General features: G+C 56.1%; 53 protein-coding genes and 6 pseudogenes (2 of these 59 cut by a window edge). 26 read left to right on the top strand and 33 right to left on the bottom strand.

Annotated features, from left to right (window positions below; translation table 11 throughout):
• Window positions 1-1,105: the 3' portion of an O-antigen ligase family protein gene (locus tag ACYZT0_RS08350; protein ID WP_462045414.1), read on the top strand. Its footprint begins 422 nt before the window's first position; 1,105 of the gene's 1,527 nt are visible here — the last part of the coding sequence; its start codon lies off the left edge, out of view; its stop codon occupies window positions 1,103-1,105.
• 5 nt (window positions 1,106-1,110) lie between these two features.
• Window positions 1,111-3,735 carry a glycosyl hydrolase family 5 gene (locus ACYZT0_RS08345; RefSeq protein WP_462045413.1) on the top strand — a complete coding sequence of 875 codons (2,625 nt, stop codon included), beginning with the start codon at window positions 1,111-1,113 and terminating at the stop codon, window positions 3,733-3,735.
• 327 nt (window positions 3,736-4,062) lie between these two features.
• Here the strand turns inward: ACYZT0_RS08345 and ACYZT0_RS08340 are convergent, their stop codons facing one another.
• Window positions 4,063-5,709, bottom strand: a complete 1,647-nt coding sequence (locus ACYZT0_RS08340; protein WP_462045412.1) for a phosphoethanolamine transferase — start codon at window positions 5,707-5,709, stop codon at window positions 4,063-4,065.
• A gap of 200 nt (window positions 5,710-5,909) precedes the next feature.
• Here ACYZT0_RS08340 and galE point away from each other — a divergent pair, with 200 nt between their 5' ends.
• Window positions 5,910-6,887, top strand: a complete 978-nt coding sequence (gene galE, locus ACYZT0_RS08335; protein WP_462045411.1) for a UDP-glucose 4-epimerase GalE — start codon at window positions 5,910-5,912, stop codon at window positions 6,885-6,887.
• Between the two features lie 44 nt (window positions 6,888-6,931).
• Here galE and ACYZT0_RS08330 read toward each other — a convergent pair whose 3' ends face one another.
• The 6 genes from ACYZT0_RS08330 to ACYZT0_RS08305 form a co-directional block, all read right to left on the bottom strand.
• Entirely contained in the window at window positions 6,932-7,663 is a 732-nt protein-coding gene (locus ACYZT0_RS08330; RefSeq protein ID WP_462046519.1) for a CpsD/CapB family tyrosine-protein kinase, read from the bottom strand.
• Window positions 7,664-7,731: 68 nt separating this feature from the next.
• Window positions 7,732-9,306 carry a GumC family protein gene (locus tag ACYZT0_RS08325; RefSeq protein ID WP_462045410.1) on the bottom strand — a complete coding sequence of 525 codons (1,575 nt, stop codon included), beginning with the start codon at window positions 9,304-9,306 and terminating at the stop codon, window positions 7,732-7,734.
• A gap of 20 nt (window positions 9,307-9,326) precedes the next feature.
• A complete protein-coding gene (locus tag ACYZT0_RS08320; RefSeq protein WP_462046518.1) occupies window positions 9,327-10,397 on the bottom strand; it encodes a hypothetical protein in 1,071 nt (356 codons plus the stop codon).
• 71 nt (window positions 10,398-10,468) lie between these two features.
• Window positions 10,469-11,026, bottom strand: coding sequence for a polysaccharide biosynthesis/export family protein (locus tag ACYZT0_RS08315; RefSeq protein ID WP_462045409.1), 558 nt, complete (start codon window positions 11,024-11,026; stop codon window positions 10,469-10,471).
• A gap of 383 nt (window positions 11,027-11,409) precedes the next feature.
• The gene (locus ACYZT0_RS08310; RefSeq protein WP_462045408.1) at window positions 11,410-11,895 is read right to left on the bottom strand and encodes a hypothetical protein; all 486 of its coding nucleotides are present in this window, start codon (window positions 11,893-11,895) and stop codon (window positions 11,410-11,412) included.
• 330 nt (window positions 11,896-12,225) lie between these two features.
• Window positions 12,226-12,879: a peroxiredoxin gene (locus ACYZT0_RS08305; protein WP_282376053.1), complete on the bottom strand. Its 654-nt coding sequence runs from the start codon at window positions 12,877-12,879 to the stop codon at window positions 12,226-12,228.
• Window positions 12,880-13,321: 442 nt separating this feature from the next.
• On the opposite strand from ACYZT0_RS08305, the gene ACYZT0_RS08300 reads away from it, so the two are divergent.
• The 3 genes and pseudogenes from ACYZT0_RS08300 to ACYZT0_RS08290 all read left to right on the top strand — a co-directional run.
• Complete coding sequence (locus ACYZT0_RS08300) at window positions 13,322-13,567, top strand: hypothetical protein (RefSeq protein WP_462045407.1); 246 nt, start codon at window positions 13,322-13,324, stop codon at window positions 13,565-13,567.
• Window positions 13,545-14,261, top strand: a complete 717-nt coding sequence (locus ACYZT0_RS08295) for a glycosyltransferase family 25 protein (protein WP_462045406.1) — start codon at window positions 13,545-13,547, stop codon at window positions 14,259-14,261. Before ACYZT0_RS08300 ends, ACYZT0_RS08295 begins: the two co-directional genes overlap by 23 nt.
• A gap of 157 nt (window positions 14,262-14,418) precedes the next feature.
• Window positions 14,419-14,493: pseudogene (locus ACYZT0_RS08290) on the top strand (carboxymuconolactone decarboxylase family protein); the annotation flags it as partial.
• A 16-nt stretch (window positions 14,494-14,509) separates the two neighbouring features.
• Here the strand turns inward: ACYZT0_RS08290 and ACYZT0_RS08285 are convergent.
• Window positions 14,510-14,839 carry a hypothetical protein gene (locus ACYZT0_RS08285; RefSeq protein ID WP_462045405.1) on the bottom strand — a complete coding sequence of 110 codons (330 nt, stop codon included), beginning with the start codon at window positions 14,837-14,839 and terminating at the stop codon, window positions 14,510-14,512.
• Window positions 14,840-15,023: 184 nt separating this feature from the next.
• On the opposite strand from ACYZT0_RS08285, the gene potE reads away from it, so the two are divergent.
• From potE to ACYZT0_RS08270, 3 genes and pseudogenes are all read left to right on the top strand, one after another.
• Window positions 15,024-16,433, top strand: coding sequence for a putrescine-ornithine antiporter (potE, locus tag ACYZT0_RS08280; RefSeq protein WP_462045404.1), 1,410 nt, complete (start codon window positions 15,024-15,026; stop codon window positions 16,431-16,433).
• Window positions 16,430-18,715 carry an Orn/Lys/Arg family decarboxylase gene (locus ACYZT0_RS08275; RefSeq protein WP_462045403.1) on the top strand — a complete coding sequence of 762 codons (2,286 nt, stop codon included), beginning with the start codon at window positions 16,430-16,432 and terminating at the stop codon, window positions 18,713-18,715. Before potE ends, ACYZT0_RS08275 begins: the two co-directional genes overlap by 4 nt.
• A gap of 201 nt (window positions 18,716-18,916) precedes the next feature.
• A pseudogene (locus tag ACYZT0_RS08270) lies at window positions 18,917-19,239 on the top strand (aldehyde dehydrogenase (NADP(+))); the annotation flags it as partial.
• A 74-nt stretch (window positions 19,240-19,313) separates the two neighbouring features.
• Here ACYZT0_RS08270 and ACYZT0_RS08265 read toward each other — a convergent pair.
• The 3 genes from ACYZT0_RS08265 to ACYZT0_RS08255 all read right to left on the bottom strand — a co-directional run bounded on the left by ACYZT0_RS08265 (window position 19,314) and on the right by ACYZT0_RS08255 (window position 21,550).
• A complete protein-coding gene (locus tag ACYZT0_RS08265) occupies window positions 19,314-19,694 on the bottom strand; it encodes a RidA family protein (protein ID WP_462045402.1) in 381 nt (126 codons plus the stop codon).
• Between the two features lie 286 nt (window positions 19,695-19,980).
• The gene (locus ACYZT0_RS08260; RefSeq protein ID WP_462045401.1) at window positions 19,981-20,340 is read right to left on the bottom strand and encodes a DUF6124 family protein; all 360 of its coding nucleotides are present in this window, start codon (window positions 20,338-20,340) and stop codon (window positions 19,981-19,983) included.
• Between the two features lie 685 nt (window positions 20,341-21,025).
• Window positions 21,026-21,550 carry a DUF2092 domain-containing protein gene (locus ACYZT0_RS08255; protein WP_462045400.1) on the bottom strand — a complete coding sequence of 175 codons (525 nt, stop codon included), beginning with the start codon at window positions 21,548-21,550 and terminating at the stop codon, window positions 21,026-21,028.
• A gap of 143 nt (window positions 21,551-21,693) precedes the next feature.
• Here ACYZT0_RS08255 and ACYZT0_RS08250 point away from each other — a divergent pair, with 143 nt between their 5' ends.
• From ACYZT0_RS08250 to ACYZT0_RS08240, 3 genes are all read left to right on the top strand, one after another.
• Entirely contained in the window at window positions 21,694-22,095 is a 402-nt protein-coding gene (locus tag ACYZT0_RS08250; protein WP_462045399.1) for a hypothetical protein, read from the top strand.
• A 238-nt stretch (window positions 22,096-22,333) separates the two neighbouring features.
• Complete coding sequence (locus tag ACYZT0_RS08245; protein WP_462045398.1) at window positions 22,334-22,615, top strand: DUF3303 domain-containing protein; 282 nt, start codon at window positions 22,334-22,336, stop codon at window positions 22,613-22,615.
• A 154-nt stretch (window positions 22,616-22,769) separates the two neighbouring features.
• Window positions 22,770-23,444, top strand: coding sequence for a DUF3313 domain-containing protein (locus tag ACYZT0_RS08240; RefSeq protein ID WP_462045397.1), 675 nt, complete (start codon window positions 22,770-22,772; stop codon window positions 23,442-23,444).
• An 84-nt stretch (window positions 23,445-23,528) separates the two neighbouring features.
• Here ACYZT0_RS08240 and ligD read toward each other — a convergent pair whose 3' ends face one another.
• From ligD to ACYZT0_RS08215, 5 genes are all read right to left on the bottom strand, one after another.
• Window positions 23,529-26,129 carry a DNA ligase D gene (gene ligD / locus ACYZT0_RS08235; RefSeq protein ID WP_462045396.1) on the bottom strand — a complete coding sequence of 867 codons (2,601 nt, stop codon included), beginning with the start codon at window positions 26,127-26,129 and terminating at the stop codon, window positions 23,529-23,531.
• Window positions 26,126-27,121, bottom strand: a complete 996-nt coding sequence (locus ACYZT0_RS08230; protein WP_462045395.1) for a methyltransferase — start codon at window positions 27,119-27,121, stop codon at window positions 26,126-26,128. Before ACYZT0_RS08230 ends, ligD begins: the two co-directional genes overlap by 4 nt.
• A 10-nt stretch (window positions 27,122-27,131) precedes the next feature.
• The gene (locus ACYZT0_RS08225) at window positions 27,132-28,517 is read right to left on the bottom strand and encodes an iron-containing redox enzyme family protein (RefSeq protein WP_462045394.1); all 1,386 of its coding nucleotides are present in this window, start codon (window positions 28,515-28,517) and stop codon (window positions 27,132-27,134) included.
• A gap of 247 nt (window positions 28,518-28,764) precedes the next feature.
• Window positions 28,765-29,934 carry an IS4 family transposase gene (locus ACYZT0_RS08220; protein WP_462043660.1) on the bottom strand — a complete coding sequence of 390 codons (1,170 nt, stop codon included), beginning with the start codon at window positions 29,932-29,934 and terminating at the stop codon, window positions 28,765-28,767.
• 222 nt (window positions 29,935-30,156) lie between these two features.
• The gene (locus ACYZT0_RS08215; protein WP_462045393.1) at window positions 30,157-30,882 is read right to left on the bottom strand and encodes a tellurite resistance TerB family protein; all 726 of its coding nucleotides are present in this window, start codon (window positions 30,880-30,882) and stop codon (window positions 30,157-30,159) included.
• 173 nt (window positions 30,883-31,055) lie between these two features.
• Between ACYZT0_RS08215 and ACYZT0_RS08210 the strand changes: the two genes are divergently transcribed.
• From ACYZT0_RS08210 to ACYZT0_RS08190, 5 genes are all read left to right on the top strand, one after another.
• Window positions 31,056-31,421 carry a VOC family protein gene (locus tag ACYZT0_RS08210; protein ID WP_462045392.1) on the top strand — a complete coding sequence of 122 codons (366 nt, stop codon included), beginning with the start codon at window positions 31,056-31,058 and terminating at the stop codon, window positions 31,419-31,421.
• A gap of 27 nt (window positions 31,422-31,448) precedes the next feature.
• On the top strand, window positions 31,449-31,874 hold the full coding sequence (locus ACYZT0_RS08205) for a GNAT family N-acetyltransferase (protein WP_462045391.1): 426 nt from the start codon (window positions 31,449-31,451) through the stop codon (window positions 31,872-31,874).
• A gap of 246 nt (window positions 31,875-32,120) precedes the next feature.
• Complete coding sequence (gene pcsA, locus ACYZT0_RS08200) at window positions 32,121-32,840, top strand: phosphatidylcholine synthase (protein WP_462045390.1); 720 nt, start codon at window positions 32,121-32,123, stop codon at window positions 32,838-32,840.
• A gap of 77 nt (window positions 32,841-32,917) precedes the next feature.
• Window positions 32,918-33,304: a DUF488 domain-containing protein gene (locus ACYZT0_RS08195; RefSeq protein WP_462045389.1), complete on the top strand. Its 387-nt coding sequence runs from the start codon at window positions 32,918-32,920 to the stop codon at window positions 33,302-33,304.
• 84 nt (window positions 33,305-33,388) lie between these two features.
• Window positions 33,389-33,862 carry a GNAT family N-acetyltransferase gene (locus tag ACYZT0_RS08190; RefSeq protein ID WP_462045388.1) on the top strand — a complete coding sequence of 158 codons (474 nt, stop codon included), beginning with the start codon at window positions 33,389-33,391 and terminating at the stop codon, window positions 33,860-33,862.
• 4 nt (window positions 33,863-33,866) lie between these two features.
• On the opposite strand, the gene ACYZT0_RS08185 is transcribed toward ACYZT0_RS08190, so the two are convergent.
• Window positions 33,867-34,742, bottom strand: coding sequence for an alpha/beta fold hydrolase (locus tag ACYZT0_RS08185; RefSeq protein ID WP_462045387.1), 876 nt, complete (start codon window positions 34,740-34,742; stop codon window positions 33,867-33,869).
• A 387-nt stretch (window positions 34,743-35,129) separates the two neighbouring features.
• Between ACYZT0_RS08185 and ACYZT0_RS08180 the strand changes: the two are divergent.
• Window positions 35,130-35,327 (top strand): annotated as a pseudogene (locus tag ACYZT0_RS08180) (hypothetical protein); the annotation flags it as partial.
• Window positions 35,328-35,370: 43 nt separating this feature from the next.
• Here ACYZT0_RS08180 and ACYZT0_RS08175 read toward each other — a convergent pair.
• The 4 genes and pseudogenes from ACYZT0_RS08175 to ACYZT0_RS08160 form a co-directional block, all read right to left on the bottom strand.
• Window positions 35,371-36,606 carry a saccharopine dehydrogenase family protein gene (locus tag ACYZT0_RS08175; protein WP_462045386.1) on the bottom strand — a complete coding sequence of 412 codons (1,236 nt, stop codon included), beginning with the start codon at window positions 36,604-36,606 and terminating at the stop codon, window positions 35,371-35,373.
• 27 nt (window positions 36,607-36,633) lie between these two features.
• Complete coding sequence (locus ACYZT0_RS08170; RefSeq protein ID WP_462045385.1) at window positions 36,634-37,731, bottom strand: carboxynorspermidine decarboxylase; 1,098 nt, start codon at window positions 37,729-37,731, stop codon at window positions 36,634-36,636.
• A gap of 268 nt (window positions 37,732-37,999) precedes the next feature.
• Window positions 38,000-38,359 (bottom strand): annotated as a pseudogene (locus tag ACYZT0_RS08165) (ParA family protein); the annotation flags it as partial.
• Between the two features lie 81 nt (window positions 38,360-38,440).
• On the bottom strand, window positions 38,441-39,376 hold the full coding sequence (locus tag ACYZT0_RS08160) for a Ppx/GppA phosphatase family protein (RefSeq protein WP_462045384.1): 936 nt from the start codon (window positions 39,374-39,376) through the stop codon (window positions 38,441-38,443).
• Between the two features lie 348 nt (window positions 39,377-39,724).
• On the opposite strand from ACYZT0_RS08160, the gene ACYZT0_RS08155 reads away from it, so the two are divergent.
• From ACYZT0_RS08155 to ACYZT0_RS08145, 3 genes are all read left to right on the top strand, one after another.
• A complete protein-coding gene (locus ACYZT0_RS08155) occupies window positions 39,725-40,399 on the top strand; it encodes a polysaccharide lyase family 7 protein (protein WP_462045383.1) in 675 nt (224 codons plus the stop codon).
• A 413-nt stretch (window positions 40,400-40,812) separates the two neighbouring features.
• On the top strand, window positions 40,813-41,010 hold the full coding sequence (locus ACYZT0_RS08150) for a hypothetical protein (protein WP_462045382.1): 198 nt from the start codon (window positions 40,813-40,815) through the stop codon (window positions 41,008-41,010).
• 139 nt (window positions 41,011-41,149) lie between these two features.
• Window positions 41,150-41,863, top strand: a complete 714-nt coding sequence (locus ACYZT0_RS08145) for a metallophosphoesterase (protein ID WP_462045381.1) — start codon at window positions 41,150-41,152, stop codon at window positions 41,861-41,863.
• Between the two features lie 99 nt (window positions 41,864-41,962).
• Here the strand turns inward: ACYZT0_RS08145 and ACYZT0_RS08140 are convergent, their stop codons facing one another.
• On the bottom strand, window positions 41,963-42,160 hold the full coding sequence (locus tag ACYZT0_RS08140; protein WP_458287054.1) for a YbdD/YjiX family protein: 198 nt from the start codon (window positions 42,158-42,160) through the stop codon (window positions 41,963-41,965).
• A gap of 14 nt (window positions 42,161-42,174) precedes the next feature.
• Window positions 42,175-44,232, bottom strand: coding sequence for a carbon starvation CstA family protein (locus tag ACYZT0_RS08135; protein ID WP_462045380.1), 2,058 nt, complete (start codon window positions 44,230-44,232; stop codon window positions 42,175-42,177).
• A 243-nt stretch (window positions 44,233-44,475) separates the two neighbouring features.
• Here ACYZT0_RS08135 and ACYZT0_RS08130 point away from each other — a divergent pair, with 243 nt between their 5' ends.
• Both ACYZT0_RS08130 and ACYZT0_RS08125 read left to right on the top strand, forming a co-directional pair.
• The gene (locus ACYZT0_RS08130) at window positions 44,476-45,843 is read left to right on the top strand and encodes a cache domain-containing protein (RefSeq protein ID WP_462045379.1); all 1,368 of its coding nucleotides are present in this window, start codon (window positions 44,476-44,478) and stop codon (window positions 45,841-45,843) included.
• Between the two features lie 32 nt (window positions 45,844-45,875).
• Window positions 45,876-46,508: a response regulator gene (locus ACYZT0_RS08125; protein WP_462045378.1), complete on the top strand. Its 633-nt coding sequence runs from the start codon at window positions 45,876-45,878 to the stop codon at window positions 46,506-46,508.
• 267 nt (window positions 46,509-46,775) lie between these two features.
• Here ACYZT0_RS08125 and ACYZT0_RS08120 read toward each other — a convergent pair whose 3' ends face one another.
• From ACYZT0_RS08120 to ACYZT0_RS08100, 5 genes are all read right to left on the bottom strand, one after another.
• Window positions 46,776-48,122 carry a glutamine synthetase family protein gene (locus tag ACYZT0_RS08120; RefSeq protein ID WP_462045377.1) on the bottom strand — a complete coding sequence of 449 codons (1,347 nt, stop codon included), beginning with the start codon at window positions 48,120-48,122 and terminating at the stop codon, window positions 46,776-46,778.
• 24 nt (window positions 48,123-48,146) lie between these two features.
• A complete protein-coding gene (locus ACYZT0_RS08115) occupies window positions 48,147-48,701 on the bottom strand; it encodes a helix-turn-helix domain-containing protein (RefSeq protein ID WP_462045376.1) in 555 nt (184 codons plus the stop codon).
• Between the two features lie 25 nt (window positions 48,702-48,726).
• Window positions 48,727-50,016 carry an NAD(P)/FAD-dependent oxidoreductase gene (locus tag ACYZT0_RS08110; RefSeq protein ID WP_462045375.1) on the bottom strand — a complete coding sequence of 430 codons (1,290 nt, stop codon included), beginning with the start codon at window positions 50,014-50,016 and terminating at the stop codon, window positions 48,727-48,729.
• Between the two features lie 186 nt (window positions 50,017-50,202).
• Window positions 50,203-50,538, bottom strand: coding sequence for a hypothetical protein (locus ACYZT0_RS08105; RefSeq protein ID WP_462045374.1), 336 nt, complete (start codon window positions 50,536-50,538; stop codon window positions 50,203-50,205).
• A 70-nt stretch (window positions 50,539-50,608) separates the two neighbouring features.
• Window positions 50,609-50,827 carry a hypothetical protein gene (locus tag ACYZT0_RS08100; RefSeq protein WP_347804835.1) on the bottom strand — a complete coding sequence of 73 codons (219 nt, stop codon included), beginning with the start codon at window positions 50,825-50,827 and terminating at the stop codon, window positions 50,609-50,611.
• Between the two features lie 170 nt (window positions 50,828-50,997).
• Between ACYZT0_RS08100 and ACYZT0_RS08095 the strand changes: the two genes are divergently transcribed.
• A complete protein-coding gene (locus ACYZT0_RS08095) occupies window positions 50,998-51,237 on the top strand; it encodes a hypothetical protein (protein WP_462045373.1) in 240 nt (79 codons plus the stop codon).
• 13 nt (window positions 51,238-51,250) lie between these two features.
• Window positions 51,251-51,483, top strand: a pseudogene (gene bamE / locus ACYZT0_RS08090) (outer membrane protein assembly factor BamE domain-containing protein); the annotation flags it as partial.
• A gap of 72 nt (window positions 51,484-51,555) precedes the next feature.
• Here bamE and ACYZT0_RS08085 read toward each other — a convergent pair.
• The 5 genes and pseudogenes from ACYZT0_RS08085 to ACYZT0_RS08065 all read right to left on the bottom strand — a co-directional run.
• Window positions 51,556-52,059, bottom strand: a pseudogene (locus tag ACYZT0_RS08085) (hypothetical protein); the annotation flags it as partial.
• Window positions 52,026-52,964, bottom strand: a complete 939-nt coding sequence (gene copD, locus ACYZT0_RS08080) for a copper homeostasis membrane protein CopD (RefSeq protein WP_462045372.1) — start codon at window positions 52,962-52,964, stop codon at window positions 52,026-52,028. The pseudogene ACYZT0_RS08085 and the gene copD, both read right to left, overlap by 34 nt.
• Before the next feature lie 3 nt (window positions 52,965-52,967).
• Entirely contained in the window at window positions 52,968-53,351 is a 384-nt protein-coding gene (gene copC, locus ACYZT0_RS08075) for a copper homeostasis periplasmic binding protein CopC (protein WP_462045371.1), read from the bottom strand.
• Window positions 53,352-53,721: 370 nt separating this feature from the next.
• On the bottom strand, window positions 53,722-55,110 hold the full coding sequence (locus ACYZT0_RS08070) for a heavy metal sensor histidine kinase (RefSeq protein WP_462045370.1): 1,389 nt from the start codon (window positions 55,108-55,110) through the stop codon (window positions 53,722-53,724).
• Window positions 55,107-55,796, bottom strand: a complete 690-nt coding sequence (locus tag ACYZT0_RS08065; protein ID WP_462045369.1) for a heavy metal response regulator transcription factor — start codon at window positions 55,794-55,796, stop codon at window positions 55,107-55,109. Before ACYZT0_RS08065 ends, ACYZT0_RS08070 begins: the two co-directional genes overlap by 4 nt.
• A 396-nt stretch (window positions 55,797-56,192) precedes the next feature.
• On the opposite strand from ACYZT0_RS08065, the gene ACYZT0_RS08060 reads away from it, so the two are divergent.
• Window positions 56,193-56,373: the start of a cupredoxin domain-containing protein gene (locus ACYZT0_RS08060; protein ID WP_462045368.1), read on the top strand. 356 nt of this gene lie beyond the right edge of the window; the window shows 181 of its 537 coding nt (coding positions 1-181); its start codon is at window positions 56,193-56,195; the stop codon falls past the right edge of the window.

The following is a 56,373-nucleotide window of genomic DNA, read 5'->3' as shown; positions in this document are numbered from 1 at the left end:
GTTAGCCGCCAACCTCCTGTTGACGGGTCTGCTTTACCTGCGCGATACCACGGTCACCGACACTTTGCGCCAAACGCTCTACCTGTTCATCGAAGTTTTTTTGCCTTACTACGTTGCCAGCCGGGCGCTGAAGAACCTTAGCGACTTCAAGGACGCTCTGTTCGGTTTTGTGCTCGCCGCCATGGTGCTGTCGCTCATAGGTCTCTTCGAATTTTCCCGAAATTGGCAGCTATACAGAGCGCTGATCGACGCTTTGGGCCTGCAATGGGAAATGTCCGGCTACTTGAGCCGTGGCGGCTCATTACGCGCCAGCGCCACTACCGGCCAGGCCATTGCACTGGGCTTCGTCATCAGCGTGGCCATCGGCTTTTACCTGTACTTGCAGGAGGACGTACGCAGCCGATTGCAGAGAAGCCTCGGCGCCCTCTTGCTCGCCGGTGGTCTGTTCGCACCGCTGTCGCGTGGCCCCTGGATCGGTGCCGCCGCCATTATCACTGTGTTCATCGCCACCGGCCGCAACGCTGTCAAACGCCTCATCCTGCTGGCGGTCGCCGGAGTGCTCGCCCTCCCCCTGCTGGCCATTGTGCCGGGCGGGCAAAAAGTGCTTGATCTGCTGCCGTTCATCGGCACGGTGGAAGTAGAGAACATCACGTACCGGCAGCGCTTGATTGATAACGCAGTGATTGTTATCCAGCGCAACCCTTGGCTGGGTTCTTTCGATTACCGCAGCACACCGGAAATGCAGTCCTTGACTCAGGGCCAGGGGATCATCGATATCGTGAACACCTATATCGGCATAGCGCTGTCGTTCGGTTTGATTGGTTTGACGCTTTTCGTGGTTTTTTTCGTCAGTGTTCTGCAGGGCATCCGCAAGGGGATGCGTTCGTTCCCCAACAAAGATGATGAGGCACGCCGACTCGGACGTGCACTTCTGGCGACACTGGCCGGGATCCTGATCACCATCGTTACCGTTAGCAGTATCACGGTGATCCCCGTGGTGTATTGGTCGGTGGCTGGACTGGGCGTCGCCTATGCTCAGATGGCGCGCAGGCTCAAGCACACCTCGACGGCCGTCACAGCGAGTGCCCATCTCCAACTCAGGTAGAACCCATGACCCAATTGTTTCGCCGTCCCCAGATACTGCTCCTGCCACTGCTGTTTTTTGCTATTTGGCCGTTTCGTACCTGGGCGTCGGACTGGGTCGTCAGTGTGGATGAGCGCAACGGCCTGCCAATGTTGGTGCGTGGTGGCAGCCCGGTAATTGCTACGACATTCTCGTTCTTTGGGCGTAACTGGGACTGGACGTATTTGCAGACCGAATTCAAGGTAAACGCCCCTTATCGATACTCCCTCGCAGGCAAAAACAAAGCGCTGGATTTTGACTTGACTGCGCAGATTCAGAAGCAAGACGAGCAAAAGTTGACTTGGAAATTTGCCCTGGATGCACGCAGCATGAAGTCGGGCGTGTCAGGTGGCGGCATCGTCTTCACTTTCGACCCCGCCCTTTTCACTGGAGAAATGGGCGAGCCCACTTTGCTACCTGACAACCGCGGCTGGTCCTGGGGCAATGCACAAGGGCGACGCATCGAAATGCGCTTCGAGCCCGCACTGGCGGGTGTGTACTTTGAACCGGGCGGTAAATCCGAGGTGCGTGCTTTTTTCTACAAGAACACGATCAAACCTGGCCGCCAGGATTTCACAGCCACCTTGAGCGTTTCTGGCGATGTGGCGGTTGGCCCAACCAATACCGAGCGCTTCGGACTGTCGGACCCAAAGAACTGGCCGACTGACAAGCTCGACTTGAAAACCTCGCCGGTCGACCTGTCCTTTCTCAACGCTCAGGAAAAACCTGCAGGCAAGCGCGGCTTCATCAAAGCCTCCGGCGAGCAATTGCTATTTGCGGACAACACTGCGGCGCGTTTCTGGGGCACCAACCTTTCGGCCTACACGCTGTTCCTCACGTCAGACGATGCAATCAAGCTGCAGGCCAAACGCCTGTCGGCACTGGGCTTCAATCTCGTACGGCTGCACCACCATGACTCGCCATGGGTCCTCCCGAACATCTTTGGCGACGGCAGGGTCACGCGTAGCACCCAGCAACTAAGCCCGCAATCGCTGAAAAAAATCGACTGGTGGATCAAGTGCCTGAAAGACGAAGGCATTTATGTGTGGCTCGATATGCACGTCCAGCGACCCTTAACTGAAAACGACAACATTTATGGCTACGATGAATTGCCAAAAGAAGAGCAAAACTTTGCCTATCTCAAGGGCTATGCCTATGTGAATCTCACCATTCAAAAAGCCATGAAGCGCTTTACCGAAGCCTACATGACCCATGTAAACAGCTATACCGGTCTCGCCTACAAAGACGACCCGGCGATCGCCGCCGTACTGATCACCAACGAAAACGACGTCACCCGCCACTTTGGCAACGCCCTGTTACCAGACAAGAACGTACCAAAGCACAACAAAATCTACATGGCGGAGGCCGAGGCCTTTGCCAAGCAGCACAATCTATCTGCAGACCAGACCTGGCGCGCCTGGGAGCCAGGCCCCTCCAAGCTGTTCCTTAACGATCTGGAGCGACGTTTCAACGTCGACATGATTCAACACCTGCGTGGAATAGGCGTGAAGGTCCCCATCGCCACGACCAGTAGCTGGGGCGGCGATAGCCTGAACTCCCTGCCGGCCCTTACCGCCGGCGACGTAATCGACGTCCATAGCTACGGGGGCTCGGGACAGATAGAGAAAAACCCGCTCTACAGCGACGGCATAGTGAATTGGATTGCCGCCGGCCAGGTCACCGGCAAACCCTTGACCGTCACCGAGTGGAACAATGAGCCCTTCCCGACACCAGACCGTCACTCGCTGCCACTCTATATCGCCGGCACCGCCCGCCACCAAGGCTGGGATGCACTGATGCAATATGCCTACAGCCAGGAGCCACTGGGGGGCGAAGGGATGAGTGCCAGCAACTGGCACGCCTATAACGACCCTGCAATGCTGGCCACTCTGCCCGCCGCCGCCTTGCTTTATCGCCGTGCAGACGTTCGCGAAGCAACAACCATCTACGTCTTCGCACCGACGCCAAGCACCCTGTTCAACCAAATGATCACACCGGCCAACTCTGCTCTACTGCGCACAGCCATGGAGAAAGGCAAGCTGGAAATCGCGATGCCACAGACGCCGGAATTGCCTTGGTTGCAACAGAGCGTTATCCCAAGCAATGCACAGGAATTTCATGACCCTGACCAGTCGCTGCTGGACGCCAATGCCAGCGAGTCCACGACAGACACGGGTGAGCTAAAGCGCAACTGGAAACAAGGCATCTACACCATCAATACACCGCGTACCCAGGCCGCTACCGGCTGGATCGGCGGCGAGTCGATCAGCCTTGGCAACATTCAGGTTCAAGTGACGACCGCCAACGCCAGTGTGGTGGTGCAAAGTCTGGACGACGCGCCTTTGGGCCGAGCGCAGGATTTACTGATTTCGTTAGGCACCCGTGCCATCCCCCAAGACGACGACAAAATACCTTTTTACGTTGAGCCCCTCGAGGGCACGCTAACAATCCAGGCGCCGCAAGGCTTGACACTGTTCACCCACGGCATTCTGGGGCAAATGAAGAAGCTGCCCGCGACCTACCTTGATGGCCGCTATACAATCAAGTTCGACGGCTTGCAGGCGTCGAGCTGGTTATTTTTGAAAAAAGGCGTCACGCAAGCACAACCTTAGGCGACGCGCAGCCGACCCCTGCCACAGCATCATCACGCACGCAGGCTAGCCAAAAACTAGCCCGTCTTTACAATAATGGTCTGTCAGATTGCGCTGACGTTGCAATCTGCGCCTACACATCAATAGCTTCCAGGAGCGTTGGATGATGTTGCCACAGGCCGTGTCGTGAGAAGACTTTGAAGCCTTACTGCCGTGGAACTGCACGCCAGAGATGCCACGATAAATAAAAACCCTGCTGCACTTTATGGCGCGGTTACAAACATCTCGGCGGCCTGGGGCAACCTAGACTTGTGGGTGCATCGCCGCTACCTGTTCAGCGAGGGCTATTTAAGGGGTGTCAAAATCAAACGATGGAACATAACCTGCGCCGAGCAGATGTGGACATTTCGACGATACAAAATCATCACTTAATAAATCTTCTGAACTTTTATACTTACTCGTGAAAACCCCTGTGATATTTAAAAGAGTATGTGGCAAGGATGATATGCTGATTTTCTGACTTTCTCTTTCCTTCAGCTTTAAAAGCTTGAGCGATTGCTGGCTTGAAACATTATCGGATGCCCAGATAAATGCCGAAACCGGGAGGTCATATTTATTGCCAATTCCATGACCCAAAAGCCCTCGACTGTCATCCATCATGTTTTCACCATGATCCGATGAATAAAACAAGACAGATGGTTTTTTGCTTGACTTCAATTGATCAATAAATGTGCTTAATAGCCAGTCCGTATATAAAATAGTATTATCATATTCTGCGGTAATTCTGTCTTTGAAACTGTTTGTTGACGGCTTGAATTTATCAAAATGTTCTGGGTATCGGCGTGAATACTCGAAATGACTACCCTTGACATGAATAAATATGGCTTTCTTTTCTGTATCGCTTTTTCTTAGTATTTTTTCATATTCTGAAATCAATGCTCCATCATAGCTTCTCTCAAAATATTGACGGTATTGTGCCTCTGCAGCTATTTGTGGAATTATTCCGCCAAAACTATCAACTTCCTGTGCAGACAACCAATAGGTCATGTACCCGGCTGCGCGATATATACTGACCAATGATTTGGTTGACGCAATGGAGTCCCAATCCGATATAGGCTCAAGGCTCAGCATTGAAGGAACCGCGAACGAGGTATATGGGGCTGTCGTGCAGATATTATCAAACTTGAAAATCCCCGCCTGCTTACCGAGATTCGGAGTTGTTTCCTTGTTATAACCGTAGAGGGACCAGTTGTGCGGCCGTGATGACTCACCGATCACAAAAACAATGGTTTCTATATTTGATTGATTCGACATGCTAGTTATTTCTACATTAGATTCTCGACGGCGCTTGATAAGCTTCTCCGTCCCCAAATACAAGTCTGCAGTCAGGCCAATTTGCGATAAATAGCCTATTGGCGTGCTTTGATCTTTTGCAAGGAGATCCATGACTGCAGATTTCCCGAAAGAATTAAGCTTCACGGTTTTATAAAAATACGCCCCATACCCCACTAGCAAGGCGCTAACAACCAAAACAAAAATACCTTTGTTTTTATATAATTCGCGCTTATGCAGGCCTATTAATCCAGCCCCATAGCAAAATATGAAAATCACCAAAACGATACTGATGGACCGCCAGTAAGTCGGTAGAAACTCGCTTGCCTCCTGATAGTTTGTCAAGCCAATAAACATATAAGCAGCTGTTAATCTCGAGTTGAAATTTAAAACCAAAAAGAGATCAATAGTTGCTGCCAAATAGAACGGCAGTAAAATGATGTGAACCTTGAATTGATTGGATGAAATAAATCTAATTGCCAAAAGCCATAACACCGACATGCCAAGGGTGTAAAAGACCAACAAATCAACTTTAGAGTATTGATAGTTTGTTAGCGTTCTAACAATCAACGGTGATAGCAGATATGACCACAATACTAAATTTGGCCATTCTGCTTTGAATATTTTTAATGAGTAATCGATAATTTTGGTGGAGTTTTTCATTTGATAGTTATTCTCGCAGCATACCCATATGCTTCCTCAAGGGTAGCTCCAATTGGCGCGCTCGCTGTATCTTGTTCAAAATATTCTCTCCTTTGGCGTTCCAAACGTAGCGAGTCTCGGCTATTAATGGTCAGGCGGATCGCACTGACGTTGCAATCTGTGCTTGCACAGCAATAGTGTCCAGGAAATCGGAGATCAGGATGAAATTTTTGGTGGTGGGTGGCGCTGGCTATATCGGCTCGCACATGGTTAAACAGTTACTGCGTGCAGGTCACGACGTGGTGGTGGCAGACAACTTTTCCACAGGCCATCGCAGCGCGTTGGCGGGCGGTATATTGGTCGAACTAGACATAGCCGACGCGCAAGCCCTGGACGTCTTGTTTGCCGCACAACACTTTGATGCCGTGTTTCACTTCGCCTCCTTTATACAGGTGGGCGAATCCGTGACCAAACCTGCCAAGTATTACCAAAACAACTTGGCCGCCACCCTGACGTTGCTACAGGCCATGGTTCGTGCGGGCGTTAAAAACTTCATTTTTTCCTCGACCGCCGCCGTCTATGGTGACCCGGTGTATGTACCGATCGACGAGGAGCATCCCAAGGCCGCGATCAACCCTTATGGACGCAGCAAGTGGATGGTGGAGCAGATGCTTGAAGATTTCGACCGCGCATATGGACTGAAATCGGTCTGCCTGCGCTACTTCAACGCCGCCGGAGCAGACCCTGAAGGACAGTTAGGTGAACGCCATGAACCGGAAACCCACCTGCTGCCCCTGATCCTGCAAGCTGCCTCCGGACGCCGCGCAACCATCACCGTCTATGGCCGTGATTACGACACGCCTGACGGCACCTGCATTCGCGACTACGTCCATGTTGTCGATCTCGTTGCCGCTCACGCACTTGCCGTGGATTATCTACTGGCCGGTGGTGCAAGCACGGCTTTCAACCTCGGTAACGGTCAAGGCTTCTCAGTACAGCAAGTGATAGATACCGCGCGCTACGTGACCGGCCAGGATATCTCTATCAGCGAAGCGCCACGCCGCGCTGGCGATCCACCACGCCTTGTGGCCGATCCCCGCAGAGCCAACACATTACTTGGCTGGCAACCGCAATTTGGCTTACTTGAACAGATAGTGGCGCACGCCTGGAGTTGGGAGCAGAAGTACCCTTGGCATTGAAAGTCGGCGCTAGCCAATAGCGCCGATCCCTTGAGGGTGATGCTCTAGTAGTAAGAGCGGTTTTCGGGCTCGGTTTTGTTTAACACCGTGCCAATGAGATTGGCTGTCCCAAGATGATGCAGGCTTTCCTCGATCTCTTTCTTGCTGTTCAATCCATTAGCAACCACAAGCAGGACGCAGTCGAACTTGGGCAGGACGTTAATCACATCATCCGAACTCAACAACGGCGGCAAGTCGAAAATCACGATGCGTGAGTTGTAGCGCTCACGCAGATCAGCAATCAAATGGCTCACTGCGGGCGATGACAGCACCTCGGTGGAGAGAGGAATCGGCTCACGCGTCGGCAGAACCACAAAGCGCGGCAAGGTCGGATTGACCAGTACATCTTGCAGATCAGCTTCATCTGCCAACAATTCATTAAGCGATTTATCCATCGGCAGACCCAGATACTCACCCACCTTCGGACGACGCAAGTCGAAGTCCACCAGTAACGCCGTCTTGGTCGTGTGATGCGCGATACTCATTGCCAGGTTAATAGCCAACACCGTCTTGCCTGCCTCCGGAGTCGGCGAGGTAATGGCGAGCGTGCGCCAGCCATTTTCTTCCATGATTTTTAGAACTTGTGTACGCAGCAGATCGAAAGCCCCGCCCATATTCGAATTTTTGTTGTAAGCCACAATGCGGTTGCGCTCAAGGTGCTCTGGCCGCAAAGGCACAACCTTGGTTTGCACATAACTGAGCGCATTCAGACCTGTGGACTGCGCGGTTGGTGTCATGGCTTTTGACGAGGTCTGTTGCTCGGCTTTTTCGGTATCGGGCTTGATTATTTCCATGGCTATATTCCTTATGCAAACCGGCCCAGAGCTTTAAACATCAGAAGATCCAGAGGCATGTAGAGGAAGTGCAGGAGCACCAGAAAGATCGCGATTATCAAGACTCCACAGACGATCAATAGCATTCGCCACTTCCTGCGGCGTGCCAGTTCAGCCTTGGTGTGAATGTAGGGAATGGAAACCAATACGCGTCTACCCAGCACGCTGGCCAAGGCTTGGGCACCGCGCACACGCTGACTCATCATCTCGAGGAGCATCACCAGTGCGCCAGCACCCACCGGGGCAAGCAGGAAGCCCATGGCAACCACTTTTTTGCGGTTCGGCCGTACCGGCTTTTCAGGAATCAGTGGTAACTCCAGAACAACAAAACGCTCGGCTTTGTTTTCCTGCTCAAGGCTTTCGGAAATTTTTGCACCCATTTCCTTGGTGCGAATCTCCTCATATTTTTTACGAGCGTTATCATGGTCACGCATCACTGTGACCAAGCCGCGCTCGATTTGCGGCGTCTCAAGAATTTGCGCCTCGTAGTCGGCTATTTTTCTGAGTATTTCCTGCTTTTGATCGGCCAGCGACTTGATACGGGCTTCTGCTGCGAAGATCCGCGCCTGGGCCTTGGCAACGTCCAGACTGACCGAAGCCGCTGCACCCCCAGCACCAACACCAACACCTTTGCCAGCCTGAAGTGCAGCAATTTTGCGTTTGACGGCACGCACGTCGGGGTGGGCTTCCGTATATAACAACAGCAACCTGGTGTACTCCGCTTTGAGGCTACCCAGATCCTGTGGTTTATCAACTGCCGCACCGGGCGCTCCAGGCTTGGTCGCTAGCCCGGCATTCGCGGCGGAAAGCTCCAACTCATTGAAGCGCAAATCCTCACGGGCAGTTTTGTAGTCACGGTCGACCTCTTTAAGCTCGGTTTCGGCGCGCGACAACATATTCATGCGCAGCTCCTGATGCTCGGGCAGCGCGTTGCTGTGTGCCTGCTTGAAGTCCGCCAACCGGTTCTCCAAGGCTTCCAGCTCCACCCTGAGCTTGTCCGCCTCCTGCGTCAGGAACTCTGTGGTTTCACTGGCGCGTTCGGTGCGCTGCTTGATGTTTTCATCCAGAAACAGCGTCACCAGATCGTTGGCGACTTTGTTCGCAATCTCTGGCTGCCTGTGCTCAAAGCCAAGACGGAAAGCAATCGTCACCTCTCCGCGCCCCTTAACGACAGCACTGACCAGGGTGACTGTAATTGCAGTGCGCATTTCATCGATCTTCTCGGTAACGCTCAGTTGCCGGCTTTGCGAAGCAAAAAGATTGTATTTGTTGATGATCCCTTCCAGATGCTCACGGGTCATCACGCGCTGGCGAATGACTTCGATGCGCTCATCGGCAAAGGTATTGTTGTTCGCCGCCACCAGGTCTGGCGAAATCTGTTGAGACTCCACCAGAATCGTGCCGGATGACTCATAGGTAGGCGGGAGAGAGATCGCGACCGCTATGGACACGCCGAGTATGACCACGAAACTCAGGATCAACAGCAGCGCATGGTGCTTGATGATAGCAATGTAGTCGTTGACCGACATTTCGTATTCAGAGGCCATATTTCTCACACACCTGAATTTCAGAGACCGGGATAACTATAAGTCACCGTCAACCCGACGACGTTTGCAGTGGCATCCGGCAAGCCATCTTGCTGGCGTTGTTTGTATGTGTAGGATAGGCGCGCAATCCAAAAAGGCGAGAGTTCTTGGCTAAACCAGGCACTGTAATTTCGCAGAGTATTAGCCGTCCGGCCTTTGGCGTCTTGCCAGGAGGCATCGAAACCGGTGCGTCGGGTCTCGTCGATGGAATAGCTCCATGTACCCCTCAGGCTATCAATCTCGACGAAACCACCGTCCCCGCTGGCGAGAGTGGTACGACCGGCGTCGATGCTGGTATCAACGCGCTCACCGCTATAGTACAAGGTCAAACCGCCCTGGCCAGTGGGACCGCTGTCCGTGCCGGAGACTTGATTGGCGCCCACGTATACCGAGCCTCTGAGCCGCTCGGAGATTTGGTAGTTCATGCCAATATCGGGGGTGTAGCTGTTTGAGGAAGCCACCGCAGACCCTTCATCGGGCTCATAACGCCTCGCTCCAAAACGCGTGAATAGCTCCACTCGTTCGCTCCATGCATAGGTATAGCTCAAGCGGTTCGACAGCTCGTCATAGTTGGTCAGCGAATCAATGTCGTAAGTGACATGACTGTATTCAATCTCGTTAAGCAGGGTGCTGCGTTCAGTGAGAGCAGCACGCCAGTTGCCGGCCAGGGACGTCATCTTTTGCGTGCCATCGGAGACAACGACGCCGGTTTCCTGAACCGTAGAGGAAAGCGTAGAGCTTTCTTCATACCTCGCTGTGAGTCCATAAGCACCCGTTTCCGTCTCGCGCTGCCACCCTAACTTCAACCTGGGGTCTTCCCGGTCCGAAACGATGGAGGTATTGGACGAGTGCACGACATTCACGCCGAGGCCGAACTGGAATTCATCCTGGTCGGAAGTACCCACGAGGCTATAATCGGGAGCGATGATGGTACGCGTCACGCCCTTCTCGCCACTTGTAAGAAGCGTCGGGTTGCTGTCGTACTCAACCGTCGAAGGTACCGCTATTGCTGAGTGCCAGCTGGCAGCATAGGCCGTGTGCGAACACGACATAGCCAGGATTGCCGTCGCAATCCCGGTCGTTCGAAATCTAAGCAAGTTAATCCCTATTGCATCGAGCAAGGCTAAGGCACGAGCAGCGTATCGCCGGCCTGAAGTAGATAATTGGTGGACATGTCATCTCCTGACATCAACTCGCTGTAGTTGACGGGCAGGATGTCTTCTTTAGCCCCATTGCGTCGCAGGACCTTGATGTCATTCTTGGCGGCGAATTTGTCGAGCCCGCCCGCCATGCTTAATACCTGCAGCACTGACGTTTGACCTGGCATATGCACGGTGCCGGGTTTCACTACTTTGCCCTGAACGTAGACGAGATTACCTTCGGTGCCTGTGACGACAACGCTCACTTGCGGATCAGGTATAAATTTCTCAAGCTTGCCAGCGATTTTCTCCGCGACAGCGGTGGTATCAAGCCCCCTAACATCGACTTGCCCTGCCAGCGGGAAGGTAATGCTGCCATCGGGAAGTACTTTCACCTCCTGTTTCAGCTTGTCTTCACCCCAAACGGAAACAGAAAGGGTATCTCCCGGACTCAGCCGGTAAGCCGCGTCGTTTCCGACGGCACTAGAAATGCTGGGCCAAACAGCCAGCGCGCAGAGCACAGGTATCATTGAACGGAACATCGGCATTCCTCCGCCTAAGTAGCCATGCAAGGAGTTTAGAACAAAAAACGGAGCCTAATCACTCTATCCTATTTCACGCCAAAGAAACTACTGAACAGCAATCACTTTTAGCGTCTGAGCGGCCAATTCCGCCAATGCAACTCACCCGCGACTAGCTGGACAACCAAAACAGTAAAATATCGTTATTTAACAATAGCTTGGATCAAACAAGCCGCACCCAATGCTTACCGCGCCAAAATTAACTACATCATGCCAGTTATAGCTGCCTCAGCTGAAACACTGCAAACCTATTGTGGCTGCCTATGCCAGCACAACTAACCGGCCTCAATAATTACCAACTAAGCATCATTGCAAGGCCGGTAATCATCCGCAAAAAACACCACCTATATCTTCCGCCGGTTGGCGACCACAATAAAACCAAACAACGCGGAAGAAAACAACCAGGCTGCTGCCGGAAGCGGTACGGCATTCGGTTGATTGATATAAGAATCAGACCCCCCAGCCAACCCTTTATCCTGAACATCCAGCCCCACTAACGAGGCACTTGTAACCGCCGCCATTAAACCGTCACACGAAAAAGTATTGACGGTACTACCTGCCCCCGGGCCAGAGTTTATCATGCTGTTAGGCTGGTCATCATCCAAGATAGCGGCGATCGAAGAAGCCCACTGCAGGCCACTTCCAACCGCTAACGGCGCGCCACTCGGGTGCTCTTCGAGCGCCTTGCCAAGTTGAGAGCCTAACCCTCCGCAAGTGGTATTTATGCGATTAATTTCATTGGGAAAACTGGTCGCCTCAACACTAGCAACGGCCGCACCATTCAGGATCACAGAAAACAACACGAATTTAATGACAAGTGTTGAGCGCATAACACCACCTCCTTGCGTAGGGGGTTATTCTTTTTGTCGGTTGAAGAAACCTTTATCGGCTAAAATGAGCGTATGTGCACATCGCCATTACGTCAACAGCTCGTCACCATAATAAATCGAAATTTAATTTTACGCCGGATGGCGTCAAAATAACGACATGCCAAGCACGCCAGTTAAGTAAATCTATCCGTATGAAATAGCTTCATGCCTGGGCATTAGCCCGCCACAGGACGCTCGCCTCCGACCCGGCGCAGCGTCATGCACCGGGCGATGAAGCACTGTCGGCAACGTTCTGAAGGTACCCGGCGGGTCAGAGTTTTTGGTACGGGGTTACTTCGGTTGCGCCACCGTGCGCAAATAAGGTTTCACCGTCTTGAAGCCGTCCGGGTATTTCTTCTTTGCGTCCTCGTCGGAGACCGACGTGGGAATGATCACGTCCTGACCCGGACGCCAGTTCACCGGGGTAGCGACAGTGTGCTTGGCGTTTAGCTGAATAGCGTCGAGCAGCCGTAACACTTCATCGAAGTTGCGCCCGGCACTCATCGGGTAGACCAGCATCGCCTTGATCTTTTTGTCCGGGCCGACAATAAACACCGACCGCACCGTAGCGTTGTCCACGGCAGTACGAGCGCCCCCACTGGCATTGGGGTGAATCATGTCGTAGAGCTTGGCCACCACCAGGTTCTCGTCACCAATCATGGGGTAGTTGACCGCATGACCCTGTGTCTCTTCGATGTCTTTGGCCCAGGTCTGATGGTTACCGACGGGGTCGACGCTGAGGCCCACAATCTTTGTGTTGCGTTTGTCGAACTCTGGCTTGAGCCCGGCCATGTAACCGAGTTCAGTGGTGCAGACAGGGGTGAAGTCCTTCGGATGCGAGAACAGGATGGCCCACTTGTCGCCGATCCATTCGTGGAAATGGAGCGTGCCTTCGGTGGTCTCGGCGGTGAAATCCGGTGCTTCGTCGCCAATACGAATGGTCATGTGCGTTCTCCTCGCGGTGAAGGGTAGGAAACTCTCGGAACGAACCAGTATAGGAGACCTTGAAGACTTCGCTCTGCACCCCGCCGAAGGGCTGGCGCCAGCTGCCGCCGGTTTTACGACGAAACGCCCGGGCCAGCACGAAGGCTTCTCGTAGCCGATTTCATCGGCAATCAGTGCAATGGGCTTGCCTTCAAGCAAGCGTTTCTGGGCAGGACTGATCCGCCAACTCACCAGGTAATCGACCCGCTTTCGGTGGTGATAATGGAAGCCATAGCTCTGCGCTGGCCGGTACTGTGCACCTATCTGGCGGGCCTTCTCGAGTGGGTGGAGCACGCCGATTACGAGACCAAAACCTCATCCGGAAATGCTGCCTATACTGCAATCCGGGGTCGATAGAGAAAACAGACAAATCGCTAAGCATTCAGCCTGTCAGGTTGAGGTCATGGAAATTCACGCCGAGCCGTCAGGAAATGTAGAAAGTGGCCCTACTCTGACGCTGCGCGTGAAGCGCCTGACGCCTGGTGATGAGGTGTACTTCAATCGGACACAACCCAGAAGACGTAAGGAATTGCCTCCTGTCGGCAGTGCTTACCGTACGATTTTTTCCAAGTTCTGCGAGGTCCCCAATCCAACCGCCCTGATTGTCTGCTCTGAGGACCTGACAGATGAATGTGATCGACTATTTTGATGGAGCAAGAATCATCAATATCTCGTCAAGAAAGGATCGCCGTTTAGAAACAGTAGAAGAATTCGCTCGCTACGGCTTTCACATTGATGATGAAAAAATAGGCTTTTTTGAGGCTGTTACGCCCAGTGAGGGAAATGGCTTCCCGAGCGTCGGGGCCAGAGGCTGCTTTTTGAGTCATCTGGGGGTGCTGGAAGAGGCAATGCACCTCAATTTGAAAAATATCTTGATCATGGAGGACGACATACAGTTTTCCAGACGAATTTCTCAATATGGGAGACAGGCCATCGAGTCTCTGGAAGGTATGGAGTGGGACATCGCCTATTTTGGGCATCCGCTCGAAGGAAATTCAAGCTTGCCCGCTTGGAAAGTAATCGATCGACCAATACATTTGTCCCATTTCTATGCTGTAAACGGGAAATGCTTTGGGAAATTGAGGGATTTTTTATTCCAGATTCTGGAGCGGCCGCCGGGACATCCTGACGGAGGTCCGATGCATTATGACGCTGCTCTCAATACGCTTATTCACAAGAATAAAGAGATTCTGGCTTACTACTTTACCTGGAATTTTGGCTATCAAAGGCCCTCGCGGACGGACCTGCATGAACTTTCCATCTTTGACAGGGCGCCTCTCCTGCGGCCGGCAATGGATATGCTTAGAAGGTTAAAGGCAAAAAACCTGAGAAGAACTCGATAGTTTTCTGTTCCTTCTCTCTCATTAGGGAAGGTCTGAAGTACCCTCCGATTTTTGATGACCTCTCAACGTGAGGTTAAAAAAATGCTGACGCGGTCGAAAGTGGGACCTTTCCTGTTCTTAATTCATCGTTTCACCCTTGGAAGCGGGAGTCAGAGAGGCGCACACCCTGTTTGCCGGCAAGGCCGGGCTGTCTGCGCAAGACATTGTCAGCGCCCGACAGGGGCAGCTGAATGGCGGACCGCACCTCGTCATTTGCGCGCCAACTTATACCGGACGCATTCCTCATAGAAACTCTCGCGCAGGGCTGCGGGCTTCATCCGCGACTGACTGTCATAGGTCTGCTCGGTAATGCCCATCGCCATCATGTGCATCCACGGCTTGCTGAACTTGTAGGTGTGTAACTTCTGCCGTGCTGCATACAGTGAAACCCCGGACAGTTTGAGTTCCTGGGCTCTCGCCGCGGTACCTGCGCCCCAGCTGCAGAGGTAACGATCATTCGATGCCAGTTCTTTGGCCTGGACAGAGGCGGCAACGCTCGCCAGGCCTAACGAAATCAGCGCAACCATCACATTCCGCATTTGCATTCGATCCCAACTAACTGAAAATAAATTGATTTTGGTCAAAAATTTGAAACTTCGGGGCCAGCAAAATGCCTTAAGTGCGCTATCGCCTGTTTTCTCAGTGTCTTACGGACATTTCTTGCGAGATTTCAATCCTTAGCTATAGCTAACACTCTTTTCCGCCAACTAATGAGGCAACGGAATGTCAGTCGCTAAGAAAATGACCGTGGGGCAACTGACGATGTTGACAGCCGTCAACATGTTGGGCTCAGGCATTGTGCTGCTACCCACAAAACTCGCCGAAGTCGGCGGTATTTCCATTCTTTCCTGGCTGATCACGGCCACCGGCTCCTTGGCGCTGGCCTATGCCTTTGCGCGCTGCGGGATGCTCAGCCGAAAGACCGGGGGCATGGGCGGCTATGCCGAGTACACCTTCGGCAAGGCGGGCAACTACATCACGAACTACACCTATGGGCTCTCGCTGTTGATTGCCAATGTGGCGATCAGTATTACGGCGGTCGGCTATATCCAGGAACTGTTCCACATCAAGCTTGATTCACTGCAAGTGGGTCTGGCGACCATCGCTCTGTTGTGGATCACCACGTTCGCCAACTTCGGCGGCGCGCGGATTACCGGCCGGATCGGTGCAATCACGGTTTGGGGAGTGATTGCGCCGGTGGTGCTGATTTCCACCATTGGCTGGTTCTGGTTCGACAGCAGTGTCTACGCCGCCGGCTGGAACCCGCACAACATGGGCTGGTTCGAAGCCGCAGGTGCATCGGTGGCGATCACCTTGTGGGCATTCCTGGGTCTGGAGTCGGCGTGCGCCAACACCGATGCCGTGGAAAATCCGGAGAAGAACGTACCGATTGCGGTACTCGGCGGCACCCTCGGCGCGGCAGTGATCTACATCGTCTCCACCAACGTCATCGCAGGTATTGTCAATAACCCGGAACTGGCCGCCTCAAGCGCCCCCTTCGGTCTGGTCTTCGCCAAGATGTTCACCCCGTTGGTCGGCGACATTGTGATGGCAGCGATGGTACTCGCCTGCATCGGTTCGTTGCTGGGTTGGCAGTTCACCATTGCTCAGGTGTACAAAAGCTCGGCGGACACCGGTTACTTCCTGTCGATCTTCGCCAAGTCAAACAAGGCCGGAACGCCGATTGCCGGCATGTTGGTGCTGCTGGCGGCGCAGACGGCGCTTGCTTTTCTCACCATCAGCCCGGACCTGAGCAAACAGTTCGACATCCTCGTCAACCTCGCGGTGGTGACCAACCTGGTGCCGTACATCCTGTCCATGGCCGCCTTGATGACCATGCAGAAGGTGTCCAACGTACCGGCAAACAAGGCGCTGGCCACCAACATCATTGCGTGGGTGGCGGCGGCTTACAGCTACCTGGCGCTCTACAGTTCGGGCGAGCAAGCGTTGATGCTCGGCGGCGTAGCTACGATCTTCGGTTACACGCTGTTCGGCTTCGTCAACAACCGCCTGATTCGCCTCGAAGCGCTCAATAACAGCGTACCGACGCAGACCGTCAGCGCTCAGCACCTCACGGGCAAACCGGTGCCGGTCAACAACTTGCAAGCAGTCACAGTAGAGGCTCAATCATGACGGAACATAGACATACGCTCGGGATGCTCACGCTGTTGGTCAGCAGCCCGCCGGACAAACGCACTGTCTTTGGTCGCGCCCTGAACCAGTTGGTCAACGATGTGGAGGAACGCGCCGTCAGGGTGCTGGCGTCGGAAACCTTGAGCGACGCCACGTCGATCCTGCGTACGGATCCGGCCGTTCAATGCGTGCTGCTCAGCTGGGAAATGGATACAAGCGAAGGCCACGAAGAATGCATCAAATTGCTGGTCAGCCTGCGCGAGCGCAACACTCGGGTGCCGGTCTTTTTGATCAGCGACCGCAGCACCGCGTCGACCATTCCGCTGGTGGTCATGCAACACGCCGATGACTTTATCTGGCTGCCCGAGGACACCAGTCGCTTCCTCAGCGGGCGCATCCTGGCGGCCATCGAACGCTATCGCCAAGCCGCGCTGCCTCCCATGTTCGGCGCGTTGGTGAAGTTTTCCAGGACCTATGAATACTCGTGGCACACCCCCGGTCATGCTGGCGGCACGGCGTTTCTCAAGAGCACAGCGGGCCGGGCATTCTACGAGTTCTTCGGAGAAAACCTGCTGCGTTCCGACCTGTCGATTTCGGTCGGCGAACTCGGTTCGCTGCTCGATCACAGCGGCCCCATCGGCCAGGGCGAGCGCTACGCCGCCAAGGTCTTCGGCGCGCACCGCACCTATTACGTCACCAACGGTTCGTCGACCTCCAACCGTGTCATCCTCATGGCCAGCGTCACGCGCAATCAGATTGCTCTGTGCGACCGCAATTGCCACAAGTCCGCCGAGCACGCGATGACCCTGTCCGGGGCCATTCCGACGTATCTGGTGCCGACCCGCAATCGCTACGGCATCATCGGCCCGATCCTGCCGCAAACTTTGAGCAGCGATGGCGTCAAAGCCGCCATTGCCAACAACCCCTTGGTCAAGGAAGGGATCGACCCGACACCGATCCACGCCATCATCACCAACTCCACCTACGACGGCCTGACCTACAACGTCACCCGCGTCGAAGAGCTGCTGGGCCAGAGCGTCGACCGTCTGCATTTCGATGAAGCCTGGTACGGTTATGCGCGATTCAACCCGTTGTATCGCGAGCGCTTCGCCATGCACGGCAGCCCGGACGATCACGATGACTCGAAGCCGACCGTGTTCGCCACTCAGTCGACGCACAAGTTGCTGGCAGCCCTGTCCCAGGCATCGATGATTCACGTGCGCAACGGCCGTAACCCGATCCATCACGGGCGTTTCAACGAGTCGTTCATGATGCACGCCTCGACCTCGCCCAACTACGCGATCATGGCCTCCTGCGACGTCAGCTCGGCGATGATGGATGCGCCCAGCGGCCAGATTCTGACCACCGAATCCATCGAAGAAGCCATCAGCTTCCGCCAGGTCATCTCGCGCATGCACAACGAGATGCTGAGCAAGGATGAGTGGTTCTTCACGTGCTGGCAGCCACCGTCGGTACGGGTTGGCGCGGTGTTAGTGCCGTTCCATGAAGTAGATCCGGTGTTGTTGAAAACTGAGCCGAACTGCTGGGTGCTTCATCCCAACGAGGTGTGGCACGGTTTCGGTGACATCGAAGAAGGCTACTGCATGCTCGACCCGATCAAGGTCTCGGTGCTGAGCCCCGGCATGGGCGACGACGGCAACCTGCTCGACTCGGGCATCCCCGCCTGCGTGCTCACGGCGTACCTCGGACGTCAGGGCATCGTCGTCGAGAAAACCACCGACTTCACCATTCTGTTCCTGTTCTCTATCGGCATCACCAAAGGCAAATGGGGCACCCTGGTCAACGCGTTGCTCGACTTCAAACGTGACTATGACGACAACGTCGACCTGGAGCTGTGCCTGCCCGACCTTCTCAGCGCCAACCAGCAGCGCTACGCCGACATGGGCCTCAAGGACCTGGCCGACGATATCTTCGTCGCCATGAAGAAACACAAAACCACCGCCACCATGGCCCAGGCGTTCGGCATGCTCCCGCAAGCCGAATTCAGCCCGGTGGAGGCCTACGAAAAACTGGTCAGAAACGACATCGAACTGGTCACACTGGAAGAAGCCGCCGGGCGGATCGTTGCGACCGGGATCGTGCCCTACCCACCCGGTATTCCGCTGCTGATGCCGGGTGAAAACGCCGGGCCAGCGGACGGTCCGTTGCTGGCCTATCTCAAAGCGCTGGAAAGCTTCGACAAATCCTTCCCGGGTTTCACCCATGACACCCATGGGATCGAAAGCGAGGGCGGGGTTTATCGCTTGCTGGTGTTGAAATGAGCTAGCGCCTATACGTGCTGCGAAGTAAAAAACGGGCGCCCTGAGGCGCCCGTTTTTGTGTCTTCTCCTAAGCGGTTAACCCGTCGGGATTAAACCCTGACATTGCGCCCCGGCAATGATGATCGCTGACTGGAGGCCGAGGACGCTGGTGCCTTTGATGCTGTCTGGGATGACGCTGGCGCACAGGGCTTTCGCCGTTGCTCGCTCAAGGGCCAGCTCAGCGCCGCCATGCACCTTGAAGAGCGCGATATGCCACTGGCTCACCGCTTGCTTCCGGTCCTGGAGCGGCGCACCGGGCGTATCGTCGTCAACGCCTTCGCACATCCACAGGAGGTGACGTTTGCCACCATTCACGGTGGACCGTTTCCGGCACGTCGGATAGCCGCTTTACCTCGGTTGGCATGACCTCGATTGAACGCTTTTTGCGCCCGGTGTCCTACCAGGGTTTTCCTGATGCGCTACTGCCCGAATCATTGCGTGAGGTTAATCCCTTGGGACTGCCTCGCCTCGTAGACGGTCAATAAAAGCTATCCGGTTCGATAAGACTGAATGCCTGCCGAACTGGATTTGGCCAGCGTTACTGACAGCGGACAGAGATTCAGCCCTTGGCCGCCATCGCGGTGACTTCCACACGCATACCTTCGACCGCCAGGGCGGCTACGCCAACGGCAGCGCGAACCGGCCAGGGCTTGGCAAAGAAGTGCTGGTAGACCTCGTTGAAAGCGGCGCGGTCGGCCATGTCGGTGAGGTAGATGGTCAGATGCAGAACCCGGTCCATGGAACTGCCGGCGTGCTCCAGCGCTACCTTGAGTGCCTGCAGCGTGCACTCGCTTTGCTCGATGATGCCGCCCAGCTCCAGACTGCCGTCAGCGCGGGTGGGGATCTGAGTGGAGACCAGCAGGCCGCCGAACCCGGCGACGTCGGAGGAGATGGATTCCGGATCGGGGTCGGGGAGGAAGGTGATGTCGTGGTTTGCCATGGGGATCTCTTGTTTGAGGGGGTAAGGGGCTGTCGAGTATACGCTCCGCTATTTAGTGTTTAGGGCTGAGTTAAACCCCAACGCAAACGAAAACGCGAGACCCCAAGCCGCCCCCTTCAAAGACAAGCCCAAAGATGCGGTGAGCAGATACAACGAGCGCCGAGCAACCTGTGGCGAGGGGAGCTTGCGGACCGCCGCAACGTCCCGCTGGGCCGCGCAGCGGCTCCCAAAAGGGAACAACTGCCCAACCCAACGTCAGTTACACACTCACGACAGCAGACCGCACCTATTCAGGTGAGTCGATCAGATCCAGCAATCGGTTTGCCGTGATTTCAGCCACCATGACGCTGTTGGAAATGCCCAACAGGGAATAACGCGAGCAACCCTCCAAGAGGTCCACCAACTCGTGGACCATCACATCAACCGAGGCCAGGGTTTCGACCAGAAAAACCACTAGGGTTTCGGTCGTGGCCTCTGGGTCCACGGAAAACAGGGTGCTGCGTGTTCGCGGGGTGGCTTTGATGTCGGCTATCGACGGGAAGTGGTAATCGAGAGCTCGCTCGGCGGCTTCGTTGAGTTTGTTTGAATCGGGTTCGTACGGGGACACCGGATCGGTGTCCGGCGGGTTGGGTGAAGGTTTGATCATTTGCTGACACTCCTGAATGGAGCCGCCAATACTTCTCTACTAAAAGAAGGGTGGCGGCTATGCGCAGGTTAGTAGACCGGGGAGTATCAGCAATTACCGGCGCGCCGAAGCGCCCTGCGCACAGCCACCATCAAGTAGAGGTAGGAAACTACCTGCCTGACAGAACTCATGCACCTTACTGAAAACACCACGGGCTACTAAACCCGACCACTGAAGGGCAGTGGCAGGGAAACGATAGACGCCAGGGTCAAGGCACACAAGCCGGCGGATTCTGGCGTAGCCGTAGGCAACGGCGCAAGGTCTTGTAGCTTTCAGGACGTAACCTTGAGGACGTTTAAACAAGCGCCCTTCGGCGATGTTGAATAAGTGGAAATGCGTTGAAATTGAGGCAATGTGCCTAATGTCCGTCAGTTGAGGTACGAAACCTGTGGGAGCGGTCTTGCTCCCACATGGATCAACACTAGGCAACGGCGTTGGCTCGACAGCAACCTGTCACCAGTGGGATGGCCTCTGATCTCCCCAACTCAAGGCGCATTAACCACGACATACGTCACATCGCTACCCTGATTCTGCGGTTGATACCAGGTTGCACCGCATTGCATGTAAGCCGTGTTGTATTGGATGACTTGCACGCAGCTGGTGGGCAGTTGCGCAGGCGTGAAGATGGACCCGACCACCGCCGCTGTCACCGCGACCGTTGCGGTAACAGCCGCCGCCGGGGCGATCGGATGGTAGTGATTGTCGTAGCCATAGCGGCCACGCCCGACAGCGGTTGCTCGGATCGGGTGATCCACAACTGCCAATCAACGCCCTCCTGCCGAAAGGCCAGGTGAACACACAGTTGCCCCTTGATCGTCGACGGCCCAATGTACAGCGCGCTTTTCAGCGCATCGATCTGCGCCTGATCGCTGCCAAACAGAAACAGGTCCTCCATGGGGATCTGAACACCATAATGGTCTTCGATCATGTGCAACGTATCGGACAATTTCGGCGGTGCATCCACCGCCGTGTAGTACTTCAAAAAAGGCGAATACTCAGTTAGTTTCTTGCCGTTGAAGAAACTCTCGTGTTCGAACATATCGATGATTTTATCGACCACTTGCGGGTTGACCGTCGGGGTGGCGTCCGGTGATGGCGGATCGTCGGCACGCGCCCCGGGTGTCAGCACCAGGGTGAACAACAGGCAGAAAACACTCGCATTGGCTTTCATTGATCCCGCTCCTGGCCTGTGCACGTGCTTAACGCCCCGGTATCAAGGCTGATTATTAAGCCTGGACGCGGCGTAACCCATTCGCCAGAAGGGCAAGAAACCCTATGGGCAAACCCAAGTGGAGCGCTCTATGATTGAAGCCCATGACGACCACTCCTCCGATTCGCCAACCCTGCCCGCCCGGCGCCTGCGACTGCGGGCGTGACCCGCTGCTGGAAACACCGGGGGCGGACGTGCGCATCCTGTTTCTGACTCGTTCAGAGGAAAAGCGTCTGATCGAACGCCTGGAAAACCTCCAGAGCCTGAGTGACCTTGAGCGTCTGCAACGGCGGATGTTTGAGCAGTTGGGCATCCGCGTGAGCATCGCCCCCGGCTTCAACGAAGTACGAACCATGCGCGGTATCGGTATCAATCTCGGCGACCAGCCGGGGTTATGCCGCAGAACCCGTCAGTCGATCCCGGCCGCGATTCGCCGCGCACTGGAGAAGCGTCCAGAGATTGCCTACGCGCTGCTCAATGCCAACGACCTGTTGCGCGATGCGTGAATCAGCCCGATGAACCTTGTTTCGCGGGTGAAACACGTGTCATCCACGACCCTGTACAAAAGCAACGAAACAGGATCAGCGGTCATACGCAGAGTCTGAGCCGCTGCTATGCCTTCTCATGGGAGAAATGGTTTCAAGCCAGTCAGGATGAAGCTGGAAACACACGCGTGACCGTGGTCCCGGCGCCAGCCAGGTGCGCGAAGAGAAACAGATGCCCATCCGTAGCAGGAGGTGGCAGATGTTATTCATGGTCAGTTGGTCCATCAGTCCGGAAAATCGAAACAACGTGATCAAGCGCTTTCTCGAAACCAAAGGTGCTCCACCCGAAGGCGTCAAGATGTTGGGGCGCTGGCATGCCGTCGGTGGCTCGAACGGTTTTGGCATCGCAGATGCCAATGATGCCGTGCAGATTCAGAAGTGGGTGCTGCAATGGAACGACCTCATGAACATGGAAGTCCATGCGGCGTTGACCGACGAACAGGCGGCGCCGCTGCTGGCCGCTGCTATCGGCAAGCAATAGTCGTTGGGGCGGCGAGCCCAGCTCGCCGCTCCATGCCTGCGTATTGGCAACCGAACGTCTACCGTGCCCATGGGCAAATTCTGGCGCATTGCGGCCGGGGCCACCTATGCTCTGAACCGGGGTACCGACATCAATCCATGGAGCACACACCACAATGAATCTGTCCCGAAAACTGTTTATTGGCGCTGCGCTGGCCAGCTTGCTGCTCGGCGGTTGCACCTCGAAAGTCACCGAGCGTGAGCAGTATTCCGGCTTCCTGTCCAACTACAACAACGTGCAGCAGGTCACCACCACCAGCGGCGAAACGGCCATGCGCTGGGTGAGCCCGTCCTGGAATCCAGATGCCTATAACACCGTGGCCTTCAACAAGCTGGAGCTCTACCCGGCGCCACAGCCCAACGAGCGGGTCAATCGGCAAACCCTGGACGAGCTGCAGAGCTACATGACCAGCAAGGCCAAAGGCGTGCTGGGCCAGAAATACCGGGTGGTGTCGAGCGCAAAATCAGCGCCGGCCGGGTCAAAAACTTTGATCATGCGCGCGGCGATCACCGGGGTGAATGCCGAAAACGAGGGCATGAAGTGGTATGAAGTGGTTCCGGTCGCCGCTGTCGTGGGGGGTGTTTCCGCTGCCAGTGGCCATCGCGATCAGGACACCACACTGTTCATCGAGGCCGAGTTTATCGACGCCAGCAACAATCAGACCGTGGCCAAAGTGGTGCGCAAAGTCTTTGGCAGCACACTGTCAAACTCCAGCCAGAAGATCTCCACCAAGGATTTCAAAGCGGCGATCGATAAACTGGGCACCGATTTGCAGGCGTTTATCAGATAGTCCGATTGCTTTTGCAGGAGCGCGGCTTGCCGGCGATGGCGTACTCAAGGGCGCTATCGCCGGCAAGCCGTGCTCCTACAATGGCTACTTCTTCATCCCGACCCGCCGCCGCATTTCGGCGGTGATCGACTGCCGGGTTTGCTTCAGGTCCGCCCAAGGTTCATCACCGACCTCGGCCAGACGCTCATGCACGGTGTGCACGTTCCATTGATTCCCTCCCTTGAGCTCACCCACCTCCTCTCGAAAGATCGGCACCGACACCGGCAGTCCTTCGCGGGTGCGCACGGCGTAGGCGCAGATGGTCGTGGCGCCCAGACCGTTGCGCAGGTAATCGATGAAGATCCGCCCTACCCGGTTCTTCGGTCCGGACACAGCGGAAAAACGCTCCGGCAACAACTTGGCCATGTGGCTGACAATCGCGTGGCTGAAGTCCTTCACCTCGTCCCAACCGAGCTTGCGGGTCAGTGGCACCACCAGATGAATCCCTTTACCGCCGCTGGTCTTGAGGAACGCCTTGAGCCCCAACTCATCGAGTACCGACAGGGTCAATTGAGTCGCCTCCACCATGCTTTTCCAGGGCAGCGCCGGGTCCGGGTCGAGGTCGAGGACGAAGCGGTCGGGTTTGTCGAGGTTGTCCGAGGTCGCGTTCCAGGTGTGCAGTTCAACGGTGCTCATTTGCACGGCGCCGATCAGGGCTTCGGCATTATTGATGATCATCACCGGTTGGCCGGTGAGTTCCTTGTCCAGGGAGGTGATCCCCGGAATGGCCAGGCGCTCGGCGTTTTTCTGGAAAAACAGTTCGCCGGCGATGCCGTCCGGGGCCCGAACCAGCGCCACTGGCCGATCCTTCAATTCGGGCAAAATCCATTCGGCGACGCTGGCGTAATACTCGGCCAGTTGCACTTTGGTGGTGCCGCTGCTGGCGTCGATCACCCGGTCCGGGTGAGTGATGCGCACCTTGCCCTCGCCCAGGCCGATTTGTGATGGCGCGGGTGCGGCTTGGGTGGTTTTCTTTTTGGACGCGGCAGAGGGCTTTTCTGCGGGGGCTTTTTTAGCGGCTTTGGGCTTCACGGCTTTTGGACGCTCCTCGGTAATGTCTTCGGCAGGTTTGTCGTCACGCAGACCATGAAACACCGCATGACGGACTGAACCTTCTTTGGTCATTTCGGCAAAAGCCACCTCAGCCAGCAGCGTGGGCTTGAGCCAGTGCACACCCTTGGCATCAAAACCGATCGGTGGATTGACCACTGAGCTCTTTTTGGTTCGCAACGGTTTCAGTTGCTCGTAGATGCGCTTGAGCGTCGTCTCGTTGAACCCGGTGCCGACCTTGCCCGCGTAACGCAACTCAGCGCTGTCGCGGTCATGCAAGCCCAGCAGCAGCGCACCAAAGGCATTGCGCGAACCTTTCGGGTCGGTGAAGCCAACGACGACGAACTCCTGCCGATGCTTGCACTTGAGTTTGATCCAGTCGCTGCTGCGCCGTGAAACGTAAGGCGAGCCCAGGCGCTTGCCGATCAACCCCTCCATCTGCATTTGGCAGGCGCTGTTGAGCAACGCTTCCGGTTCTTCACTAAAGGCATCGGAGAAACGCAGCAGCGGGTCTTTATTGGGGTTGAGCACCGTCGACAGCGCAACCCTTCGCTCCTCGACAGCCACCTCGCGCAGGTCCACACCGTTGAGGTAAGGCATGTCGAACAGGTAGTAAACGATGTTGCCGCTGCGGCCCGAGTCGAAGGCGTTTTGCAAGGCCTGAAAGTCCGGCACGCCCTGCTCGTCGGCGACCACCATTTCTCCGTCGAGCCAGGCGGATTCGAGACCCAGTAAAGCCAACGCCTCGGCTTGTTTGGGCAGTTTATGGGTCCAGTCGTGACCGTTACGGGTGAAGAGTTTGACCTCGTCGTGGTCGATGCGGGCCATGATCCGATAGCCATCGAACTTGATCTCATAGCTCCACTCGCCGTCCGGGGCTTTTTCGACCAGGGTCGCCAATTCCGGTTTGACCAGGTCCGGCAATTTGGCTTTGCGGGCGCCCGTCAATGGCGCCGACTTTTCCTTGCGTGCCGCGGCGGCGGGTTTTTTGATGGGTTTGGGTTTGGCAGCGGTCTTCGGCTTTTTGGCAACGATGGTCCGATCACTCAGCACGCTGTCGGGCTCGGCGGCGACCACGTCGTAATCGCTTTCGGGTTTGGCCGCGCCGTCCTGATGCTTGATCAAAAACCATTGCTCCTGCTTGCCCGGCATGTGCGTACGCACCAGGTTCCACAGGCCGCCGAGCTTCTCGCCTTGCAGCTCGAATTTCAGCTTGCCCTGGGCGTACGCCTTGACCGGGTCGTCCTGAGGAATCCACACCCCTCGGTCCCAGACAATCACATCGCCGGCGCCGTAATGCCCTTCGGGAATGCTGCCCTCGAAGGTCGCGTAATCAATCGGATGGTCTTCGACGTGGACCGCCAGGCGCTTGACCTTGGGGTCCAGTGACGGGCCTTTGGGCACCGCCCAGCTTTTCAGCGCGCCATCGAGTTCCAGGCGAAAGTCGTAATGCAGGCGCGAGGCGTCGTGCTTCTGGATACAGAACTGCAAGGCATGGTCTTTCGCGTTTTTTTTGCCCCCGCGTTTGGCGGCGGCCGGTTCAGAGGTCGCCGAGAAGTCGCGCATGCGGTTGTAATCGTCCAGGCTCCTGGTCATGGCGCACCGGCTGACGAGGTAACGGTGCCCCCGATGCCTGGGCCGATGCGCGTGACGATCAGGGCGACGACGGCAATTCGCTCCACCCGCTGATAGCCAGGGGTCAATAGTTCTTCACCGAACACGTCAGGGTCGAGTTCGTGGTAAGTCCAGCCGAACATCGGCGATTCCAGACGCGGCGTCACCGCGTCCAGAAAAGGATCGAGACCATCGATCATCGCCACGCCGGTGTACAGCACCAAGGAGCCACCGGGGGCCAACCGATAAAGGGCTTGCTCGACAATGCGCAGCGACAACTGCGCGCCGAGCGCCCCGCCGCCATGCCGGTAAGCACGCTCGGCCGGGTCGGCCATGTAGGGCGGATTGGCGACGATCAGGTCGAAGTTGCCGTCGACGTCCTGCAGCACATCGCTGGCTTCGATGCTGACGTTTGCCACCTCGGCGAGCGCGGCGTTGATCGCGGTCATGCGTAACGCCAAAGGGTTGATGTCCACGGCCAGCACTTCGGCTTCACGGCGAGCGCGGGCAATCACAATCGCCCCAACGCCCGCACCGCAGCCGATGTCCACAGCGCGCCTGATTGGCGCGAAGCTCTGTTGCAGATGGGCGTGAATCAGCCGGGCGAAACGGTAGGTGTCGGGTCCGAAGAACACCGCATCAGCGGCGTCGGTGGGGTAGCCCGAATGCACGAACAGCAGGTCATCGAGGCTTGACCAGCGCACATGACTTTTCAGTCGACCATTGCTTTCCTCGAGGACGCCAGCCTGTTGCAACTGCCGCTGTTCATCCACCGACAGCAGATCGGGTTCAAACGGCCGCGACCAACCGAATACTTCGCGCAGGGTCCGGGCGTTTTGCCCGAAGGCGCGACCATTGACCCGCTGATGGGTCAGCGGCGTTGGCGTGATGAATCGGTAACCGTCGGCCTGCAAGCGGCGCCCCAGTTGCAGCAAGGCCAGGTCAGCGGCGCTAAGCTGTTCTTCCTGATTCATGAAGGGCTCCCTATCGAAATCCGGATTTGAGTTCGATGAAGCGTCGCGTGGCCATCAGGCCAGCCGGGTGAGCGTGCCGATGGGCAGACAGCCATGGGATCAACACCTGCATTTGCTCGTCGGCGGCAAGCCCATCAAGTGTAGCTTGCAGGCGTTGGACATCCGGGTCATTGGCGGGCACTGGCGGTTCGGTCGCGGCACTGGTTCCACGTCGAACCGCTGCCGACGAACGCTCAGGTCTCCAGTCTCCGGCGATCCAATCGTGCAGCAGCTGTTTTTCGTAGGGGCTGAATACCCCGAACATGGCCGCGCCGTCGCCGTCGATCAATTGCCAGAAACGGCTGGCTTGCGGGTCCTGGTGACGTTTGATCCAGCCCTTGTTTTCCAGGGCGCTGAGGAAGCCTGGCAACTGCTCCGGCGACGACAGCCATTGATTAACGGTCTTGCCTTCAAACCGGCAGTAATCGGAATGCATGTGCTGACCAAACGGGCGCTTGTGTTCAAGCATGTTCAGCAACTCGCCGTACACGTCGAACGACTCGATGATCGCGCGACTGCCCTGCCCCAGGTCGTTGAGCCGATATCCCAGCGCGACCCTGCGCAGAAAGTCTTCACGGTCGGCTTCCACCGGCAGCAATTTCAGCACCGACTGCACGGCCTTTTGTGCGTGGCCGGTGCTCGCATTGTCGATGGTCACGTGCAGCGTGAAGTAATACGGATCGATACCCAGTTCGCTGAGTTCATAGGCGCTGATCAGCAAATGCAACGGCAGCAGTTCATAGCCGAGGTTGTAGCCGATCACCTCCGGCAAAAAATCGTCGCTGCAATAACCGAGCGCCAATTGCACCGCACCTTGCAGGTAACGCTCGTCTGCGATGAACCCGTTGTCTTGCAAGCCATGTTCGGCGAGCAGTTTGCGGTAGATCACCACATGATTCTGTGCCGGGTTGCCGTCGCCCAATTCTTCCAGATAGGTGCAAATCAACCCTTCGAAACGAGGGTCATGCCAGTGCCGCAGCAGGCCATACAGCCACGCACCGTCAACCAGTTTGGTCGGGGCAACGGCTTGCAGGAAAAACAACGCGTGCGCCTTGTTAGTGAAGAACTGCCGAGGCCCGCCTTCCTTGCGCTTTTGCAGGTAGTCGGCGTATTGGCGAGCGACTTCGGCGCAGTGCTGTTCGACAAACGTTTGCAGTGCCGACAGGTCGTGCGGCATCTCCTCGGGCACGTCCCCTGCGTGCGCAAGTTGAGCCTCGAGGAAGGATTTGCCGAGGGTGCGCTGGTGTTCGATATCGTCGCTCAGCAATAGCTGTTCATAGATAAGCTTCAAGCTACCGGCAGTCAGGATTGCGCGTTCGTGGGTCAGCTGGGATTCAAGTCGTGTCAGGGCAGTCATGGGTGTGTCTCTCGGTCTGAGGCCAGTGGCAGGACGCTCAAATCAGCACGTCTCTACATCAGCAGAGCGACACGCCCGGAAAAAAATTCCATCGGCGTTGAAATTGCCCGGACAGACGGGCCTGTTGCGGGATTACGTTTCTGGTGCCCAAAGCACCTGAAACCCGGTAGAGGCCAGACTAACGAAAAAAACGCCCTTCTTATGATCGTTCCCACGCTCTGCGTCACTAGTGTCCGGTAAACATGCTTCATAGTTGAAGGCTGCCTTGGGCAGCCTTCAACTTTTCTCGCTCCTGCCTTCGTCGATCCCTCAATACTGGGGTTCCGGGCCGTTCAAACAGGACATGAACTATGCGAACCGTCAGTTCGAACAACGAGCCGGTAAATCCTGAGCGACGATGGAGTATTTGCAGTAACAGATAGCTGATCAAGGCACTGTAAATCTGCAAACGCACCGCATTTTCGGAGTAGGCATAAAAGCGTTTGAGCTTCAGATGTTGTTTGATCCACTTGAAAAATAGCTCGATCTGCCAACGATCTTTGTACAAGGACGCGATTTCTTCAGCTGTCCTCGTGAAGTCGTTGGTCACCAGAACTAACGGCGTCGCATGCCCCTCGCGCTCAACCACGACGCGTCTTACCGACTTTTCCCAGTAGTCGTTCAGGCGTTTGCCGGCCAAATGCTTTTTGCCAAACCGGACGACTTCATCGGTCATGACCGAGCTTTGCTCAGTCACGGTCGAGTGCTCATGCAGCACTTTGATATTGGCGTTTTTCTTCAGGCGGGTGACGAAAAAAGCACCTTTGGTCTGCAACTCGTGCCACCAGTTGTAATCGCAGTAGCCCTTGTCGAAAACATACGTCATGCCGGTCTGGATCGGCATTTCCAGTGCATCGCTCAGGTCGTTGACGTTGGCAGGCGTAATGTTCACGTACACCGGGGCCAGCTGCGCCAGATCCAGCCCGACATGCACTTTGAGGCCTTGGGTGATGCGGGTTTTCGTCGCGGCTGTCCAGCCATCGAAGTGAGGTCCGCGCAAGGTGATCGACGTGGAGTCAATCAGGCTAACCATGGCCCCGACCTCCTTGCGCTGCTGGCGGCTGACGGCGCTCATCAGGTACCCACAAAGGTCCTGTAATGGCCGGTAGTCACGCTTGTTCAAGGCATCGGACATTGTCGAGCGGGCAATAGGGCCGGCATTAAGATGGTAGCTATGCGGGCCGAAATTTTCGGAGATAGTCGCCAAGGACCGCAGGCTTGAGGCTTGGGTCAAATGGCCGCTGATCAGTGTCACCAGCAATTGCCAGGTCGTGCAGCGTTTGACGTAGCGATCAGCTTGGTGTGTTTCGATGGATTGCTGGAAAAACTGGCGCGGGATCGCACTGAGTAGTTGGCTTAAACGGGTGCTGGAAAACATAAGTCAAAATCGAGTCTGAAAAATCCGATTATGCCTCACAGCCGCCAACAGCAAGGGGGAGCAAGCTCCCCCCTCGTTTTTTACCGGACACTAGTGACGCTCCGCGTGGGAATGCCTCTCGGGACGCTCCGCGTTCCTGCCCCGAAGCTTGAGCCGTGACTGTCATCTTAGTGACGCAGAGCGTCACCGGCTGCATTCCCACGCAGAGCGTGGGAACGATCTTCAGGCCACGCCACCTTTGGCCTGTTGCTCCAGGTGCACTTGCAGCTCTGGATCGATCCTCAACGCCGCAGCCAGTTCATCCAGATAGTTACGTTCGGCGTCTTGCTGATCGTCCACCAGCATCACACTGGCCAGGTACATCTCCGCCGCCATGCCAGGATCCGTTGCCGACTGCGCCACATCGGCGGCGTCCAGTGGCCGTGCGACTTCATCGTCCAGCCATTGCTTGAGCTCTGGATCGTTGGTGTGGCGGCCCATTTCGGTGCTGATCATCTGCTTCTCGGTGTCATCGATCCGGCCATCGGCCTTGGCCGCGGCAATCAACGCGCGGAGGATCGCATGGCTGTGGTCCTCGACTTCGGGGCCGGACAACAGGTCAACAGTGCGCGGTGCCTGTTGCGGCGCCGAGGCCTGGCTGCGTTGCCAGGCCTGATACGCCTGGAACGCCATCATCCCCAGTGACGCCAGCGCCGCATAGTGGGTGCCACCACCTGACCGGGTCTGGGTCGAACCGCCCACGGCAGAGCCACCGCCCAGCAGACCACCGAGCAAACCTCCCAGGCCACCGCCCCGGGCGCTTGAACCGGCGCCACCGCCTAACAGGCCGCCGAGCAATCCACCGAGACCGCCGAGGCCACCTTGGGCCGACGCGCCACCGCCACCCTGTTGCAACGTTGAGCCTTGGCCGGCTCGCAGAAGTTGTTCGAGCAGATTGCTGGTGTTCATGACGATGTCCTCATCGATGGGAGTGATCCAGTCAGGCAACGATAGTCCTCGCCGGCAAATGCGCCAACACCGTTTGGCTGACGTGAACCCTTGTCGCCCTTGGCCGTCACGCTACTGACAGAAACTGACACGGCGACCTTTTATGCTGCGCCCACCCACACTGGAGCAGCCCTATGATTACTCCCCGCTATATCCTGCTTTTCGTTGAAAACCCCGCCGCCAGCGCACGGTTCTATGCGTCGCTGCTGGACCTCACGCCCGTCGAACAATCCCCTACCTTCGCCCTGTTTGTACTGGAAGGCGGCTACAAGCTGGGGCTCTGGTCGCGGCACACCGCAGAACCGGCGGTGAGCTCAACCGGTGGCGGGACCGAACTGGCGTTTCCCGTCGAGTCTGCAGAAGAAGTCGATGCACTGTTTGCCGATTGGGCGGCTCGCGGGCTGAGCATTGTGCAAACACCCACTGAGCTGGATTTCGGTCGCACCTTCGTCGCGCTTGACCCTGATGACCATCGGCTGCGAGTGTTCTACCCTCGCTAACCCGATGCCCACAGGATCAACCAACACATGGACCGCCCTCTGATTGTCGTCAGCGACGTTATCGAACCTGAAGTCGAGCAAGTACTCAGCGCCGGGCTGAGTGCCTTCAATGATCAGATGACCGGAATCAACGACCGCCAGTCGCTGGCGGTAACGGTCCGCGATCCGGAAACCCATCAGGTGCTGGGCGGTATTACCGGACGTACGTCGCTCGGCCTGCTGTTTCTCGATCTTTTCTACTTGCCCGAGTCACTGCGTGGCTCCGGGCTCGGTTCTCGACTGCTCAAAGCGTACGAAGACGAAGGTCGCCGTCGCGGTTGCAACTCGGCAGTGCTCTATACCCTCAGTTTCCAGGCCCCGGAGTTCTATGAAAAAAACGGCTGGCAGCGATTCGGGGAAGTGCCCTGCGAGCCGAAAGGCACGAGTCGGGTGTTCATGAGCAAGATGCTGTGAATGAGCCTATCTGCACCAGGTCAATCCGGAGATCGCCACGTTTGAGTAAAAAGATCGCCCTGCGCCGATGTTTCATTTAATGCCCCGAATTTATCCGGAGTATTTTTTTGCCACCCAGCTAAGATTTACAGATGGTGAACCTTATCCCCGGATACCCGGTCGATACATGCAACCTGACTTGGTTTGCCGACACCCCCAATGGAAGGGGTGATAACAGGCTTGCTTCACTTTCTGGAGAACGCCCCCGTGATATCGACCCTACACCTCGCCAGGCTCAAAGCATGGGGCGCCCATGGTTTTACCGCCACTGGCGTGGTCACTGCCTTCCTCGCAACACTCGCCTTACTGGAAAACCAGGCCACAAACTGCTTGCTGTGGCTGGGCGTCGCCCTGATTGTCGATGGCCTGGACGGCGCGTTGGCGCGCAAGGTCAATGTCCAGTCGGTGCTGCCAAGTTTTGATGGCTCGATCCTCGATCTGGTCATCGACTACCTGACGTATGTGTTTATCCCAGCGCTGTTCATCTATCGCTACATACCTTTGCCGGACTACACGCTGCTGCTGACCGTGTCGCTGATTCTCGTCTCGTCGCTGTTTTGCTTCTGCAACGTCAACATGAAGAGCAAAGACAACTACTTCCAGGGCTTCCCCGCCGCCTGGAACGTGGTAGCCCTGTGCCTGTACATCATCGCCCCGTCGCCGTGGATCACTTTTCTCACCGTCATCGGCCTGGCGCTGTTGACCGTGACCCGGATGAAGTTCCTCCACCCGTTCCGCGTGCGCAAGTTCATGCCAATCAACATCGCCGTAACGGCGATCTGGCTGCTGTGCAGTTTGTCGCTGGTGGTTAACCATCCGGTGATCAATCCTATGGTGATGGGGCTTTGGCTGCTGATGTCGGCTTACTTCCTGGGGATCTGCATCTGGCGCACGGCGCTGGAGTGGTTCGAAAGCTCGCGGAATTAAAGGTCTACAGAGCGTGGCCGACTGCTCCCGCACACCTCAGAAGTCGGCCATACAGGCTTGAGGAGAACACATCCAACATGCCCATCCATATCGTGCAACTCGGTTCACCGCGCGCCGCCAATGAAGGCCTGCGCGTGGGTACGGTACGTCGCCCGCCGCGTGGCGTGCCGAAGGCCGAGTTTGCCAGTCGTGATTTTTATGACGTGTGGCAGCCGCTGCTGTCTCCCAGCGCAGAGTTGGTCGCAGAAGCTAAAACGGCGGAAAACGCCAAAGCGTGGGGAGTCTTCAAGCGCAAGTTCAAGACTGAAATGAACCACCCAGCGCCCAGCCAATTGCTTGATCTGTTGGCTGCGTTGTCCCATCAAACATCAATGGCCATTGGCTGTTATTGCGAAGATGAAGAGCATTGTCATCGATCGGTATTGCGGGAGTTGTTAAAAGCGCGCGGGGCGCAGCTCAAATAGTAGTTGCCGCAGGCTACTCCGACATTGACCGCTCAAAATCGGGCTAAAGGATTTCGGTAAGGACACAAGGATTGGGGTCTTCAAATGAATAACCAGATTCGACTCGCCACCCCAGACGATGCGGCAGCCATAAGCCAGGTCATCATTCAATCGCTGCGCAAGTCCAATGCCCTGGACTACCCGCCCGAAGTCATCTCGCAGGTAGAGAAAAGCTTTTCTGCCGAGGCCATCCGCGCTTTGTTGAAACAACGCTTGGTCTTTGTCGCAACCATCGATAAGCGCGTGGTCGCCACGGCCAGCCTAGATCAAGACGTTGTGCGCAGCGTATTCGTCGAGCCAAGCCATCAGGGGGGCGGACTCGGCAGGCAGCTGATGGCGATGCTTCAATCTGTCGCCCAAGACGCAAAAATCGAGGTACTGCGCGTCCCCTCCTCCCTTACCGCAGAAGCCTTTTACTTCAAGCTGGGTTATCGAAAAGTCCGCGACGAATTTCACGGTGCCGAGCGCACGATCATCATGGAGCGGCGTCTGACACCCATTGTCGACGCCTCGAACTAATGGCTCATACGTGATTGACCTGGATATCTGAGGCAACACGGCCCTGCGTCCTGGAAGCCGGCTGCAGAAAACCGAGCAAGGCCTGCCGAGTGTCATGCCAGGCCGCCGGGTGTTCCATATCGAGGAAGTGCCCGGCGTTCTTGATGGTATGGAACTGGGACTGAGGGGCATGATCGGCAAAAAGCCAGGCGTCTTCTACCGAGGTGTACTCATCCCATTCGCCGTTGACAAACAGCAACGGGATTTCGATGGCCCCGACACAGGCGACGTAGCAATGGGTGTCTTGGGTCAGCACCTCATTGACGTGGAAATGCATCTGCCTGTACTCGTGCTCGGCCAGACTGCTGATATGGCGGTCATTAAAGCGTTTGAACAGCGATGGAAGGTGTTTGCCGATCGTGCTGTTGATCAAGCGACCGACATTGAGGCGGTCGCAGGCCTGGAGATGGTTCAGGCCGCTTTCCAGGTAATCGCGCATCGGCGTATTGATCCGCGCTGCGAATGAATTGATCACCGCCTTCTCGATTCGTCGCGGCCGCTGGGCCAGCGCCAACAAGGTAGCCGCGCCGCCCCAGGAAAAGGACAGCACGTGGTGCGCACAGAAGTGTTCGATTAATTCCAGCAGTATCACTGCCTCGTCTTCCTTTCGGATCGGTTGGCAGTGGAGATTGTGTTGCCTCGACTGACCGGCGTAGGGCTGGTCGTAGAGAACCACATTGAATTGCGGCTGCAGATAACGCACCGTTTGGGCAAAGGATGCGGTTGTTGCCAGCGAGCCGTTGACCAGAATGATGGTCTTGTCAGCGGCGGTGTTGAGATAGTGCTCGGTATAAACCTTGTACTTCCCGCAGATCTCGACGATGGCAGTTTTCGGCATCATGTCATTTCCTTCCTTGAACCCATTGGACTGAAGCGCACAGCGTGAGAGATGCCCACAGGGCCCTATCGCAGAAAGCACAACACGTGGACCTGACAGTGAAATGCCAGGCCAATACATTAATAACTCAGGGTGGTTTTCAAGCGTCAACGCATAGGCCTCCTCGGGCACAAACTGGCAACACGAGCAAGCAAAAACAGCGCGAGGGTGCTCCGATGGCAGCCGTGACCACTGAGTCACTGGCTGACCAGCAGTTCAGAGTTAAGCAGGGATTTCTCTGTCTGCAAGAACGCAGACGAGTTTTTGCGTCGACCCCTACGCGTTGAACGGGCTCAGATCCCGGAATTACAGTTGCAAAAAAACCGCCCGTAGGCGGCTTCGGCCGTGTGCGCTGTTGCAGAGGTGTTGGAGCGCGGACAACTGGTCAGAGCCGGTGGCCGCGAGTGGAGCCCGCAGCTTGAAATACGCTCGTACTGTTCCAAAACCAATCAAAACCCGACCATGCTGGAGCTATGGAAAACCCTGGAGATAGCTTCAAATTACGCACAAACCAAAACGCCGCTCAAAGAGCGGCGTTTTGGCGTATAGAGCGGGAAACGAGATTCACCTGTTGTTGCGAGCCTCAGGTGTTTCAGCTCCAGGGCCGGTCTCCATTCTCATCCTTGATGCGGGTTGGCAGGCCCATCACGTCCAGCGCCTTGAGGAACGGCTCAGCCGGCAGCTCTTCGACGTTGACCATACGCTGCACGTCCCACTCGCCACGGGCAACCAGCAAGGCTGCAGCCACGGGCGGCACGCCAGCGGTATAGGAAATGCCCTGACTGTCAGTTTCTGCGTAGGCCTCCTCATGATCGGCCACGTTGTAGATGAACACCTCGCGCGGCTGACCGTCCTTGGTGCCCTTGACCAGGTCGCCGATGCAGGTCTTGCCGGTGTAGCCTGGGGCCAGCGAGCTCGGATCAGGCAGCACGGCCTTGACCACTTTCAGCGGCACGACTTCCAGGCCTTCAGCGGTCTTGACCGGTTGCTCGGAGAGCAGGCCAAGGTTCTTGAGTACGGTGAACACATTGATGTAGTGCTCGCCGAAGCTCATCCAGAAACGCACGTTGGGCACGTTGAGGTTCTTCGACAAAGAGTGCACTTCATCGTGGCCGGTCAGGTACAGGTTCTGCGCCCCTACGACCGGCAGGTCGTCAGTGCGTTTGACTTCGAACATCGTGTTGCTCGTCCACTGGCTGTTCTGCCAGCTCCACACCTGACCGGTGAATTCGCGGAAGTTGATTTCCGGGTCGAAATTGGTGGCGAAATACTTGCCGTGGGTACCGGCATTGACGTCAAGAATGTCGATCGAATCAATGCGGTCGAAATACTGTTGCTGCGCCAGCGCTGCATAGGCGTTGACCACACCCGGGTCGAAACCCACACCGAGAATGGCGGTGATGTTCTTCTCTTTGCACTCCTCGAGGTGGTTCCACTCGTAGTTGCCATACCAGGGCGGCGTCTCGCAGATTTTGCCCGGTTCTTCGTGAATGGCGGTGTCCAGGTAGGCCACGCCGGTATCGATGCAAGCACGCAGCACCGACATGTTGAGGAATGCGGAACCGACGTTGATGACGATCTGCGATCCGGTTTCGCGGATCAGCGCCTTGGTCGCTTCGACATCCATGGCGTTCAGCGAGTAGGCCTGGATATCGGCGGGCACTTTGAGGCTGCCCTTGGCCTTGACGCTGTCGATGATGGCCTGGCACTTGGAGATGTTGCGCGACGCGATAGCAATACGACCGAGTTCATCGTTGTGCTGCGCGCACTTGTGGGCCACCACCTTGGCGACACCTCCTGCACCAATGATAAGCACGTTCTTCTTCAATTTTTCTCTCTCTCCTTCTCAGCCAGCTTACGAAAGGCTGGACATGTAGTCGTTGTAACCAAACTCACGAACCACCTCGACACTACCGTCGAGTTGTTTCACCACGATGGATGGCATTTTCAGGCCGTTGAACCAATTCTTCTTGACCATGGTGTAACCCGCGGCGTCGATGAACGACAGCCGATCGCCGATGGCCAGCGGGCGATCAAATTGATACTCACCGAAAATGTCTCCGGCCAGGCAGGATTTTCCGCACACCATGTAGGTGTGCTCCCCTTCGCTGGGCGCCAGCTTGGCATTCAGGCGATAGATCAGCAGATCGAGCATGTGTGCTTCGATAGAGCTGTCCACGACCGCCAGGTGCTTGCCGTTGTAGAGGGTGTCGAGCACGGTGACTTCCAGCGACGCGCTCTGTGTGATGGCGGCTTCGCCCGGCTCCAGGTAGACCTGCACGCCGTATTTCTGCGAGAAGGCCTTGAGGCGCGCGCAGAATTCATCCAGCGCATAGCCTTCACCGGTGAAGTGAATGCCGCCACCGAGGCTGACCCACTCGACCTTGTGTAGCAGATGTCCGAATCGCTCTTCGATGGTGCACAGCATTTGGTCGAACAGGCCGAAGTCGCCGTTCTCGCAGTTGTTGTGGAACATGAAGCCTGAGATCTGGCCGATGACCTGCTCGATCTTCACCGGGTCCCACTCGCCCAGACGGCTGAACGGCCGCGCCGGGTCGGCCAACAGGTAATCCGAGCTGCTCACCTGCGGATTGACCCGCAGACCGCGCACCTTGCCTGCTGAAGCCTCGGTGTAGCGCTGCAACTGGCTGATGGAGTTGAAGATGATCTTGTCGCAGTTGTCGAGCATCTCCTCGATTTCGTCGTCGGCCCAGGCCACGCTGTAGGCGTGGGTCTCGCCAGCGAACTTCTGTCGTCCGAGCTTGAGCTCATAGAGCGATGACGACGTGGTGCCGTCCATGTATTGCTCCATCAGATCGAACACCGACCAGGTGGCGAAGCACTTGAGTGCCAGCAGGGCCTTGGCCCCGGACTGTTCGCGCACATAGGCAATCTTCTGCATGTTCGCCAGCAGCTTTTGCTTGTCGATGAGGTAGTACGGCGTTTTGATCATTTCGAGGCGCCTCCGGCAAGGCCAACCAAAAAAGGATGCGCATTGTGCCTTCACTGACTGCATATCGAAAGAGCAGAACGCGCTGCTCGTTGAGTCAACCTGAACTGGACCGAGAGCATGTTGCACTGTGGGGCGTCGTACATGGCGCTGCCTTTGCCACTAGATCCCTCTCCATGCGTAGTCAACGGCTGTGTAACTCTCTGACGTTCCAGCCTCTCGATCTCGGCGTGTTGGAACCGTAATCTTAGCCGACGGGCAGCCGCCCCGTTCAGGCCTGGCTTTCAAGCAAACTGAACAGCTCCACGAATTGCCGGGTCAGCTTGTGTTGCGGTTCCAGATAGATCAATGGCTTGCTGGCCTGGTGCGACTCACGCATTTTCACCGAACTCATCAGATACGCAGACAACACCGGCATGTTCTCGGCGATCAGCTCGTCGAGCAGCCGTTGCGGCTGTGCGCTGCGAGCCTGGAATTGGTTAACGACAATGCCCTCGACCTCCAGCCTCTCGTTATGATCACTTTTGATCTCCTCGATTTCTCTCAGCACACCGTAAATCGCTTGGCGAGAAAAGCTGTCGCAATCGAAAGGGATCAAACAGCGGTCAGCGGCAATCAGCGCCGACACACTGGACATCATGTCTTTCCCTGAGTTTTATACGCTTACGCTCTGTAAAGCGGGTTCCTGCTCTGCAAGGTTGCTATGGGTTGATCAGTGTTTACACATCAGTCCATGAAGAACACCGAACCTCAAGCCCGGCTCGGAAGGCGTCATATGCGAGACACCAAACACCTTGAATGCCGCCAGCATGAGCACCAGACCGCCAGGCAAGATGCTCAGTCGATGGCTTTGCAAACCCGCCAGTCTGAGCTGTTTGACATGCCCCACTTCAAGCAGGTGCAACGACAAGCGCAACAGGCCGCTGTAGGTGATGCCGCTTTGGCCATAGTCGTTCAACCCGTTGGCCTTGAGTACTTTGGCCAGCATTCGTGCGGTGCCTGAAGAGCCAATCACCTGCTGCCAACCCAGCGCACGATAACGACGCGCCACTTTTTCAAACTGCAGAGTAGCTACCCGCTCAGCCTCCAGAAGCGTCTGAGCCGTGATACAGCCCCCCTGAAAGTAACGCGCGCCGAAGGTACCGCTGCCAATGGCAATACTCTCGGTCAACAGAGGTTGAGCGCCCTGCCCCAGAATCAATTCAGTGGAGCCGCCACCGATATCCACGACCAGTCGCCTGTTTTCTGTACCGGGTATCGTATGGGCAACACCGGCGTACACCAGTCGGGCCTCTTCATGCCCAGAGATTACGTCTATACGAAAACCCAGGTGCCGCTCCGCGCTGGCTAAAAACAGTTGAGCATTGTCGGCTTCGCGCACGGCACTGGTCGCCACTGCCCGCACACGACCGGCCTCGAAACCACGTAACTTTTTGCCAAATCGTGCGAGCGCTTGCCATCCCCGATCCAGAGCCAACTCGTCTAGCGCTCTGCCTTGAGACCCTTCCGACAAACGGACAGGCTCACGCAAGGTTTTTACTTCCTGGATCACAAACCCCTGATTCCGTCTGACTGACTGGCCGATCATCATGCGAAACGCATTGGAACCAAGATCAATGGCTGCAAACAGGGAGGCGTCTCCTTTCATGGGGATTCCTTGCAAATTCATCAACCAGCAGATGGATACCTGCTGAGCGCTCCAGACGGTTTGCGAGGATCTTGCCATGGGTTCGATGACGCTAAGATGACGCCCTCTAGCTGTCGCAGAATAAGCAGAATGTGATCCATCAGTGCCGCATTAACCTGCGGCACACTTAGCCCATCGTATTGCGTGCTCAGCCCGTTTTACCCCTTCCTGCGGCGCCCCTCCGACCGAACATACCTACAAAACGATAAATCCTCGCCTACCCCTTGCCCAATCGCCACGCCCAGACTACTGTATATCCAAACAGTATCAATAAGGCAAAAACGACATCAATGGAATGAGGCAAAAACCATGACTGTAGACATCAGCAACTTCACCATCGCTACCCCGCTTCCAATCTCCGACACCAATCCGATTGCGCTTGAGCTCATCGGTTGGCGTGCGCTAATCGAATGCCCTGATGTCGTCACGATGCTTGACGATGGATCGCTGCAGATGACGGCGCCGACACTTGGAGCTTCGAGCAAGAGCACACAACGGACTCGCTGCGAGTGGAAGGAGCCAGGTTACTGGCTATTCTCCAGCGCCGCGGACCACTGGAACCGACAAGAAATGCGACTGACGAAGGTCAACTCGCTGCAGAAAGTTGTGATCGGCCAGATTCATGTGAAGGATTCAGAGCGACCTCCGGTAAAGGTGTTCTGGAACAAAGGAAAAATCACCATGGGTTTCCGATCGAGTTACCTTCAGGACGACCCGGTCAACTCGACGATTTTGGAGAATGTACCGCTCGGTGCACCTTTCAAAATCAACATTCACGCCAATTCGAGCGGTGCTGTCTCCGTATCGGCGAGCTGTAACGGCGTCAAATCGACTTCGGCGATCATGCGCCTCGACAACACCTGGGACACGAAAACACTCGCCTTCCACGGTGGCGTGTACAACCAGATCGATTACTCCGAAACCACGGACCCGGAAGACGGTTCAGTCTGCGTCATCAGCGATCTGTCCATCACTCACGCCTGATACCACCTACTCGGCCTGACTAGCGACACAGGCTGCAAGGAAGCATCACTGCTGCACCTTGGCAACAGGGTGTAGCGGGATGCGGAAAGGATCAGCCTGCGCAAGCGAAAGAGGATCAATGAGCCCAATGCCTTGGTGCGCGAGCAGTTAGAGCAAAACAACGGCTGCACGTCTAATCACCTTTTCAGCCGGCCTTATAGGCTCAGGAAATATCCCAGCTAAAGGACGCGAAAGCCTCGGGCAACCATTCGTCGCATGAGAAAGGTGGCGCGAATTTATTGACAATTCCTGGCTTAAGGTTTGCACAAGACGCTCGTAGCGGCCCCAGAACGACGTAATTCTGACGCGGCGGCACTTTAATTAACGCTTAAGGACTCCAGCGAAGCGCTTGGTCAGTCACCGGGAGATGTAACGTGTCAACTCTCAATGAAATCGCAGCGAACCACGCGAGAATGGCTAAGGCTCTTGTAGAAGAGTCGACCGGGCTAAGTGAGCGCCACACCCAAATAGTGGAAACTTTCGAAGTCCCATCCATTGATACGCAACATGTGCCCCTGCACCTCATCGCCGGAGTGCAGGACAACCACTTCGGGCAAGCAACTGGCTACTGACTCTCACCGCGCTGGATCCTGGAAGCCTCGCGCAGGCGGTAAGAGTCTTCTTGCCGTCACGGTAATCGTCGACCAGCACTTCCTGGCCTAAACTCAACTGACTACCAGCCCGTTGGGGAGCTGCGGGAGAGGTATTCCCATGCTCGAAGCTATTGAGATGCCGCGCGTGAAGCGCTTCGCCGCAAACGTTGCCGGCCGAGATTTCGTGGTCGGTGACATTCATGGCCATTTCACTCGGTTGCAGGCCGCTCTGGATGCAGTCGGGCTCAACCCCTCAGTAGATCGCCTGTTCAGTGTTGGCGATCTGATTGACCGTGGGCCCGAGTGCCGTGACGTGCTCGATTGGCTGGACAAACCATGGTTCCACCCAGTGCGGGGCAACCATGACGACTACGTGGTGTGTTTCGATACCTGCGACTTCGACAGCTGGATCGGCAACGGCGGTTCATGGTTCACGGACCTGTCGCCGTTCGAGAAGCAAGCATTCGCGGCGCAGTTCGCCAAGCTCCCTATCGCGATCGAAGTCGAAACAGCATACGGCCTGATCGGCATCGTGCACGCCGATTGTCCATTTCCATCATGGAAACAGTTGCGTAAGGAACTGGAATCGCCAGAAAGCAAGGAGCAGTTGCAGGCGGTCCAGCACGACTGCATGTGGTCACGAAGGCGGATCGATCAGATGCAAAAGCATGGCGTTGATGGCCTGCGCGCACTCGTCGTAGGGCATACCCCGCTTCTTATGCCTGTCAGCCTTGGCAATGTGATTCACATCGATACGGCTGGCTGGAGGCCGGACCGTGGCTATTTCACCCTGCTGAATCTCGAAACGCTCGAAACCATCCCCGCCTCCTGACTAAATACGGATCGGCCAATGGTATTCACTTAATAGAAAACCCGGCCTCATCAGCCGGGTTCTTTATTAGCGATTAAGTGGCATCACTGCCACCGACCCTCAACAGCACTTCGGCCCACCCTTGCCACCGTAACGAGCTTCCTGGCGTTCCCGGAAGAACACCTCGTAGCTCATCACCGGTTTGTCCGGGTGCTTGGTTTGCATATGCTCGACGTAATTGTCGTAGTCGGGCATCCCGACCATCAGGCGCGCGGCCTGACCGAGGTATTTACCGAGGCGACTCAGGTCATTGAACATGGTGCAATCCTCGATTACGCGTCCGGCAGAGCCTGGAATGGCGCTTCTTTATCCGTACGTTCTTTGGTGCCCCAAGCGGCGATACCGACCTTCAGTGCAAAGAACAGGATGCTGAAGACCACCAGCAAGAACAGCGCCGTCAATGTTGCGTTGGTGTACGCGTTGTAGATCACGTGCTGCATCTGGGTGATGTCCTTGGCCGGGGCGAGGATCTGACCGTTGGCCAGGGCATCGCTGTATTTTCTGGCCAAGGCCAGGAAACCGATCGCCGGATTGGCATCGAACAGCTTGATGAAACCGGCGGTGGTGGTGCAGATCAGCAGCCATACCGCTGGCAACATGGTGACCCAGACGTAGCGTTGGCGTTTCATTTTGATCAGTACGACGGTCGCCAACATCAGCGCGATACCGGCCAGCATCTGGTTGGAGATACCGAACAGCGGCCACAAGGTGTTGATGCCACCCAGCGGATCGATCACGCCCTGGTACAACAGGTAACCCCACATCGCCACACATCCTGCGGTTGCGATCAGGTTGGCGGTCCAGGATTCGGTGCGTTTCAGCGCCGGCACGAAGGAACCGAGCAAGTCCTGCAGCATGAAACGGCCGGCACGGGTCCCGGCGTCGACGGCGGTCAGAATGAACAGCGCTTCAAACAGGATCGCGAAGTGGTACCAGAACGCCATGGTGTTTTCACCCGGCAGGACACTGTGCAGGATCTGCGCGATACCGACCGCCAGGGTCGGCGCACCGCCGGCTCGGGCCAGGACGGTGGTTTCCCCGATGTCCTTGGCCACCGCTTGCAGAGCTTCCGGGGTAATTGCAAAGCCCCAGCTACTGACGGTTTGTGCCACCGCCACCACGTCACCGCCGACGATCGCCGCCGGACTGTTCATGGCGAAATACACGCCAGGCTCGATCACCGACGCGGCAACCATGGCCATGATGGCCACGAAGGATTCCATCAGCATGCCGCCGTAACCGATGTAACGGGCATGGCCTTCGCTGGCCAGCAACTTCGGTGTGGTCCCGGAAGCAATCAGCGCATGGAAACCCGACACCGCGCCACAGGCGATGGTGATGAACAGGAACGGGAACAGCCCGCCCTTCCACACCGGTCCGGTGCCATCGATGAACTGGGTCAGCGCCGGCATTTTCAGGTCGGGCATGGTGATCAGGATGCCGATCGCCAAGGCCACGATGGTGCCGATTTTAAGGAAGGTCGACAGGTAGTCACGCGGCGCCAGGATCAGCCACACCGGCAATACCGCTGCGACGAAACCGTAGCCGATCAGCATCCAGGTAATCTGAATCCCGGTGAAACTGAACGCCTTGGCCCAGACCGGATCAGCGGCAATCTGCCCGCCCAGCCAGATCGAACCCAGCAGCAGCAACACGCCGATCACGGAGATTTCGCCGATGCGGCCCGGGCGGATGTAGCGCATGTAGATGCCCATGAACATCGCGATCGGGATGGTCGCCATCACCGTGAAAATACCCCACGGGCTCTCGGCCAGGGCCTTGACCACAATCAGCGCCAGCACTGCGAGGATGATGATCATGATCAGGAAGCAGCCAAACAGCGCGATGGTCCCGGGGATGCGGCCCATTTCCTCACGAACCATGTCGCCCAGAGAGCGACCGTTGCGGCGGGTGGACATGAACAAGACCATGAAGTCCTGAACGGCACCGGCCAACACCACGCCGGCAATCAGCCAAAGCGTACCGGGCAAATAGCCCATCTGCGCCGCCAGGACCGGACCCACCAGCGGCCCCGCGCCAGCGATGGCGGCGAAGTGGTGACCGAAGAGGATGTGTTTGTTGGTCGGGACGTAGTCCAGACCGTCATTGTTGACGACAGCGGGCGTGGCACGATTGGGGTCGAGTTGCATCACCTTGTTGGCGATGAACAGGCTGTAGTAACGATAAGCGACGAGATAGATAGCGACTGCTGCGACTACGATCCAGAGGGCATTGATCGCTTCGCCGCGGCGCAGGGCCACGACACTTAGCGCAAACGCTCCCAGGACAGCCACGGCAAACCAGGCGAGGTGTTTAGCCAGACGGGGCATAGCGTGTCTCCTGCCGACAGCCAGTGGACTGCGGCGGTAATTTTTATAATTGTGTCCGCTGTGCGGAGCTGGCCCAATATCCCCGCATACCGTCTACAAATAAATCCGCGTTACTACGTACGCGGCGTCTACGTAGTTCTACGTAGACGGTTGGTCATCCCGTCCAGCACCGCTACTGGACGCGCGTATCTTTGGCATATGATGCCGGGCCTTCGCCTTCCCTCGGTCCGGACAGGAGCAGAGATGCAGCTCAAACACAAAATCGTCGCGCTCGGGATTCTGCCGCTGGTGTTGGCCATCGCTGTCATCTGCGCGCTGGTGATTTCGATGAACCGACAACTGGGTGAGCAACAGGCGCAACTGATCGAAGACAGCATTCTGGCGAGCAAGCGCGCAGAACTTAAGAACTACGTCGAAATGGCGCAAAGCCTGATCGAGCCGCTGTACGACGACGGCCACGGTGACGCACACGCACAGCAACAAGTGCTGGAAGAACTGCGCAAGCTCAGTTTTGGCATCAATGGCTATTTCTTCGTCTACGACCACGAAGGTCGCAGCCTGATGCACGCGCGCCAGTCAGAGTTGGTGGGCAAATACCTGTGGGACATGAAGGACCCTCACGGTTTGCCAGTGATCCAGGCGTTGCTCCAAAGTGCGCAATCAGGCGAAGGCTTTCAACGCTACGCCTGGAACAAACCCTCTTCCGGCCAAGTGACCGACAAGCTTGCCTATGTGGTGATGCTGGATCGTTGGGGCTGGATGCTCGGCACCGGCATTTACCTTGAAGACGTTGAGCGCGCGACCCAACAGGCGCGTGACGAAGTGGCCCAAGGCATTCGTAAAACCATGCTGGCGATTGCCGCGGTGGCCCTCGTGGCGGTGCTGTTTGTCTTCGCCAGCGGCATGACGCTCAACGTCAGCGAGCATCGTCTGGCCGACAAAAAACTTCAGCGCTTGACTCAGCGTATCGTCAGCTTGCAGGAGGAAGAGCGATCCCGGGTTTCCCGTGAACTGCACGACGGCATCAGCCAACTGCTCGTCTCCATCAAATTTCAGTTCGAGCTGGCCAGCCATCTGCTCGAGAACGGGCAAGCACAAGACAAGGGTTTGAGCACGCTGAGGGACGCCACGAAACGCCTGGGGGAAGCGATTGGCGAGGTTCGCAGCCTCTCTCACGACCTGCGCTCGTCGCTGCTCGATACCTTGGGCCTGCCGGCGGCGATCGGTCAACTCGCCGCAGAATTCGAGCAGCGCAGCTGTCTCAAGGTGACTTACGACGATAATGAATTCGACTGTCACCTGGTCGATGGCGCAGCCGTGTCACTGTTCCGGATTGTGCAAGAAGGCCTGACTAATATCGAACGACACGCCCAGGCTAAAAACGTCTCCATTACCCTGCACGGGTCTGAAGAGTCCGTACGGTTGACGGTGGTCGATGACGGTATCGGTTTCAACGTCGCTCAGGTCGAACGTCGTCATGCGGGCATTGGCCTGCGTAATATCCGTGAGCGTGTCGAGCATTTTGGTGGACGATTCGACCTGATCTCGATGCCGGGAAGAAGTGAGCTGGACGTTCTGCTGCCGATGAAAGTGCCCGGCGCAAAACGCTGACGCGCCCCACAACAACTAGAGTGAATGCCGCGATGAGCCTGCCCTACCCGATCCGCGTCGCCCTGGTCGACGATCACGCCCTGGTCCGCGACGGCATCAAAGCGCTGCTGGCGGTCATGGCCCCCCTGGAAGTGGTGGGCGAAGCCGAGAGTGGCGCGCAGGCCATTGAAATGGTCGGTCGCTGCCAGCCGGACCTGTTGCTGGTCGACATCAGCCTGCGGGACATGAACGGGCTTGAGCTGACTCGGGTGTTACGCAGCCAGTACCCGTCGCTCAAGGTGCTGGTGCTCAGCATGTACGACAACAATGAATACGTGAGTGAGTCCGTTCGCGCGGGTGCCAGCGGCTATGTACTGAAGAACTCACCGTCGCGGGAAATCATTGCGGCGATCGAAGCCATCGTCAGTGGCGGGACGTTCTACAGCGCCGAGATCGCCCAGCGGCTCATCGCCGATAAAAGTACCGACAACGAGCTGACACCGCGCGAAAGCCAGGTGTTGTACAAGATGGCTCAGGGGCTGAACAACAAGGAGATGGCCCGCGAACTGGACATTAGCGTCCGGACGGTAGAAACCCATCGCCTGAGCATCCGTCGCAAACTCAACATCGACAAACCGGCGGCCCTGGTCAAATACGCGATTGATCACGGGATCATCTCTCGGTAGCGGACAGGGATCATTGGCCGCTGTGATTCTGGTCCTGCGCTGGAGCAAGTTGCGCGCACCGGCCCGAATTTCAGGCAAAAAAAATCCCAGGCAGCTGATGGACGCCTGGGACTCAAAATGCATAAACCGTGGTGGTGAACGCGGGGCGAATATTACTTAATACTTCTGCCTGTAACAAGATATTTTGATTCACTATCCAGTTACTAAAACGTCTAACTCATTAAATATCCACACATTTTTTATGGACGAGCGCCGGCAAGGGCTGATTTACAGGTACCAGCGATACTCTCGCGCACTGATGTCCTGCAGGAATGCCAAATGGTCCTGGCGCTTGTTTTCGCAGTAGACATCCACAAATTCCGCACCCAAACCTTCGCGCAGCTGCGCATTTTTTTGCATGGATCGCACGGCCTCCAACATCTCCAGCGGGAAGTCGATACCGCTGTCACGATCTTCGTTGAGAGATGCAATCGGTTCACGACCGATTTCCAGCCCTTGCTCCAGCCCTACCAGAATCGCCGCTAACACGAGATAAGGGTTGGCATCCGCGCCCGCCAGGCGATGTTCGATGCGCAGATTTTTAGCGTCCGATTCAGGCACCCGCAGGCAAGCGTCACGATCTTCAAACCCCCAACTGGCGCGCGTCGCGACGTTCACCGTGCCGCTCAAGCGACGCATTGCGTTGTGATTCGGTGCAAAGATCGGCATGCAATGCGGCAACACTTCAAGGCAGCCGGCCACCGCATGGCGCAGCGCCCGCTGATTGTCAGCCGCCAACAGGTTATTTCCGGCCTCGTCATAAAGGCTCACATGCACATGCATGCCACTACCGGGGTGCTGCAAATAGGGTTTGGCCATGAAGCTGGCGCGGTGGTTGTACTTGAGCGCCACCCCTCGTGTGCTGCGGCAAAACAGGGCCGCCCAGTCGGCCGCACGCAGGCCGTCGTCAAGGTGACCAAAATTGATCTCGAACTGGCCTGGGCCCAGCTCCGCAGTGATCACCGTGGCGTCGATGCCTTGCGCCCGCGCGGTCTCGACCATGTCAGCGAGTACCGGTGAAAATCTCGACAGCCGTTCGATGTGCATATTCGGCTGATCATCGGCATCGTCCGTCAGCTGATCGCGAGGGAACTGTGGCAAGCCGTCACGTAGCTGGCGATCGAACAGATAGAACTCCAGCTCGAACGCGACCACGGGGAAAATCCCTTTTCGGCCAAGGCGCTCGAGCACCTGCGCCAACACTTCGCGTGGCTCGAAGACGATTGGCTTTTCAGTACCGCTTGAGGTAATCAGCATCTGCCCCAGCGGTTGCTTTTCCCAACTCACTGGTTTGAGCGTGCCGGGCACCAGTCGGCGGGGAGCATCCGGATCACCGTCGTTAAAACAGTAGTCGCCGATTTTGAACAGACCGCCCTGCGTGCCCAGCAACACACAGTTTTGCGGCAGCTTGAGCACGCTGCCTGCGGCAACCTTCTCGAGCATTTCTATCGGGTAGCGCTTACCGTAAAAATGCCCGGGAATATCCAGGGAAATCAGGTCAACGTAACGCACCTCAGGGAAGCGCTGGCGAAACGCGCGAACCTCAGCAACCAGATCAGAGCAGACAGCATCCATCGTTAGTGTTCCTTGTTGTTTTTATCAGGTGTAAACCCAGAGCACTCGGGTGAGCTGATCCGAGCGGTTGCCGTAACGACAATGCGTGTGACTGGCCAGTTGAAAACTGTCACCGGCACGTAATGTCACCGGTTGATTGTCATCCAGCCACAGCGTCAGCTCCCCCTCAAGGACATACCCACCCTGCTCCGAGCTGTCATTCATGTGCCGATCGCCACTGCTGGCGCCGGGCTCCAGTTGGCTTTCAAGCATTGAAAAGGACGCCCTCATCTTTGGAGAAACGAGGATGTCGGTAATCCCGTCGGCGTAATACAGCGTGCGTCGCTCATCCGGGCGGGTTACCCAAGGCAATGCCATAGGCTTGGGCAAGCTGTAGAAATAAGTGGTCGGCACGCCAAGGGTTTCGCTGATGGCGGTCAAGTCCGCCACCGTGGGACGCGACAGCCCCCGCTCGACTTGCGAGAGAAAGCCGACCGAACGACCGATTTTGTCCGCCAAGTCTTTCAGCGTGTATTTTTTGTGTTTGCGCAGGTCCTGGATCAAGATCGCCAGCGCCGAGATTTCTTCTTGCATGTCCATCTAAAGGCTTCCAGAAATTGATGCTTCAAAGGCTGTCGCGCAGCCGATACCAGGCCTTGCCGATGGCTTCCAGCGGTGCTGCCAAATACTTTCCACCGGGAAAACTGCCGTTGATCAAACCCTGGTACAACGCCAGCTCATCCGGCTGGCCAAGTATCGCGTCGGACACGGCGCGGGCCCCGGCTAATGTCGGCAGCACGCCGTGCCCGGAGTAACCCTGTAGCCAGTAGAGATCCCCACGTCGACCGATGTCTGGCGTGCGCTTGAGGGTGAGGTCGATGTGTCCTCCCCATGCAAAATCCAGCTCGACGCCCTTGAGCTGGGGAAATACGCGCTCCAGATAAGGCCGCGTCGCGGCCGCGATGTCCTTCGGCATGCCACCCAGATACGTGCAGCCACCGCCGAACAGCAGGCGGTTGTCCGGCGTACGGCGGAAATAATCAAGGACAAACTGGTTGTCGGTGACGCACACATTGTTCGGTAGCAACGCGCTCGCCTGCTTCTCTGAAAGTGCCGCGGTGGCCACCTGGTAGGTGCCGACCGGCAACACGCAACTCGATAGTTTCGGATCAAGCCGATCCAGATAGGCGTTGCACGCCAGCACTAACACGTCCGCCTGAATGCGTCCGCGCTCAGTGGTGACCACATAACGATCGCCTTCTTCGCGATAACTCAGCGCCTTGCTGTGTTCATGAATGCATCCACCGGCACGTTCAATCGCGGCAGCCAGCCCGAGCGCCAGTTTCAGCGGATTCAAATGCCCGCCTTCAGGATCAAACAGGCCCGCCTGATAGCGGTCACTGGCGACCCATTCCGGCAACGCCTCGCGCGCAATGAACTGCAAACTATCGTGGCCCCACTTGTGGCTGGCCTCGTGTTGCCACTCTGTCAGCAGACTCACCCGTCGCGGCATCACCGACGTCCAGAGGTGGCCGGGCCGATAGTCGCAGTCGAAATCATGGCGTGCGGGCAACGCTCGCAACTCTCGTGCTGCCCAGCGCATGCTGTCCCATAACCGGCGCGCGCGCTCATAACCCAGCGCCGCCTCCAACGGCGGCATGTCACACGACCAACCGAGAATGGCCTGACCGCCATTGCGGCCCGAGGCGGCCCAGGCCACCCGACTGGCTTCCAGCAAGGTCACGCGTTTGCCGGCCAGGGCCAGACGCAACGCCGTATGCAATCCACTGAAGCCGGCCCCGATGATCAACACTTCAGTGTCCTGCTCGCCCTGCAAAGGGACTCGATCCAACACTCGATCCGCGCAGGTGTGGGCGTAATAGCTGGAGACGTGCTGGGTAGATTGCTGAAACATGCGGGCCTCGTGAATTTTTATACTTTTAATTTCATGAAAAAGTACAGGTTAAATTTCACGCCCGCAACCGTTCAAGGCGCAAAAAAAAATCCCGCCCAAGAGAACCCGGGCGGGATTTTTTAAACAGACAGCGTTATTAAAGCAACGCTGCCGACGTTTCAGGCGATAGCAATCACCGGCTAAACCTTACAGGCAGTCACGCACTGCCTTGCGCAGCGCCCCTGATTTCGCCCAGGGCGGCCCCTGATAAAGCGATACGTGACTGCCATCCTTCGATTTCACAATATCCACGATCTCGTCGGCCGTGATGATGCTCGGTGCCTTGATCCTGTAGCCGTTGGAAATCGCTGATTGGGTTGTATTGGGTATTTCCTGCTGCCACGCCGGCAGAACGCACGCGGCATAGTCTTTTGGCACCTTGTTGCTGTACTTGCTGACATTTGGCTCACCAGGCACCAAAGAAGCGGGCAACGAACAGCCTGCCAGCAACGCCAACCCTGCTCCCCCAATCAACTTGTGCATGACGCTTCCTTATCCTGAAAAAGAGGAATGTAGCGCGTCGCTGGCCAGACATCCATCCACCGAACAGCACTCAGCGAGGCGCGTTGTTATCGCCCGGATCCGGGTATGACCTCTCGTTGAGATAGGTCATCCATCTTTCGTACGCTTCATGCTGCCATTGAGTGACCCGCTCCCATTCCGGGCCGCTCAGCTGATGTGCGGAAATCAGTTTCATCATTTCCGTGGTAGCCGCGTCCATGTCAACCATCAGCTCATGGGCATGAAATCGAAAGTCATCGGTGGTGGTCATTGGAAGTTGCCTCGCCCTGGCGAAAATTCACTACCTCACTACGACATCAGATCTGCTCGTTCGCGTTCATTTTCCCGACAAAAGGCTACACCAACGGCCCGGACGAACGAAACGCCCTGACTTGGCAAATGGGACTAAAATTTCGTAGCAGAGACTTTCAGGAGGTCATCATGTGGCTCAACGAATCTGAAAACGAACTTCGGCGTGACTTGCAAGGCGTTGCGTCGGATTTGAGATGGTCAGCGGTAGAGCTTTTGCGCATCGCAGAGCAGTTACGCCAGGCCGGCAATGATGTGGATGCGCAAGCAGCCCAAAAGCTGTGCGATTTGTTTCAGGGAGATGAAGACCGACTGAAGGGTTATGCCGAGGAAGTGAAAGCCAAGGTTATCACTCGAACGAAAGCTCATTAGCAGGAGCGTTGCCATGAACAGCCCTCTATGCGCGCTGGCCGTCGTACTGGCAGCGTCGGGTGGCTGCAGCACCGAGGTGCGCGTCTATCGGGATCAACCGTTGGTCGCAAAGGTCGAAACCGGCATGAGCAAGGATCAAGTCCAACAGATCGGCGGCCAGCCTTTATCGGTAATGAATCGCACCGTTGAGCCTGGCACTTGCTTTGACTACAAGCTACGCAGGCCGGCCATCAGCAAACGTACAATGCTTTAGAACCTAACTAACTGTTAACCTAGCCTAACTCGTTGTGCGCGACTTAGCGCGCCGGCCAATTCCACCGCCAGCATATCGATGCGGTTACGAATTGGGGGTATCCAGATGTTGGTCAAGCCGGGTACACGCACCACGCGGTCCAGCTCTTCCAAAAGCTTTTCCTGGGTCATGCCTGGACGCCATTGCTCATGTGGCTTGAACTGGATCGTGGTTTCGAACATCTCCAACGGTGCCGGGTCAGTGGCGGTTTCAGCACGACCCGCTTTACCAAAGTCGTGTTAGACGTCCCTCCTGAGCTTCCAGCATGAACACCGGAATGAACGACAGGGTGATGATCAGCAGGCAGAAAAACAGTGCTGGTCCGACCTCCACCGCTGCTTCGGTCATCAAGTGCCGATAGTCTCGCGAGCGTTCTTGCCGCTGCGCAAAATCACCACGCCGCCGACAGTCTCGCCCTCGCCATCGAGTTCGGTGATGCCGCGACGCATTTCCGGCCCTAGCTGGATCGTGGCGACATCACCAAGGGTGACCGGCTCTATTCCGAGCTCATTTCCATTTCCGGACTTAAGGTGCCTAGCCACGCGACGAGACAAATTATGATGATTGCCATTGTAAATTCGAGCGTCATGCTGCGGCGCAAAGCATTGACCGCGACAGAATACTCTCCGTTTCGAACTGACCGTTCTAATACCGGACTAAGGTGAAAACGGTTAAGCGTGGCTAATACGATCATCCCAGCGAAGAGCAAGATCTTCAAAAATAGCAGCTGGCCATAATTACTAAGCATCACCTCATCGAGATTTGGCCCAACGATAAACAGGTAATTTACTACGCCCGTGACGCTTATGATCACAACAATCACTGCGCCGGCCGATTCAAAGCCAGTCAGTACCCGAGCAAGAATTTCTGCCTCTTGATCGCTTTTGAGCGATTTCAAACGCAGTAGTAAGGCAAATGCTGCTAGCGCGCCCAACCAGCCACCTGCGGCCCATAGGTGGAAGATATCGGTTATAAAATGCCAGTAGCGGCGGCTTCCCTCATCCATCGCGCCGTGCCCCGTCCATGCCAACGTACCCAACGCAATTGCTCCGCAAACGGTGACGATCCAGAGACTTAATGTCGGATGTCGCTTATTTAAAGCGACGCCAATGACTGCCATCACCAACGCAGCTATTCGGACCATCCAGGTCAACCCGACGTCGGTTCCCATGAGGACCATTTGAAAAATATGGTGATGGAGCTCCATAAACTCCGACACGCCGCTCATTGCTTTCGCAAGCAACAACATGGCGGTGAGGGACAGAGCTACACCTACAACGGAAGTACCGTAAAGAAGCGACTCAAAATTCAAGACCGTGCCCGATACTCTTTCCTTTCCCCTGAGGCTGTACAAGCCGAAAATTGCCAAACCGAATAGCAACATCAGGTCAAAATAAAGAGCAAAGCGAACCACAATGTTTATTGAGTCGCTCATAAATCATTTCACTTTGAATGAGAAGTTGCCGGTGATCGGGTGAGTGTCCGAGGAGACGGCACGCCATTCGACTTTGTAAGTACCGGTGGTCAAAGGTGCTGCCGGTGTAATCACCATCGTTTTCGGATCACCACCACCAGCGACGGCTGCCTTAACACCCATTGGAGAGTTCGGCATCCCTGGCATATCGGTCATGATCAGTTTTGCACCGGAAAACTGAGTCGTAAGATTCTCAGAAAAATGCAGCTCAATTTTCGAAGGGGCCGCCGCATCCGAGCCTTCTGCCGGAGTGGAAGAAAGAAGCTTTGGATGTGCTTGAGCAAGTGCACTCAGAAGCAAACCCGCGGTAAGTGCAACAGCTACGGTGGTAGTTTTAAGAAATGACATGCAAGACTCCTCACAGCAAGAGCTGTTGATTCGAGGTTTGTTTGGGAATATCTAGTTTTTAGTTTTTGTTTCTTGTCCAAAACCACTGATGAAATAGCGAGTAGTCTCCGTACCCTGAGGCCGCGAGAACGGAAAACTTACTGGAATCTCAACGTCACAATGCAGGAACACGATGCCACACGAACGCAAACTGTTCGATTACATTTCAGTCAGCTTGAGCGCGGGCATTGGCCGTGGATTGACGGGGTAACAAGACGTAAAAAGGAGGCTGCAAGCCTGTTATATCGGGGCTTTCGCTCATTTAAAGCTGACGCACGCGGACGCGGGTCACAGGTTGAGCGGTCGACCCTGATCTCAAACACGACGTCGTTTAGCTCATTTTCAAGTCAACACTCGGAAACTGTAGATGAAAGGCCGTTTTCCCATCGAATGACGTACACCATATTTTGCCATCATGCGCTTCAATAATTGATCGGGTAATCGACAGCCCTAGCCCCGCGTTGCTTGGACTGCCTTCTCGCCGAGCTGGATCCACGCGATAAAAACGATCAAATAGCTTTTCAAGGTGTTCTGGGGCAATGGGTTCTCCATGATTCTCCACGACGACCATTACCGACCTCTCCTTCTGTTGGATATCGACACTAATGGACTTCCCTTCAGAGGTGTAGCGCAGCGCATTTGAGAGCAGATTAGAAATCGCTCTGTGAAGCATTAGAACATCGCCTCGGACACTGCCCCTTCCTGAAACCGTGAGCTCAATACCTCGCTCATCAGCCAACAAGCGGTAGTACTCAAGCAATTTTTCTACGACCTCCACCAGGTCTATTGGTTTGTTCTCATGCGTGATCAGACCGTTGTCTGATTTCGCCAGAAAAAGCATGTCATCAATCATCCGACTCATACGCTTCAAGTCATCAAGATTAGAGTACAGATTGTCTTCGTAGTCCTCGATATTCCTTTTTCTTGAAAGCACCACTTCCGTGTGGGTCATCAAGTTGCTGACGGGGGTTCGTAATTCGTGAGCAATGTCCGCAGAAAAATTCGATAAACGGACAAACGCATCGTCCAGCCTGGACAACATTGCGTTGAATGACAGCACCATCTGCTGAAGCTCTTTGGGAACGGGAGCTAGGGGAATGCGCTCTTTGAGCGATTTAGCTGACATTGAGGCAGCGACCCGTGTGACTTGGTGAATGGGTCGCATACCACTGCTTGCGACCACCCAACCGAGGGCAGCGCTGACTAATGCGCTGATCACCAGCCCTATCCAAAACCATCGTTCAAGCGTCTCGAAAAAGGACATATGCTGAGTAACGTCAAAGATCAGAATGACGGTCAACGGTTTGTCTTGCCCTGGCACAACAGCTTGTGCCGTTACGCCACGGAACATCTGCTCTTGCTTTCGCCACTCCCAGACGTTGTTGTTTGGGGTCGTGCGGAACTCATCTGGAAGATCAACCGGGCCGGGATCAGCAAACATCAGCTTGCCGTCACCATCGATTATTAGGGCAGTCAAATCACGGTGAGCACCCAGTAACGCCTCCAGTTCAGGCTTAAAATCGCTGAATTGATCAATGCTGTTCAACCCGGCCAGAATTCTTTGCGTCGAGTGGAGCTTTTCGTTCAGTGCCTGCTGATCCAGCATCTTGAAGTGATGCCGGCTAAGATTGTTGAAACTGAGTCCGGCAACCGTGAGCACGCCCGTTACAGCAAGCATGAACATTAGGCTCATGCGGGTCGTCAGGGACATTCGCTTCATTGCGACTCCGAATCAGGCGAGTCGAGCATGTAACCCATACCCCGCGCGGTGTGAATCAGCTTGACCTCAAAATCATCATCGATTTTTGCTCTCAATCTCCTTACCGCGACCTCGATAACGTTGGTATCGCTGTCGAAGTTCATGTCCCAAACCTGGGAGGCGATAAGTGATTTCGGCAGCACCTCCCCTCGACGACGTAGCAACAGCTCAAGCAGCGCAAACTCTTTGGCCGTAAGGTCTATGCGCTTGCCTCCACGAATGGCCCGACGTTTGAGCAGGTCCACCTCCAGATCAGCCAATTTCATAAAGGTTTGCGAGGGAGCGCTGTTACCCCGACGCAGCAACGTTCTGACGCGAGCCAACAGTTCAGAAAATGCGAAGGGTTTGATCAGGTAATCATCTGCCCCGAGTTCAAGTCCTTTCACTCTATCTTCAACGCGGTCTCGCGCCGTGAGAAAGAGCACGGGAACATCTTTTCCGGATGCACGAACCTTCTGAAGTACTTCCCAGCCATCCAGCCCAGGCATCATGACGTCTAGAATCAGCAGGTCATAGGCCTCGCTCAAAGCGTGCTGAAGCGCCTCTTTGCCATTGGTAAAGCGATCCACATTGAACCCCGCCTCCGTGAGTCCTTGCTCCAAATAGATACCTATTTTGGGTTCGTCTTCAGCAACCAGAAGTCTCATGGGGGGGCTCTCAAATAATGATGAAGCGAAGTCTGCAACGAAACACACCAGCTAACCAGCAACTGACAGAAAAGTAATATTGGCTTCAGGTAGATGTCAGCGAGCGCTGTCTAGGGTTCACACATGAGCACTTTTGCTCGACCGACTCTTCAGCATGGTATGGGAGCCGGAAATCAATTCCATAAGCCAAATGCAGCGGGAGCACAAAATGATGCTCTCAGAGTGCCATCAGTAATTCGTGCTCAACGCATTTTCTGGTTAGAGCGTGATAACAGGGCGTCATCTTGACGCCGTATTTATTTCGAAAACTGACAGAAATGTAGTGTTCAGGTCAGTTTACTGGCAGCTCCGCATCATTAGCATAGCCAGTGTTTCCCACTTACTCTCGAGGTCACCATGAACGCTAAGCTTGTTACCCCAGTCATCGCAGCAATCACCCTACTATTCGGTGCTACGGCCATGGCCAGCGTAGGTCATGGGAAAGAGGACATCGGCCAGCCTGGAGTCGCCTCTGAGGTTACCCGTACGGTGGAGGTGGAGATGGGTGATATTTTCTTCAAGCCTGAAAGCATCGACG

The sequence above is a fragment of the Pseudomonas sp. ZS1P83 genome, from assembly GCF_054897825.1.
The sequence above is the reverse complement of the archived record's forward strand: the minus strand, read 5'-3'. Positions and strand labels throughout refer to the sequence as shown.

Bases quoted from the DNA above. Each gene is read 5' to 3' on its own strand.
- ACYZT0_RS08145 (WP_462045381.1), top strand. From the start codon at position 41,150: ATGCTCGAAGCTATTGAGATGCCGCGCGTGAAGCGCTTCGCCGCAAAC.
- ACYZT0_RS08105 (WP_462045374.1), bottom strand. From the start codon at position 50,538: ATGCACAAGTTGATTGGGGGAGCAGGGTTGGCGTTGCTGGCAGGCTGT.
- ACYZT0_RS08095 (WP_462045373.1), top strand. From the start codon at position 50,998: ATGTGGCTCAACGAATCTGAAAACGAACTTCGGCGTGACTTGCAAGGC.
- ACYZT0_RS08295 (WP_462045406.1), top strand. From the start codon at position 13,545: ATGAATGTGATCGACTATTTTGATGGAGCAAGAATCATCAATATCTCG.
- ACYZT0_RS08250 (WP_462045399.1), top strand. From the start codon at position 21,694: ATGACGACCACTCCTCCGATTCGCCAACCCTGCCCGCCCGGCGCCTGC.
- galE (WP_462045411.1), top strand. From the start codon at position 5,910: ATGAAATTTTTGGTGGTGGGTGGCGCTGGCTATATCGGCTCGCACATG.
- ACYZT0_RS08220 (WP_462043660.1), bottom strand. From the start codon at position 29,934: ATGTTTTCCAGCACCCGTTTAAGCCAACTACTCAGTGCGATCCCGCGC.
- copD (WP_462045372.1), bottom strand. From the start codon at position 52,964: ATGAGCGACTCAATAAACATTGTGGTTCGCTTTGCTCTTTATTTTGAC.
- ACYZT0_RS08240 (WP_462045397.1), top strand. From the start codon at position 22,770: ATGAATCTGTCCCGAAAACTGTTTATTGGCGCTGCGCTGGCCAGCTTG.
- ACYZT0_RS08275 (WP_462045403.1), top strand. From the start codon at position 16,430: ATGACGGAACATAGACATACGCTCGGGATGCTCACGCTGTTGGTCAGC.
- ACYZT0_RS08190 (WP_462045388.1), top strand. From the start codon at position 33,389: ATGAATAACCAGATTCGACTCGCCACCCCAGACGATGCGGCAGCCATA.
- ACYZT0_RS08300 (WP_462045407.1), top strand. From the start codon at position 13,322: ATGGAAATTCACGCCGAGCCGTCAGGAAATGTAGAAAGTGGCCCTACT.
- ACYZT0_RS08230 (WP_462045395.1), bottom strand. From the start codon at position 27,121: ATGAATCAGGAAGAACAGCTTAGCGCCGCTGACCTGGCCTTGCTGCAA.
- ACYZT0_RS08205 (WP_462045391.1), top strand. From the start codon at position 31,449: ATGGACCGCCCTCTGATTGTCGTCAGCGACGTTATCGAACCTGAAGTC.
- ACYZT0_RS08325 (WP_462045410.1), bottom strand. From the start codon at position 9,306: ATGGCCTCTGAATACGAAATGTCGGTCAACGACTACATTGCTATCATC.
- ACYZT0_RS08310 (WP_462045408.1), bottom strand. From the start codon at position 11,895: ATGCGCTCAACACTTGTCATTAAATTCGTGTTGTTTTCTGTGATCCTG.
- copC (WP_462045371.1), bottom strand. From the start codon at position 53,351: ATGTCATTTCTTAAAACTACCACCGTAGCTGTTGCACTTACCGCGGGT.
- ACYZT0_RS08160 (WP_462045384.1), bottom strand. From the start codon at position 39,376: ATGAAAGGAGACGCCTCCCTGTTTGCAGCCATTGATCTTGGTTCCAAT.
- ACYZT0_RS08110 (WP_462045375.1), bottom strand. From the start codon at position 50,016: ATGTTTCAGCAATCTACCCAGCACGTCTCCAGCTATTACGCCCACACC.
- ACYZT0_RS08115 (WP_462045376.1), bottom strand. From the start codon at position 48,701: ATGGACATGCAAGAAGAAATCTCGGCGCTGGCGATCTTGATCCAGGAC.
- ACYZT0_RS08185 (WP_462045387.1), bottom strand. From the start codon at position 34,742: ATGATGCCGAAAACTGCCATCGTCGAGATCTGCGGGAAGTACAAGGTT.
- ACYZT0_RS08125 (WP_462045378.1), top strand. From the start codon at position 45,876: ATGAGCCTGCCCTACCCGATCCGCGTCGCCCTGGTCGACGATCACGCC.
- ACYZT0_RS08305 (WP_282376053.1), bottom strand. From the start codon at position 12,879: ATGACCATTCGTATTGGCGACGAAGCACCGGATTTCACCGCCGAGACC.
- ACYZT0_RS08265 (WP_462045402.1), bottom strand. From the start codon at position 19,694: ATGGCAAACCACGACATCACCTTCCTCCCCGACCCCGATCCGGAATCC.
- ACYZT0_RS08135 (WP_462045380.1), bottom strand. From the start codon at position 44,232: ATGCCCCGTCTGGCTAAACACCTCGCCTGGTTTGCCGTGGCTGTCCTG.
- ACYZT0_RS08340 (WP_462045412.1), bottom strand. From the start codon at position 5,709: ATGAAAAACTCCACCAAAATTATCGATTACTCATTAAAAATATTCAAA.
- ACYZT0_RS08330 (WP_462046519.1), bottom strand. From the start codon at position 7,663: ATGACACCAACCGCGCAGTCCACAGGTCTGAATGCGCTCAGTTATGTG.
- ACYZT0_RS08260 (WP_462045401.1), bottom strand. From the start codon at position 20,340: ATGATCAAACCTTCACCCAACCCGCCGGACACCGATCCGGTGTCCCCG.
- ACYZT0_RS08130 (WP_462045379.1), top strand. From the start codon at position 44,476: ATGCAGCTCAAACACAAAATCGTCGCGCTCGGGATTCTGCCGCTGGTG.
- ACYZT0_RS08170 (WP_462045385.1), bottom strand. From the start codon at position 37,731: ATGATCAAAACGCCGTACTACCTCATCGACAAGCAAAAGCTGCTGGCG.
- ACYZT0_RS08345 (WP_462045413.1), top strand. From the start codon at position 1,111: ATGACCCAATTGTTTCGCCGTCCCCAGATACTGCTCCTGCCACTGCTG.
- ACYZT0_RS08140 (WP_458287054.1), bottom strand. From the start codon at position 42,160: ATGTTCAATGACCTGAGTCGCCTCGGTAAATACCTCGGTCAGGCCGCG.
- ligD (WP_462045396.1), bottom strand. From the start codon at position 26,129: ATGACCAGGAGCCTGGACGATTACAACCGCATGCGCGACTTCTCGGCG.
- ACYZT0_RS08245 (WP_462045398.1), top strand. From the start codon at position 22,334: ATGTTATTCATGGTCAGTTGGTCCATCAGTCCGGAAAATCGAAACAAC.
- ACYZT0_RS08215 (WP_462045393.1), bottom strand. From the start codon at position 30,882: ATGAACACCAGCAATCTGCTCGAACAACTTCTGCGAGCCGGCCAAGGC.
- ACYZT0_RS08195 (WP_462045389.1), top strand. From the start codon at position 32,918: ATGCCCATCCATATCGTGCAACTCGGTTCACCGCGCGCCGCCAATGAA.
- ACYZT0_RS08225 (WP_462045394.1), bottom strand. From the start codon at position 28,517: ATGACTGCCCTGACACGACTTGAATCCCAGCTGACCCACGAACGCGCA.
- ACYZT0_RS08320 (WP_462046518.1), bottom strand. From the start codon at position 10,397: ATGTCGTGTTCGCACACGGCCTATGCTGCCAGCTGGCACTCAGCAATA.
- ACYZT0_RS08315 (WP_462045409.1), bottom strand. From the start codon at position 11,026: ATGTTCCGTTCAATGATACCTGTGCTCTGCGCGCTGGCTGTTTGGCCC.
- ACYZT0_RS08065 (WP_462045369.1), bottom strand. From the start codon at position 55,796: ATGAGACTTCTGGTTGCTGAAGACGAACCCAAAATAGGTATCTATTTG.
- ACYZT0_RS08285 (WP_462045405.1), bottom strand. From the start codon at position 14,839: ATGCGGAATGTGATGGTTGCGCTGATTTCGTTAGGCCTGGCGAGCGTT.
- ACYZT0_RS08210 (WP_462045392.1), top strand. From the start codon at position 31,056: ATGATTACTCCCCGCTATATCCTGCTTTTCGTTGAAAACCCCGCCGCC.
- ACYZT0_RS08070 (WP_462045370.1), bottom strand. From the start codon at position 55,110: ATGAAGCGAATGTCCCTGACGACCCGCATGAGCCTAATGTTCATGCTT.
- ACYZT0_RS08155 (WP_462045383.1), top strand. From the start codon at position 39,725: ATGACTGTAGACATCAGCAACTTCACCATCGCTACCCCGCTTCCAATC.
- ACYZT0_RS08255 (WP_462045400.1), bottom strand. From the start codon at position 21,550: ATGAAAGCCAATGCGAGTGTTTTCTGCCTGTTGTTCACCCTGGTGCTG.
- ACYZT0_RS08100 (WP_347804835.1), bottom strand. From the start codon at position 50,827: ATGACCACCACCGATGACTTTCGATTTCATGCCCATGAGCTGATGGTT.
- potE (WP_462045404.1), top strand. From the start codon at position 15,024: ATGTCAGTCGCTAAGAAAATGACCGTGGGGCAACTGACGATGTTGACA.
- ACYZT0_RS08120 (WP_462045377.1), bottom strand. From the start codon at position 48,122: ATGGATGCTGTCTGCTCTGATCTGGTTGCTGAGGTTCGCGCGTTTCGC.